A 57,671-nucleotide genomic window follows, 5' to 3' on the forward strand; every position below is an offset into this window, starting at 1 on the left:
GAGCGGCCGCATCATGCGTTGAAATACAGAACCCCCGATGCGGTACATAGGGGGTTCTGAGTAGAGAAATGCTAGTTGAAAATGTGTAAACCTATTTCAGGACTAGACAAATCCATCAGGTAATAACTGATATCTCGTTTCGCTTCTCGCAAGCTCATATATCCCATAGCCGGGAGCCACTCTGACTTCAGGCTTCTGAACAACCGTTCCATCGGGGCGTTATCCCAGCAGTTGCCACGCCGACTCATGCTCTGGGTCATGCGATAGCGCCACAGTCGTTGCCGAAATGCCCTACTGCCATATTGGCTGCCCTGGTCGGAGTGAAACAACACACCAGAGGGGCAACCCCGCTGCTGATAGGCCATCTCCAATGCTTTGATGGCCAGTGCTGCATCAGGCTTGTCAGACATCGCCCAGCCCACGACCCGCCTGATATGAAGGTCGAGCACTGCGGCCAGGTAATGCCAACAACCTCCGACCCAGACGTAGGTAATATCGCCACACCACACCTGATTGGGTTGCGGAACATCAAATTCACGGACCAGCAGATTGGGAATATCCGGTCGTTCAGACTGTGCCACCTTATAGCGGTGTGCGCCCGGCTGTTTGGATACCAGCCCGGCTTCCTTCATCAGGTTACGTACTTTGAATCGACCAATCTGATACCCCAACTCCCGCATCATCGACATCAAGGCACGGCTGCCAGCCGAATCCCTGCTCTCTTTGAACAACCGGCGCAACTCAGAGCGCTGTTGCATACGTTCACGGTTAATCGTCCGCCTGCGAGCCAGATAATCGTAAAAACAGGAGGTGGGAACATCGAAAGCGCAGCAGACCAGAGTGATGGGGGCTTGCTCTCTTAATTGGTCTATCAGCGCGTACGTGTGAACTCGTCCGCCATCAAGAGAGCAGTAGCCTTTTTTAGAATGTCCTTCTCATGTTCGAGCCGGTTGATGCGGGCTTCCAGCTCCTGAATTTTCCGCTGCTCCGGAGTCAGTGCTTTTCCGATGGGGGTTGTGCCACTGCGTTCGGATTGCAGTTGCTGAACCCAGCGGCGCAGTACGGTTTCACCGACATCCAGTGAACGGCTGGCTTCAGGGACAGAATATCCCTGGTCGAGCACCAGGGATGCGGCTTCGAGTTTGAATTCGGCAGTAAATGAACGACGTAATCTTGTCATTGAACACCTCAGGTCATGGTGGCGACTGTACCACCTAAAATGGTGTCCGGGATGATTAGACCACTACATGATCCTGGACTGTCCGATCTTGCCAGGACACCCCAGCTTGACCAGCGCCAGTTTAAAAGTCAGCGAGTAATCGCGCTGTGTCCGTTTCACACCTTGTCCCATCGGATTCTCCATTTATTGGGGGGAAAGGTGTAAACCATATTCAGGACGGGACAGTAACAAACAAAAAAGGAAGATGCCTGAGTATCTTCCCTTTTTGGTGATATGAGCGGTGACTGCTTTTGCAGGATTAGCCGTGTTGGCGGCGATCGTTGGCCTGGGCCAGTAGCATGCGGCTTTCACGCAGAAACTGGTCGGCGTGTTCGCCGAAGAAACCGGAAACTTGCGAGAAGGCCTCGATGAAACCGTCCCTGTCTCCTCGCTCCAGCAGCCCCAGCGCTTCGCCGAAGTTTTGGTAGTAGCGACGGATCATCGCCAGATTCTGCGGTGACGACAAAATGATGTCGGCATAGAGGTGGGGATCCTGAGCGAACAGCCGCCCCACCATGGCGAGCTCCAGCCGGTAGATGGGGGAGCTCAAACTCAGCAGGCGATCCAGATTGGCCTGCTCCCGGGAGAGGTGCCAGCCATAGGCAAAGGTGGCGAAGTGACGCAGTGCCTGAATGAGGGTCATCGCCTCATCGTGGGCCTTGGCTTCCACCTGTTGCAAGCGGGCGCCCCAGATGGTCATCTGATCCAGCAGCCATTGGCTGGCGGCGGGGTCACGACCCTGGCAGCAGACGATCACCTGCTTGGCGAGACTTGCCACATCCGGCCCGAACATGGGGTGCAGTCCCAGTACCGGCCCTTGGTGCACCGCCAGCATATGTTCAAGCGGCGCTGCTTTCACGCTGGTGACATCGACCAGCAGGCAGTGGGCGGGCAGGTTGCCGAGGTGGTCGATGATCTGGCAGGTGATATCGATGGGCACCGCCACCATCACCAGACCGGCTCCGGCGAGGATCTCGTCAGCGCGCGGCCAGTCGGCTTGTTCCAGCGTCTCGACCCGATAGCCTGAGAGGCTGAACATATGACCGAACAGCCGACCAAGCTGACCCTGACCGCCGATGATGACCACCTTGCCAAGATCCGGCTTTATGCATTTGAAGCCGGTATCTTTCTCGCTGGCATAAGATTCACGCATCACCCGGCGCAGCACGTCTTCGATGAGATCGCCGGGCACCCCCAACTGCTCAGCCTCGGCGCGGCGGCGGGCCAGCATGCTCGCTTCCCGATCCGGTGCATAGATGGGCAGGCCGTGGCGGCTCTTTACCTCACCCACTTCTCCCACCAGGGCCAGACGGGCGGCCAGCAGATCGATCAGCTGCTTGTCCACCGCATCTATCTTGTCCCTGAGTACATTCAACTCTTCAGCCATATCCAGTCCCTGCTGGCGCCGCGAGTGGCGGCGCCCTGAAATTCAAGATGCAACAAGGTATCACGGCGTGAGCGACTTGATGCCACCAGCGGTGATACCTCGATTGTTCAATAGGTTACGACAAGATACCACGGCTTACCGCGCAGTTCTGCCCTTGAGGGGGTCAGCCAGCTGGTTGTGGCAGCGGGCCAGCAGGGTGGCGGTGGTGTCCCAGTCGATGCAGGCATCAGTGATGGAGACCCCGTAGCGCATCTGCTCTTTGGGCTGCTCGCTGGACTGGTTACCCTCAAACAGGTTGGATTCGAGCATCACCCCGATGATGGAGCGGTTGCCCTCCTGGATCTGGTGGATGACGTTGTCGGCCACCTTGGGCTGCAGCCGGTGATCCTTGCTGGAGTTGCCGTGGCTGCAATCCACCACAAGGCTCGGCAGCAGGCCCGCTTTCTCCAGCGCCTCTTCCGCCAGCGACACGTTGACCGAGTCATAGTTGGGATGTTTGCCGCCGCGCAGGATCACGTGGCCATCCGGGTTGCCCTGGGTCTGCAGCAGCGCAACCTGGCCCTGCTGGTTGATCCCCATAAAGGCGTGAGGGGAGGAGGCCGCCTGCAACGCATTAATGGCAGTCCCCAGGTTGCCGTCGGTGCCGTTCTTGAAGCCGACCGGCATGGAGAGGCCGGACGCCATCTCCCTGTGGGTCTGGGATTCGGTGGTGCGGGCGCCGATGGCTGACCAGGAGAAGAGCTCGGCCAGGTATTGTGGGCTGATGGGGTCGAGCGCTTCGGTGGCCAGCGGCAACTCCAGCTCCGCCAGCCAGCAGAGCAGCTCGCGGGCACGGTGCAGCCCCAGCTCCACATCGAAGGTGCCATCCAGATTGGGGTCGTTGATAAAGCCTTTCCAGCCGACCGTGGTGCGCGGCTTCTCAAAGTAGACCCGCATGACAATGTAGAGAGAGTCCTGATAGGCATCATGCAGCGCTTTGAGTCTGGTTGCGTACTCTTTGGCGGCGTCCATATCGTGGATGGAGCAGGGACCACAGATCACCAGCAGCCGGTGATCGCGGCGGTGAATGATATCGGCGATGGTATTACGGGCCCCTTGCACGAATGCCAGCGCCTTGTCGGATATGGGTAACTTCTCCTTGAGCTGGGCAGGCGTGATCATCACTTGTTCGGACTGGATATGGATGTTGTTCAGGGGGTCTCTTTGCATGATTTCATTCTCTCTACTGTATTAAGCCAAAAGCGATTGTACCGATATGTTTACGTTGGTACCTGCTTTGTTACGCAACCGCCCTCACCTTACCAAGGAAAAACAAACAATCAAGTGAAACTAGCGGATTTACCGCTAAAAAGTCAGATAAAGGAGCTGCTATATAGTGCGAACAGGAATAATACAGAGAGGTTTTCGGAGGGTTAATGGTTATTTTGTAATTTAATGTTTACGGTTTGAGGGTGTGAAGGCTGCGTTGCCCAGCTGTTTACCCACAGTAAATGGTATCTCTGGGAGACTGCAACGCGATGGCAATGATGGTGTGAGGTGGCTATCTGGTCAGCCATAGAAAGAGGGAGCCATCATGGCTCCCTTTGCGGTAGGAAGGGGGATCCCGTCTGGCTGCGGATCAGCGCTTTTGTTTTCCCTGCAGCTCTTTGTTCAGGCGAGTGAGCATTCCCTGGGTGACCAGCACTATGCCCTGCTCGGAGCGGTGGAAGCGACGTGCATCTTCATCGGCGTTTTCACCGATCACCGTGCCTTCCGGCAGTTTGCACCCCTTGTCGATCACCACCCGGCGCAGTCGGCAACCGGCACCAATCTCCACACCCGGGAAGATAACGGCCTGATCCAGGGTGCAGAAGGAGTCGACCCGCACATTGGTAAAGAGCACCGAACTCAGGATGAAAGAGCCACTGACGATGGTACCCCCGGCAAACATGGAGTTGATAGTCATGCCGTGCTGGCCGTTTCTGTCCTGCACGAACTTGGCGGGAGGAGTCATGTTCTGGCTGGTCCAGATGGGCCAGTCCTGATCGTAGATATCCAGCTCCGGCGTGACGGAGGCGAGATCCATATTGGCCTCCCAGAAGGAGTCCACAGTGCCCACATCGCGCCAGTAGGGGCGGCGATCCGGACAGCAGCCGACACAGGACATGCCAAACGGGTGAGCGAATGCGGTGCCCTCTTTCACCACGCGGGGGATCACGTCCATGCCGAAATCGTGATGGGACTGCTCGTTGGCAATGTCCTCTTCCAGCAACTGATAGAGATACTCGGCATCGAAGATATAGACGCCCATGGAGGCCAGCGCGGTGTCGGCCTTGCCCGGCATGGCGGGCGGGTTAGCGGGCTTTTCGACGAAGGCATTGATCTTGCGATCATCATCCACCGCCATTACCCCGAAGGCGCTTGCTTCACTGCGTGGCACCTCGATGCAGGCAACGGTCACCTTGGCGCCCATATTGACGTGGTCGAGCAGCATGGCGGCGTAATCCATCTTGTAGATGTGATCGCCTGCCAGCACCACCACATATTTGGGGGCGTGATCGCGGATGATATCCAGATTCTGGTAGACCGCATCAGCGGTACCCCGATACCAGTTCACCTCATCCACCCGCTGCTGGGCAGGGAGCAGATCGATAAACTCGTTCATCTGGTAGCGCAGGAAAGACCAGCCCGATTGGAGATGGCGCAACAGGCTGTGGGATTTGTACTGGGTCACGACACCGACCCGACGGATGCCGGAGTTGATGCAGTTGGAGAGCACGAAATCGATGATGCGGAATTTGCCGCCGAAATGAACGGCAGGTTTTGCACGGTTGTCGGTTAACTGTTTGAGGCGACTACCCCGCCCTCCTGCGAGTACCAACGCCATGGTCTCGTTCAGCAACTGTCTGGATTTTGCTGTATTGGCAGGTTGTAACAACATCTCATATCCCTTTGTAGATAAATCACTACAATGTTGCCTCCTTTGAGCCCTCAAGAAAGTGCTTTCAGTCACATTTTATGGTTTCTGACGTAATAAAATGACCTTTTTGTTATTAAAAATGACGGGTTGATCCGTCATTGCTTTCAATATGGTCAGTTGTCAATTGGGCGAGCCGAACGACAAAATGGGCGGCGAGAGAGGAGGGATGAAAAAGCCCCTGCCAATGGTTGGCAGGGGCCCGGTTTGTTGAGACCCGGTGAGCCGGGTCTGATTAACAAGGTTCAGGCTGCGTTGGCCAGTGGCTCCTCGCTCTTCTTCTGGTAGGCCTGCGGGGTGAGCCCAAGCAGCTCCTGCACGGTCGAGGCGACGGTAATGGAGGAGACGGTGCCCACCAGGATCCCGGCAAACAGGGTGAAGGAGAAGCCGTAGAGAGCGTCACCGCCAAACAGCAACAGAGCGCCCACGGTAAACAGGGTGGTGCCCGAGGTGATCATGGTGCGACTGAAGGTCGCCTTGATGGCCACATCGGAGCATTCGTGGATCCCCATCTGGGTACGCGAGCTCAGCAGATCCCGCAACCTGTCCGAGATGACGATGCTGTCGTTGAGGGAGTAGCCGATCACCGCCATCAAACCGGCGATGATGTTCAGATCGAATTCAATCTGAAAGAGTGACAGCAGCCCCAGCGCCACGATGGCGTCATGGACCACCGAGAGCAGGATGCCGATGGCCTGACGCCACTCGAAACGAAACGCCAGATAGGCCGACATCGCCAGCGAAGCGACCAGCACGGCCAGCATCCCCTGCTGGAACAGTTCTGCACCCACCTGAGGGCCGACGATGGTGGTGCGCAGCAACTCGACCGGCATCCCCAGCTGTTGGGTCAGCATGGTGGCGAGATCCGCCGCGGGCCAGGGCAGTTCGTGGGGGGGCAGCTTGATCAGCCACTCGCCGGGAATACCGGCCGAGCTCAGCTCAACGGCTCCCGCCAGCGGGGAGACCAGCATGGCATTGAGCTCATGGGCCTCTTTCAGGGTCTGGATATGAAACTCCAGCAGGATCCCGCCGGTAAAATCGAGCCCCAATGTCAGGCCGTTCACCAACAAGATGGCGACACTGGCCACGGTCAGCAGGATGGAAGCCCACAGGCCGATATAACGCCAACGGGTCAACCCCATGGCAACGATCATTCTCAACATAATTCTCTCCTTGGCCAGCCAGCATCAGGCTGTTGGCCCATCACGACGTGTCGCGACACGCCGGGAAAATAGTGTTCTGCTTTGGCCGCTCCGGCCATATCCATGGCCGATGGCGCAGTCAAAGCCGCTCATCAGAGGGACTGCTGTCCCGTTACACCTTCAGCGTGCGCTCGCTGCTGCGTCCCCAGAGGGGGTTGATGATGGCGCGCGTCCCCCAGATCCCGGTGATCATGCTGGAGAGCAGACCCAGAATGAGGGTGATGGAGAAGCCCTGCAGCGGCCCGGAGCCGATGGAGTAGAGCACCACAGCACAGATAAGCGTAGTGATGTTGGCATCGAAAATGGTGTGGAAGGCCGAGCGATAGCCAAAATCGATGGCGTTGGCCAGTGAACCACCCTCTCGCAGACGGTCCCTGATCCGCTCGAAGATCAGCACATGGGTATCCACCGCCATGCCCACCGTCAGCACCAGACCGGCGATCCCCGGCAGGGTCAGCACGGCGCCCGGCAGCACCGCCAGCATGCCGACCTGCATCAACAGGTTGGCGACCAGCGCCGTGATGGCAACCCAGCCGAATTTGCGGTACCAGGCCATCATGAACAGCATCATGCCTGCCATGCCGAAGGCCAGCGCGGTGAAGCCCGCCTCGATATTCTGCATCCCCAGCGTCGGGCCAATACTGCGTTCTTCCAGGATCTTGAGAGGGGCGGTGAGGGCGCCGGCACGCAGCAGCATGGCCAGCTCTTGCGCTTCCGGCAGACTGCCAATGCCGGTGATGCGGAACTGGTTGCCAAGGGCGGTCTGGATGGTGGCGACGTTGATCACCTCGCTCTGGGCACGCAATTTACCCTGGGCGTTGGTCTTGTACTCGGTGAAGACGGTCGCCATCGGCTTGCCCACATGCTGGCGGCTGAACTGGTTCATCTTGCTGCCACCCAGGGTGTCGAGCACGATATTGACCTGGGGTTGACCCATTTCGCCCATGTTGGCGCGGGCATCGACGATGTGCTCGCCGGTGAGTACCGGCTTGCGCGCCATGCCGACGGCCTGACCGTTGCGATCGGCGATGTAGAAGTGGCTGTCGGCTTTGGCCTCGTAGAAGGCCAGCGAGGCGGTGGCGCCGATCACCTCTTTTGCCTGCTTGGGGTTATGTACCCCGGGCAGTTCGATACGGATACCATCCTGCCCCTGACGCACCACTGAGGCCTCGACGATGCCGAGCTCGTTGATCCGTTTTTTCAGGATCGACAGGTTCTGGGTCACGGCGTTGTTGACCAGCAGGGTACGCTCCGCCTCGCTCAGTACCAGTTTCAGGTCATTGCCGGAGCGGGTCAGCTTCCACTGATCCTGACGGGTACCGGCACTCTCCTTGATGATGGCGAGCCAGCTCTCCTGTTCGGCCACCTCCGGCAGGGTGACGGCTACGGCGCCCTGTGCGCTGCGCGTGACGCTGGCGCCGCGCAGGTTGGCTTCACGGAAACGGGTGCGCAGGGTATCCACCAGATTCTTGGTCTGATTGTCGATGACAAAGTCCACGTCCACCCCGATCAGCAGCTGGGAGCCGCCACGCAGATCGAGCCCCAGCTTGATGGGGTCGGCGCCGAGGCGGGTGATCCAGGCCGGTGCGTTGGAGTGAAACTCCAGTGTGAGGGCGGCACTGTCGACCCCTTGCTGCTCCAGCAACTGCTTGGCGCGCTGCTGTTCACCCTGGCTGGCAAAGACCAGCTCGACTCGCTCAGGTTGCTCAATTACCTTGAGCGGGGTCAGGTGTTTGTCGCTCAGCAGCATCTGTTGCTGGGTGGTCAGGCGCTGCTGTCCGTGCAGGCCGAGGGAGGGCTGCTCACCGAAAAAGGTGGGCAGGGAGTAAAAGGTAAAGGTCAACAGCATCAACAGCAGCAGTGCGTACTGCCACTTGCTCATGCGGTTGAGAACTGTGCGATTGCTCTTTCTCATGGCAAACAAGCCTCTGTCAGGAGAATGGTGCCTAGGCCGATAGCAACAAGGCTCGGCAAGGCGCAAAAAATGGGATGCATCAGATGCGGATCAGGCAGTTGCCGGATCCGTCAGGAAGAGGAGATGAGCAAACAGTGGATGTGCCAGCCCCTCCGGGGTCAGGCGTTCAGATAGCTCTGGGTGAAGCGGTATTGCAGATGTTGGCGCTGTAGATGGCGTCGGTGGATCGCGCCAAAGCGATCGCGAAAACTCTGTTTGTGATAGAGCTCGGGTGCCAGCATCAGCCAGCCGAGCAGCAACAGCAGGATGGCTTGGGCCGACCAGCTCTGGATCAGCTCGTAGACCACACTCTTGGGCTGGTTGTCACTGCGCAGGGATTGTTCGAGACGCAGCAGGTGATTCTGATGGCTGCCGACAAACTTGATGATGCCATCATCGCTGTCGCTAAGCTGATTGAACACCTGAGTCTGCTGCTGTTCACTCTGGGGAGATGCGGGTAGCAGCGGGCCTTCCATTCGGGCGATGGAACAAAGTAGGGTGAGGGCGATAACCAGAGTGACCAGCACCAGTTTTACTTTGTCGATAAGGCGCAAAAGTTAATTCCCGATAAATAGGAAGGGCAAACTACCATAAGCGTCCGGTTTGAACAAGGTTGCCCCGGGCGCATGGCACCATTCGGTGCTGGCTGTCAGCTGCCGCTCATCTGCTTGAAGTCGCGGGCATAACCCTTGAGCAGGGAGTAGAGATGAGCCCGCTGGGAGATATCCAGCGACTGGCTCATGGCGCTCAGCCAGTTGACGGTACGCTGGCGCGACTGTTCGGTATAGCCGGTAAAGCGGCCATCCATCAGCCCATCCCCCTCGGCCAGCAGGTCAGTCAGCTCGCGGGTAAAGTCGGGACTCTGGCGCTGCTTCATCAGCCTGTCCAGCTCCTGGGTCCAGGACTCCTGAAACTCGAGCCAGGGGGGCATCAGCTCGTATTGCCATTCGGCCCACTGGGCCACCAGTGGCGCCTGTGCCGGTTTCACCTCGCCAATCCAGAACTCGAGCCGCTTGTTCATCTTGTCGCGAAACTCCGCCAGCATCTGCTCTTTGGGCTCAGTGGCAAAGTCCTTTTGCCGCTCCTGTTGCCGCTTGACCCGATCGGTCATAAAGCGGGCCACCTGCTCGTCGGTCAGGGTGCGCGCCAGCCTGACCGCACGGGGGATAGTGTTTTCCAGCGTGCGGGTCAGGCTCTGCTGCACCGCATCGAGATTGGTCGAGATCTGCTCCGGCGTCATGGGGCTGGCCACCGCCTTGGCCAGTGCATCGAGATCCTTGGCGTAGCGCGGCAGCTCGTGCTGGCGATGCCAGGCCATCAGCCCCTTCACTTCACGGCTGAGCAGATCCTTCTGCGAATAGGAGAGGGCAAAGTAGTCATCCAGCTGCCAGATGATGGCGGTATCGAGCCAGTAGTAGATCACCCGGGTGGAGCAGCCGGTCAGCAGCAGGCCGATCAGCAGCAGACCCCAGGTTTTCGGCTTGTGCCAGCGCACCTTGTTTATCATCTATTACTCCAGTCGTTGCCGGTTGATGGCGATCAGGGTGTCATAGTCGAGTAAGGGCTGTTGCTCTGCCATCAGTAGGGCCCAGAGCAGGCCGATATAGTCGACCCAGGGTAAAAATGCCTCGCTCTGAAAATCGGGCCACTGGTGGCGCGGCACTGCCTGCAGATAGTGCGCTTCCAGCTCGTCACGCCGCTCGGCGGGCCACTCATGGGTGCGCTGGATGCTGGCGAGCTCAAAGCCGGGGTGACCTGCCGCGCCATACTCCCAGTCGATGACCCAGGGTTTGCTTCCCAACAAGTTAGCCGGATTGAGATCATGGTGGCAAGGGCGCCAGCAATCATTTGGCTCACTGCTGGCGAGCAAGCTCCGCTCCAGGGCGGGCAGCCAGGAGGGAATGCGGGCCAGTCGGGCGCGATAGCCCGCCGCGTGGGCTCGCACCGCCATCACCACCGCAGGTAGCGGCAAGCGATGGAGCTTGCGCAGCACCTCCGCCAGCAGACGGGGCTGATCGGCTTCTGGTGGCGCCGCGTGTACCCAGTTTGGCTCATCGCACCATTCGAGCAGCATCAGACCGCTGGCGGGATCGCCATAGTGGCAGGGCAGCGCCAATCCTTCTGCCATCGCCCCCTGATAAAGCTGCCACTCGGTGGGACGGTCGATGCCAAGGCGCACCGGGTCGGAGTGGCCCTGACGCAAAAAGTAACTGCGCCCCGAGGGGAGGCGCAGTCGATAGTTGCAGTTGGTCAGACCTAACCCGAGTGGTTCCAGCTGCCCCTCCCGCCAGGGGGCGGGCAGGCGGGCCAGTAGCGGATCATGGTTGCCTGTCACCGGGAGCCTGTTACCAGCCAAAGGTGGATTTCTTCGCCTGTTTGCGGATCTCTTTCTGATCGGCCCACAGCAGTTCGCCGTTTTGCAGATCCATCAGGTTCATGGTCATCTGGTAGTAGACATCCTTCACCTTGCCATTGTCCTTGACGATGCTGGCGAGGTTGCCATAGACCATGTAGCGAGCACCGGTCTGCTTGCCCAGACGCACCATGGAGGCAGGATCCACCATGCCGCTGCTCTGCTGGTATTCGAGCTGTTGCTTGACGGCGGCCACCTTGCTCATGTCGACGAAGCGGAACTTGCCGGCCCGCAGCAACTTGGTGCGGATGGTGTCGGTGATGGCTTCGGTATCGATGTGCTCGGAGGTCTTGTTGCGGATAGAGTCCATAAACATCACCGGACGACCGCCTGCGGTGATCTCGCTGGTGGCAGGGGAGGCGAGCATGGAGTCCGCCATCTTGTCGGCGATGGCCTGCAGGTCGCTTGAGCCGTAATCGACGGTGACGGTTTCGGTTTCGGTCGGATCGCCATAGCTGACGGTGGTGCTGGAGCAGCCGCCCAGCAGCAGCGCGCCGGTCAGGATCAGCAGGGCATGATTCATTTTCATCAGTAGGATTCCTCAATCACTTCGCGTACGTAAATCCGGTAACCCTGCGCCGCCGGGCTGGGCGCCAGAGCCGAGAGGGTGCGGGTCTGATAGCCATGCAGCTTGATGGGGGTCCAGCCGCGGCCATCGCTGGCGACCTCCTGACCAGCCTCATCATACCAATAGAAGATATATTGCAGCTTGTTATCGCCGCGCTGGGTGCTGGCAGCGGCCACATTGACCTGCAGCAGGCCATTTTGCTGGCGGCGGCTCAGCTCGGTCAGGGTGACGTTGACGTTTTGATGCTGCTCCAGCGTGGGAGCACCGCCCGCCGGGCCATAGAGCGCCACGCCTGAGGTGTTGGTGGCGCAGCCGGTCAGCAGCAGCGCGAGCCCGAGGGCCAACCCGTATGCTTTCATCTTGCTCTCCTTGATTGGAGTTAGTGGGGCAGCATTGGGGGCTGCCCGGTTAATCGTCTTGCTCAGAGCGGCATCACCCTGGTGGTCAGACCGGCGCCGAGGCGCTGTACCCAGACCAGGGTGGTGCGGCCCTTGTGGATGGTGAGCGGCAATTGCCGCTGCGCTGCCCCCGCGCCCAGGGTGAGATTGATGTCACCTGCCGGCACTATTCCCTGCCAGCTCGATGCCTGAGCTGGCAGCGTCAGCCAGCTGCGGGTATCTGCTCGCTCCGAGAGAGTGTTGAAGATCCCCACCAGAATATTGCCCACATCGCCCCCCTCTTTGGCGGCGGAGCGGCGCATCTGCTCCTTGGCCACCAGTCGCAGCGCCTGGCGGGTCAGCATGCCGGGCAGCCGCTCCTGCAGATCTTTGGCGGCCAGCGCTTCCAGCCTGACCAGCTCGCTGGTTTGCTCGACCCGCTTGCCGACTTCCACCGTCAGCGGGCCGGTGTCGCTGGCCCGATTATCGTAATAGGGGATGGCGACGGTAAAGGTGCGAAAATCGCCGCGGGAGGTGGAGATGGGCAGCGGCAGGAACAGTTCACGCCGCGCCGGGATCAAACCATCTTCAAACAGCACCACCAGTTGGCCCTGATTTTTAGCTGGCAATGGCGCTTTGCGGCCTATCATTTTCTCTGTCTCGCGGATCTCGTCCGGTGAGCCACGCAGCCGCGCCAGACGCAGCAAGGCATCTTGCAGGCTGCGGTTGTCCGGCGCTATCTGGTAGCCGCGCTGATAGTCGACCCAGGCATCGTTGAGATCCCCGGCCGCCTCATAGAGCACGGCGGAAAAATAGAAGGTGTAGGCGTTCTGAAAACCGTTCTTGACCTTGCCGATCAACCGGTCGAGATCCGGTGCGCCGCGCGACATCAGCTGGCGCATCTCGCCTTCTGCTTCGGCCTCTTCGCTCTCATCCTTCGCCTTGCGTACCTCATCGGCTCGCCGTTTCAGGGCCTGCTCCTGCACCTGATTGGCCCGACGCACCTCCACCAGGGCGCCATCGGCATCACCCCGTTGCAGATAGTTGAGGGCCAGATAGTGGTGCAGCATGGTGCGTTCGTAATCGGGAGTACGATAGGCCATCGACTGATCGTTGGTGAGCAGACTGCCCACCTGATCCAGACCGTGGCTCAGCCGGTATTCGGCCTGGTTGTCTTCCCACTGAAGGCGGCTGTCGGCGGCGCTGAACGCCTGCTTGCTGCCCGCATCCTGACCCGCCAGCCAGGCAATGCGCCCCTGTTCGAGCCGATCCAGCACAAAGGTGTCATCCCCGAGGGTGGAGTCACGCACCTCGGGCAGCGCCTCGGCGGCATGGCCCAGCAGCAGCTGGTTGCGCAGGGGCACCATCTGATCGGAGTAGGAGACGAACATATCCTGCCAGCGGGAGGCGCAGCCTCCCAGCAACAGCAGGGCGCCGCAGAGCAACAGGGCGCTGCGGCAGGTTGAGGCGTGGCGATTCATTACAGGCTGAGCAGCGGTCCCAGCGGCTGGCCACCGACCAGATGCATGTGGATGTGGTAGACCTCCTGCCCGCCGTGGCGGTTGCAGTTCATGATGAGGCGGTAGCCATCTTCGGCGATGCCCGCCTCGCTGGCCAGTTTGCGGGCCACGGTGAACATCCGGCCAAGGGCCAGTTCATGTTCGGCTTCCACGTCATTGACGGTGGGGATCAGCACATTAGGGATGATCAGAATATGGGTTTTGGCCTTGGGCTGGATATCCCGGAATGCGGTGACCAGATCGTCTTGATAAAGGATGTCGGCGGGGATCTCTTTACGGATGATTTTGCTGAAAATGGTTTCTTGCGCCATGGCTAACTCCCTTATATGAAACAGAAAATTGAACTAGAACCCCAAGCGGCTCCCGAAAGGGGGGGCGAGCAGCACGCCAAGTGTGACACAAGCCGACATTTGACACAGCTGATGTCCCATTCCCTTCAGTTATTGTTAAAAATACCGATAGCCAGAGGGACGTCATCTGCAGCGCCTGTTCAGGGTGGTCTGCAGGGTATCAAAAGGACGGGGTACTCAGGCAAGGGACTTTTGCATATACAGCGGGACAATAATGAAACAAACAATGTCGGATCTCTCCATCTTGCAGCGAGTCTACCTTGGCTTCGCGATCCTGGTGGCCGTGATGGTGGCCAGTTCACTGCTCACATTTCGTAGTCAGGAGACCCTGGGGAACGCACTGGAGCAGGTTACCCAGCAGTCTATGCCGCTGGTGATTGCCAGCAGTCAGACCCAGATCACCCTGCTCAGCGCCAACAAGTGGCTGGGGGATGTGCTCACCGAGCAGGATCCCAAACAGCTGCCGGCCGAAGTGGCCGAACTGAAACAGGCCAAGGCCGCGGTGGGCAAGAGCCTTGACGTTTTGCGCCAGCAGGTGGCCCACCATCCCGAATTGCAAGGGGAGATGAGCAGCCTCAGCCAGCAGGTCGACAGCTACCTGCAACTGACCGATACCCTGCCCGGCGAACACGAGGCGCTGCTCACCCGACTGCACAAGGTCAATCTGGCCAAGGGGCAGTTTCAGGTCAGTCTGCCCCAGTTCAAGAAGAGTCTGGGTGACATGATGGTCACCATCGACGACAGCTTTATCAAGATGCTCTCCGAGACCCTGACCACCAAGCTATCCGCCATCGAACTCTCCACCATGGACGCCCTCAACCAGACCATTCCAGCTCCCATCGAAGGGGCGCTCAAGCGCAACAAGATGCAGATCGAGGGGTTCAACAGCACCATCAAGGATCTGCAGGGGGAGCTCAAGAACTTCGAGAACGACATGGGCCACTATGTTCACGGCTTCGTGCGCGACACCACCGCAAGCGAAGGCGTGCTCTCCCAGTATCTGGCGCTGATGAAGCAGCAGGAACAGATGCGGGAGAAGAGCAAGCAGGCGAGCGCTCTCATCGTCGAGATCCAGAACCGGCTTGAGCGGATCACCGGCCAGAGTCAGCAGCTGATGAGTCAGAGCATTCAGCACGCCAAAGCCACACAGAGCCAGAGCACCCTGACCCAGGGAACCAGCATCGTCGTCGCCATCCTGATCGCCATGCTGGTGGCTTATACCCTGGGCAAGGCCATTCGCCGTCCGCTCAGGGAGTTGCTGCGGGTGCTGACCGAAGTGACCCAGGGCGACATGACCCAGCGCATCGGTTTTCAGAGCAAGAATGAATTTGGTCAGCTGGGCAGCCAGATCAACCTGCTGATTGCCCAGATGGGGGAGGTGCTGGCGCAGCTTTCACAAGCGTCGGCTCAGCTTAACGATGCTGCCCACGGCAACCGCCACACCACCGAATCAGTGCGGGCGGATCTGGAGAAACAGCGCCAGGAGACCGCCTCGGTTGCCGCCGCCATGACCCAGATGGAGGCCTCGGTGCGGGAGGTGGCGCAGGCCGCCAACCAGACCCTGGAGCGGGTGCAGGATGTGGAGAAGGCCTCCGAGATGGGGCGCAAGGTGATGGCCGGCAATATCACCACCACTCATCAACTGGCGGGCAAGCTGCAACAGACCGGCAAGGTGATTGGTGATGTGAGCGCCATGAGCAGCCAGATCGGCAATATCCTCGATGTCATTCGCGGCATCGCCGAGCAGACCAACCTGCTGGCCCTCAACGCCGCCATCGAAGCGGCGCGGGCCGGCGAGCAGGGGCGCGGATTTGCGGTGGTGGCGGATGAGGTGCGCAGTCTGGCGGGCCGTACCGCCCAGTCCACCAGCGAAATCCAGACCATGATCGAGAACCTGCAGCAGGGGGTAGCCAAGGCGGTGACCGTGATGCAGGAGTGCTCTCGCGAGATGGACAGCTGCGTGGACCAGAGCTCTCACGCCAACAACGCCATGGAGGAGGTGCAGGGGATTGTGGTGCTGATCAGCGACATGTCGAGCCAGATCGCCTCTGCCGCCGAGCAGCAGCAGGCCACCAGCGCCGATATCGCCACCAACCTCAACCGCATCTCCGATATCTCGGATCTCAACTATCAGGGGATTGAGCGGGTAGCCGAGACCAGCCAGCAGCTGGACTCCCTCGCCGAGCAGCAGGAGAGCCTGGTCAAGCGCTTCCGCCTCAGCGCCTGATGGTCGAAAGTTGAAACAACAAGGCCCCGCAGATGCGGGGCCTTCTCTTTATTGCGGCCGTGACAAGGGGATCAGGCGTAGGCAATCGCGCCCTTGCCGACCCCTTCATAGGCGACAATCTTGACGAACTTGTCGCCCACCATCTTCTTCACTTCGCGAGCGATGTAGCAGGCCAGCAGCTCGACCGTGGTGTCGGTGTCGATCATCTCCACCTCGGCGCTGGGGATGGCCAGCTGGAACAGCCCTTGCGGCGCCACATATTTGAAGCCGCAGTGATGCTCGCCAAGCTGGGCATTGGCGCGAGGGCTCAAAGCGAGCTCGGTCAGCGCCACCTTGTCCTCCTCGGTGCCGAGGTAGATATCGCCCCAGCGTTCGGCCCAGTTGAGCTCAAGATCCTGGTCGCGCTCGCCATCGACGTGGATCTCGATGGGAGAGCGGTGGCCGTGGGCGATACGCTGGCAGTTGCCATCGTGCTTTTTCAGGCCATGGCTGTAGTGGTAGAAGGCACCGGTGATCGCCTCCTGACGCAGGGTTAGGGAGAGATCCTTGATATTGCCCGGCAGCCGTTTGGCCAGTACCGCCAGCAGGTAGCGGGTCACCGACTCTTTATCAACTTGTGGGGCAGGGATAAAGGCAAAGCCCTGGGATGGGCAGCGCAGATGGATGGAGCGACCCGGGCGCAGCAGATCCACTGTGCTTTCGTCACCATCCAGTGTCTCGACGTGGATCAGCGGGCACTCGGTCGGCACCAGCAGCTTGTGGTCCACCTCTTCATCAATGATCGACTTGATCAGCTTCTTTACTCGGCCAAAGTCCAGCAGCATGCTCATTTCGTTGAGCTCACCGCTCATTTCGATATCTACCAGCCAGCTCTCACCCACCATGCCGCGGCGTTCGCACAGGTAGCTGGAGTCGATCACGGTCAAATCTCTTACAAATAACTTCATCAGTCAGGCCTTGCTACAGAGAAAGGGCAGTTTTGCGCTATTATGACCCGCGATTATCGGCAAAGGAACTGGAACCCCCCATGAACAAACTGCTTATCAAGAATGCCACCTTGGTCAACGAAGGCCGTATCTATGCCTCCGATGTGTTGATCGAGGGGGAACGGATTGCCCGCATCGCCCCGGATATCGAGGCGCCCGATGCGCTGGTGATCGATGCCGCAGGTCGCCACCTTATCCCCGGAATGATCGATGATCAGGTCCACTTCCGGGAGCCGGGATTGACCCACAAGGGGACTATTGCCAGCGAATCCCGCGCCGCCGTCGCCGGTGGCACCACCAGTTTCATGGAAATGCCCAACGTCAATCCCCAGACCACCACCCTCGACGCCCTCGAAGCCAAATACCAGATCGCTGCCAACTCCTCCGTCGCCAACTACAGCTTCTATCTCGGCGCCACCAACGACAACCTTGCAGAGATCAAGCGTCTCGACCCCAAGCAGTCCTGCGGGGTCAAGGTGTTTATGGGCTCCTCGACCGGCAACATGCTGGTGGACAATCAGGAGACCCTGGCGGCCATCTTCCGCGAAAGCCCGGTGATGATCGTCACCCACTGCGAAGACACTCCGACCATCGCCAAGGCCGAAGAGGCGGCGCGGGCCAAGTGGGGCGAGAATGTGCCGATGGGGGAGCATGGCCGCATTCGCAGCGACGAGGCGTGCTACAAATCCTCCAGCATGGCGGTGGCGCTGGCGAAAAAATACGGTGCCAAGCTGCATGTGCTGCATCTGACCTCGGCCAAGGAGCTGTCGCTGTTTACCGCCAGCCACGATCTGAGCGAGTTGAAAGACAAGAACATCACCGCCGAGGTGTGTGTTCACCACCTCTTCTTCAATGATGCCGATTACGAGACCCAGGGCAGCCTGATCAAGTGCAACCCTGCGGTGAAGAGTGCCGCCGACCAGCAGGCACTGCTGGATGCGGTACGCAACGACGTGCTCGACATCATCGCCACCGACCACGCGCCCCACACCTGGGAAGAGAAGCAGAACAGCTACTTTAAGGCACCGTCCGGCGTACCGTTGGTGCAGCACTCTTTGCAGGCGCTGCTGGAGCTCTACCACAACGGCGTATTTACCCTGGAGACTATCGTCAAGAAGACTTCCCATGCGGTGGCCGAGCGCTTCCAGGTGCAGGATCGCGGTTATATCCGCGAGGGGTATTTCGCCGATCTGGTGCTGCTGGATCTGGGCAAGCCCTATGTGGTCAACGATGACAACATCCTCTACCACTGTGGCTGGTCGCCCTTCAACGGCTACCGCTTCCACAGCTCGGTGGAGATGACGCTGGTGAACGGCCAGATCGCCTGGCAAAACGGGCAGGTGACTGACCAGATCCTGGGCAAGCGGCTGACCTTTAACCGCTGATTGTTCGCAAAGCAGGCGAACGCACCGTGGCCGAGGAATTGGCGGCGTTTCCCTGTTGACAGGGCAGGGCCATCTCCATAAACTCTGCCCCCGTCAGCCGAGCTGACTCCGTCGGTGTGTAGCGCAGCCAGGTAGCGCATCTGCATGGGGTGTAGAGGGTCGGAGGTTCGAATCCTCTCACACCGACCAAATTCCCCGGTAAAGGCCTTGTCAAACGACAAGGCCTTTTCTTTTGCCTGCGATTTGCCGCACAGGCGTGAAGCCAGTGGTGATGCACAGCTGGTAGCTGTTGGCGCGAGCGGATTGTGCAGCCACCGCGCTTTATGGTGTAGTAACGACTCTGTTGCTCATTTGCCTGGCGAGGCCTCTCGTGTCTGCATCCGTATCTAAACACTGTTGTCTGCTGATGCTCACCCTGCTGTTGGTGGGCTGCGCCACCCCTTACGAGAGTGAAAAGTCATTCTGGAACGGCCAGACCGGTTTTTCCCAGACCCGGCTTGGCCCGGACAAGTGGCAACTGGAGTTTGTCGGCAACGATTTGGTGGACAGGGAGACCGCCCGCAAATATGTGCTCAAGCGGGCAGGGGAGCTGGCACTGGCAGAGGGTTACTCCTGGCTCAAGGTCGATGAGCTGACCATTAACCGCGATGCCGTCAGGGTGACCCCATCACGGCCGATCTTCGGCTTTGACGAAGATGAACCTGATCTCTTTATGGCCCAGATGCAGGTGCAGCATACCATCTCGGCGCTGCTCACTTTTCGCCTGTTGCCACGGGCACTCGATGAGCGAACTCTGAATGCGAAATATCTCGCCGAAATCAAAATAAACAGTGATTAATATTGGTGGTTTGCAAGATCTATATCACATACACCTAATGGCAGGATAAAATTCTGGAGAAAGCCTCTAGATTTACCCCCTGCTTTTAGGCATTCTCCCAGCATACCAGCCGCCAGGAATCAACGGCTCGGATCACAAAAACGGACTGTAGTGGCTCCCACGCCACTGTTTACGGCTTGCACCAATCAAAACCGGGACTCCCCCATGAAAATGAATAAACTGACGGTCGCCATCCTCATCTCCATGATGTTTGGCATCCTCACCGGCCAGGGCTATCGGATGTTTGCCGCAGATCAGGCTGCGGATTTCGCCAATAACATCACGATCCTGACCGATATCTTCCTGCGCCTGATCAAGATGATCATCGCTCCTCTGGTCTTCACCACCCTGGTGGTCGGTATCGCCAAGATGGGCGACACCCGCACCGTGGGTCGTATCGGTGCCAAGACCCTCGGCTGGTTCATGCTGGCCTCCCTGATGTCCCTGAGCCTGGGTCTGGTGATGGTGACCCTGATGCAGCCGGGTGTGGGTCTTTCACTATCCCTGCCCAATGACACCGCCAGCTCGGGCATTGCTGCCGGTGCCATTACCCTGAAAGATTTTGTGACCCACGCCATCCCCAAGAGCGTGGTCGAGGCGATGGCCACCAACGAGATCCTGCAGATCGTGGTCTTCTCCCTCTTCTTCGGTCTGGCTGCCGCCGCGCTCGGCGATCTGGCCAAGCCGGTAGTGGTGCTGATGGCCAGTGCCGCCGAGATCATGCTGAAAGTGACCGGTTATGTGATGAACTTTGCGCCATTCGCGGTATTTGGCGCCATCGCCGCCATGGTGGCCAAAGAGGGGCTGGGTATTCTGGTCACTTACGGCAGCTTTATGGCCCAGTTCTATATCGCACTGGCCTGCCTCTGGCTGCTGCTGATCGCCATGGGCAGCGTCTTCCTGCGTGGCCGTGTTATCAAGCTGCTGGCGATGATCCGCGAACCCATCCTGCTCGCCTTCTCGACCGCCAGCTCTGAAGCCGCCTATCCGAAGACCCTGGATCGTCTGGAGAAGTTCGGTTGTGACAAGCGCATCGCCAGCTTCGTGCTGCCGATGGGTTACTCCTTCAACCTCGACGGCTCCATGATGTACTGCACCTTCGCGGTGATGTTCATTGCCCAGGCGTATGGCATCGAGCTCTCCATGGCCCAGCAGATCACCATGCTGCTGCTGCTGATGGTCACCTCCAAGGGGATGGCCGGGGTACCGCGCGCCTCTCTGGTGGTGATTGCCGCCACCCTGAACCAGTTCCATATTCCGGAAGCGGGCATTCTGCTGCTGCTGGGGATCGACCACTTCCTCGACATGGGCCGCTCTGCCACCAACGTGCTGGGTAACGCCATCGCCGCCAGCGTGGTGGCCAAGACCGAAGACAGTCTGGGTGAAACCGTCGCGCTGGGCGAGAGTGAGCCAGCCAAAGCCTGATCACAACGCCATGAAAAATAAACAACAACGGCCCGCCAATGCGGGCCGTTGTTGTTTATGGCTCGTCTACACTGCTAGATAGTTTTCATCTGGAGTGTACGGTTATGAACATTGCTCGTCGGCTTCAACTGATAGCGCTGCTGGTTATGCTGGCGCTTGTTTTCCTCAGCTGGTTCAGTATCAACCGCCTTGGGGCTGGCAATCGAGACTTGAGCTATGTGACGGACAATACGGTGCCCAGTATTGCGCTGATCAAGGAGGTGCAGGCTGCGTTCTATGAGCTGCACTCCCGGGTTCAAAGTCATATCCTCAACACCGACAATGACAAGATGCAGCAGATAGAAGCCGATATTGCCGAGCATCGCAAACAGATCAATTCGCAACTGGAGAAATATAAAGCAGAGATGCTCTCCAATGACGAAGACCGACGCCTGACCGACGATGATCAACGCATTATCGCGCAATATTATCAGGAGATAGACAAGGTTCTGCAGCTCTCCAGACAAAACAAGAACGATGAAGCGCGAGACATGCTGGCGGGAGAAGCCACCAGAGTGTTCCAGCAGTTTGCCAAGGCAATCGAGCTCCACGTCAACTTCAATATGGATTTGGGACTGGCGCTCAAGAAGCAGGGCCAGGAGAATTATGACAACAGCCTGCAAACCCTGTTGTTTATCGCCGGTGGTGCCACCGTACTGACGATGGGGCTGTTTGTCTGGTTGTTCAATCAGGTGGCCAATCCCCTTCGCACCGCCATGGATACCCTGACCCGGATCCAGCGCGACCTCAACTTTACCCTCAGAGCAGACGTGAAACAGCAGGATGAGATTGGCCTGACCCTCAATGCGGTTAACCGGCTGCTCGATACGCTGCAACAGACATTTACCGAATTTTCCGTCGGCAGCTTGCAGATCAAGAGCACCGCCGAATCCCTCTCTCAGGCAGCGCAGCACCTGGCCAGCTCGGCTAATCAGGCCAATGATGCCACCAGTCTGATCGCCGCCGGTGTGGAAGAGATGACGGTCAGCATCACAGATATCTCCCAGCGTACTCAGGAGACGAGCCGCATCACCAATGAGTCGGGGCAGCTGGCGACCGAGGGAGGCCGGACCATCGAGCGCACCGTCCATGCCATCAACGAGATAGCCGACTCCATTCGGCAGGCCTCGTCCGAGGTCATTGCGCTGGGTGAGGGCATTTCGCGCATTGGCGGTGTGGTCAACGTGATCCGTGATGTGGCGGGGCAGACCAACTTGCTGGCCTTGAACGCGGCCATTGAAGCAGCGAGGGCCGGGGAGTCCGGCCGTGGCTTTGCGGTGGTGGCGGATGAGGTGCGCAAACTGGCAGAGCGGACAGCGCAATCCACCCAGGAGATCTCCGCCACGGTAGAGGCGATCCAGCAGGAGTCGAACAATACGGTCTCCCGCATGCATCTGGTGGAGGAGAAGGTGAGCCAGGGGGTCACCATGGCGACCGAGAGTGGCGCCATTATTGCCGAGATCCGCAGTGCGTCGCACCGGGTGATGGAGCAGGTGGGCGAGATCACCAATGCCATCCGCGAGCAGAGTTCGGCCGCCGAGTCGATCGCTCATCAGGTGGAGCAGATTGCTCAGGTCGTGCAGCAAACCAGCAGTACAGCGGAAGAGACCTCAGCCGCCGCCGAGGAGCTCAATGTCACCACCGAGAGCATCCACCAGCAGATATCCCGCTACCGCATTCAGTAACGCCGACGGTTGTTATCCATCTGCTATCCCCGCCAGCTGGCGGGGATTTTTTATATGGCTTGCTTAGAAGCCTGAGCCCGGTTGCTGCAAAAATGCCGCCTCTTCCGGTGTGCTGGTGCGACCCAGAATGTCGTTGCGGTGGGGGAAGCGGCCAAAGCGTTCGATGATCACCTGATGGCGGCGGGCAAAGTCGGCAAATCCGGCAAAGGTCGCCTGCGCCGATGTGCCAGCCTGCTCGGCAGCCAGTGCCTCGAACAGCGCCACACTTCTGGCCTGTTGTTCGTGGGATTCGGCATGTTCCAGCGGCAGATAGAAGAAGACCCGCTCCAGTGGCGAGAGGGATTTGTCCGCCCCGATGGATAGCCCTTTCAGGCAGAGATCCCTTGCCAGCGGATCCTGGGCAAAGGCCGCAGGCGTGCCGCGATGGATATTGCGCGGCAACTGGTCGAGCAGCAGGATCAGCGCCAGCCGGCCGCTGGGGAGATCGGCCCAGTGGGCGAGGCTGCCCTCGGCTGCGGCCTGTGCCAGCTCGCCAAAGCGGCTGGCCAGCAGGGCATCCGTTTTGCTGTTTTTTCCCCACCAGAGCGGGGCTTGCCGTGTGGCCCGCAGGACGTCATCGGCCTCGTCGCCAAACCAGAAATCGAGCAAAGGTTGCCAGGGTTGCATGGGAACTCCTTGATGTGATTCAGAGGGAACCAGGAACAAATGGCTCAGGGGTGCTGCCGAAACGGCGGCTTCTCGTTACACTGTGCCATCTTTTGCCCGAAAGACGTAACCCCCCGATGGCGAGCGCCGGATTCTTGGCTCGGCCGATGATGGCCTGCCATCGCCATGAGGTGGCCCTGTTGACCCCGGTGGTTATCGGGACGTACACCTCTCTCCCGGGGTTGTTCTCACTGATATAAGGAATCTTTGATATGGCCGGAACCAGTTTGTTGGCCCTGCTCGACGATATCGCCAGCGTGCTCGATGACGTGGCGCTGATGACCAAGATGGCGGCGAAGAAGACCGCCGGGGTGTTGGGGGACGATCTCGCCCTCAACGCGGAGCAGGTTTCCGGAGTGCGTGCCGAGCGGGAGTTGCCGGTGGTGTGGGCGGTAGCCAAGGGATCATTTCGCAACAAGCTGATTCTGGTGCCCGCAGCCATCGCCATCAGTGCCCTGGTGCCCTGGCTTATCACGCCGCTCTTGATGCTGGGAGGTGCCTACCTCTGCTTTGAGGGGGCCGAGAAGCTGGCCCACAAGTTCCTGCCTCATGAAGTGAGCGAGGGTGAGGCACACACAGCTCCTATTCCCGATGATCTGGTGGCCTTCGAGCAGCAGAAGGTAAAGGGAGCGATCCGCACCGATTTTATTCTCTCTGCCGAGATCATCGTCATCGCCCTTGGCACGGTACAGGGAGCAAGCCTCGCGCTGCAGCTCTCGGTAGTGGCTGGCATCGCCCTGCTGATGACCATCGGGGTCTACGGGTTGGTGGGGCTGATCGTCAAGCTCGATGACATCGGTCTGCATCTGCTGCAAAAGCCCGATGGCAGCGCCCTGCGCCGCGCGGTGGGGCAGGGACTGTTGGTGACGGCGCCCCGTCTGATGCACCTGCTGGCTCTGGTCGGCACCATCGCCATGTTCATGGTGGGCGGCGGCATTCTGGTGCATGGCTGGCCCTTTGCCCATCACCTGATTGAAGGTGCAGCCGCTGTTGTTGCCAGCCTGCCCACAGTGGGGGCCGTACTGGCGGCGGTGACGCCGACGCTGCTCAACGCCGTGGCCGGTGTGGTGGCGGGTCTGCTGCTGGTTGCCGTGATGACGCTGGTGAGCCGTCTTGCCCCGGCCAAGGTATAAGCGAGCTTGCGGGCCATTTTCTCTTTTTTCCTCTCTTCATTTTTTGGCCAGCGGGACGCTCGGTCTCTGACTTGCTGCCCGCAGGTCTGCAGCGCCTCCCGATAAAGGCCTTTGCGAGAAGTTATGTATCAACAACAGTGGAATAACGACCATATCTACCCGGGCCTCGACAGCCCAGAGCTGGAAGCGGACATGCGCGCAGCCCGCCACGCGCTGGAAGAGCTGGCCAGCTATATGGCGGGTCTGGACGGGGTGCGCGACGCTGACGCAGCGCTGCTGGATTTTTTGCGGGAAGTGCGGCTGCGCGCCCGTGATATTCGCCATATCGGCTGGAACGTCGCCATTTTGGCCGCGTGCCGCGGCAGTCAGGATGTGCGGGATCCGCAGGCCAAACAGCTGGCGTCCCGTGCCCGCGCCCTCAATGCCGATCTGTTCAAGACGCTGGCGCCGGTGGAAGATCTGATGCTGGCGTTGCCGGAAGAGGAATTCGCCGCGCTGATGAGGGATCCGTTGCTCGGTGAAGAGGCGTACCGCCTGCGCCATGAGCGTCGCTTGCAGGATCAGCGCCTGCCGGTGGAGGCGGAGCAACTGGTGATCGGTCTGGGCACCGATGGCCTGCACGCCTGGGGCAACCTCTACAACGATCTGGTGGGCAAGATCCGCTTGACCATTGATGGCCGCGAGATGGGGCTGGCCGAGGCGAGCAATCTGCTCTCCAGCCCGGTGCGTGCGCTGCGTTTAGAAGCCTTTGATGCCATCAGCGCCGGTTGGGAAGGGGAGCAGGAGACGGTTGCCGCTATCCTCAATGCCCTTAACGGCTGGCGGCTGGAGCTGGCCCGTCAGCGCGGCAAAACCCGTGTGCTCGATGCGCTGGATCTCTCCTGCCATCAGAGTCATATCGAGCGAGCCACCCTCGATGCCCTGATGAGCGAAACCTGGCGAGCCCGTGGGTTGGGTCAGCGCGTCCTGGGGCTGATGGCCGAGCGCCTTGGTCTCGACGATCTGGGGCCGGAGGATCTCTTTGCGCCGCCTCCAGCTTCCAGCAGCCGTGACATTCCTTTTGATGAGGCGATCGAGTTGATTGCCGATGCCTTTAGACGATTCGATCCCGAGATGGGGGCATTTGCCCGCATGATGGCCGAGAAGGGGTGGATTGATGCTGCGCCCACGCCAAATCGCCGCACCGGCGCCTACTGCACCAAGTTTGCCGAACCGGTCGAACCGCGGGTCTTTGTTACCTATGCCGGTACCATGGACAACGTCATTACCCTGGCCCATGAGCTGGGCCACGCTTGGCACAATTGGGTGATCCGCGATCTGCCGATGAGCCAGCGCAGCTACCCCATGACGCTGGCGGAGACCGCCTCCATCTTCGCCGAAACCCTGGTGCGCAGCGCCCTGTTCGAGCAGGCGCAAAGTCCGGAAGAGCAGCTGGCGATCATCTGGGCCGAGGCCGACGGCGCGGCCACCTTCCTGGTCAATATCCCGGCTCGCTTCGATTTCGAGCAGGCCTTGGTGGCCGAGCGGGCGCAGGGTTATGTGCCGGCAGAGCGGCTCAAGGCGTTGACTGACGAGGCGTGGGGACGCTGGTATGAGGGGAGCCTGACCCGCTATCATCCCATGTTCTGGGCGGCCAAGGCGCACTTCTCCATCGCCGGGCTGGGCTTTTACAACTACCCCTATCTGTTCGGTTATCTGTTCAGCCTCGGGGTCTATCAGCAGTTGATGAGCCGCAAGGCGGCGGGGGAAGAGGGCGTGGCCGAGGCCTATCGCGCCTTGTTGCGCGATACCGGCCGGATGAGCGCCGAAGATCTGGTAGCCAAGCATCTGGGGCAGGATATCCGTGAGGCCGCCTTCTGGCAGGGGAGTCTGGCACAAGTAGCGCAGGCGATAGAACGCTTCGCACAGTTGCCTGCCTGATTGGGTCAGCGGTGATATGAACAACAGGCCCCCGGACAGTCTCGCTGTCCGGGGGCCTGTTTGTTATGCCTGCTCTTGCTGCGGTTTGATGGGACCAACGAACAGAGGACGGGTCTGGTGAGTCAGGTCCGGCTGATAGCCGTTGAAGAAGAGGTTGAGCAGCACCGAACTGATGGTGGCCAGCAGGATACCGCTATGAAAAAGCGGTTGTAGCTGCGCCGGAAGCTGTTGGAAAAAATTCCCGGAGACCGTCGGGATCATGCCAATTCCGAGACTGATGGCGACGATATAGAGGTTGTGACGGTTGCTGTTGTAATCGGTGCGCGCCAGGATGCGGATCCCGGTGGCCAGCACCATGCCGAACATGACGATGCCAGCGCCCCCCAGCACGAAGGGCGGTATAGAGGCGACCAGCACCGACATTTTGGGGATGAGGCCAAAGGCGAGCAGGATCCCCCCCGACATCACGCAGACCCAGCGACTCGATACCCCGGTCACGCTCACCAGACCGATATTCTGGGAGAAGGAGGTGTGGGGGAAGCTGTTGAATATCCCACCAATAATGGTGCCGATGCCATCCACCCGCAGCCCGCGTACGATATCACCGCGCCTAGCCGGATGGCCGACGATGTCGCCAAGGGCCAGAAACATCCCCATGGATTCGATAAAGGTGATGAGCATGATCACCGTCAGAGTGGCGATGGAGATGGGATCGAAGGTGGGCCAGCCGAAGGCGAAGGGCACTATGGGGGCAAACCAGGCTGCCTCGCCGAGGCCATCGAGGCTTACTTCGCCCATGGCGATGGCCACCGCGAAACCGAAGATGATCCCGAGCAGCACCGAGATATTGCTGAAAAAGCCCTTGGTGAAGCGGGTCACCAGCAGGATAAAGACGAGCACCAGAAAGCTGGTGCCGATATAGCGCAGGCTGCCATATTCCGGATTACCCTTGCCCCCCGCCATCCAGTCGATCCCCACCTGCATGATGCTGATCCCGATGGAGGTGATAACCACACCGGTGACGACGGTGGGGAAGAGCGGCATCAGCCGACCTATCAGCGGCACCAGCAGGGTCGAGATGATACCGGCGGCGATGGTGGCACCGAAGATGCCCGTCAGCCCCAGATCCGGGTTGGCTCCGATGGCCAGCATGGGCATCACGGCGGCAAAGGTGACCGACATGATGACCGGCAGCCGGATCCCGGCAAAGCGGCCAATCCCGACACATTGCAGCAGGGTGACGATGCCGCAGCAGAAGAGATCCGAACTGATAAGGTAGGAGATTTGATCCTTGGGCAGCCCCAGACTGCCGCCAATCACCAATGGCACCGCCACGGCGCCGGCGTACATCACCAGCACATGTTGCAGGCCCAGGGTAAATAGTTGGCCCATGGGGAGCATGCGCTCCACTTCATCCACCGGGCGCTTGCGCGCACCCGGTCGGGGGGAGGGGGGATTGGTCTCGTTCATGAACAGATCACTCCTTGAAGCCCGCGCAACTGCTACAGGCAAGATAGTGAAAGCCGCAGCTTTCCCGGTCATTGATCTCGTGTATTGACAGAGGTGCCAGCTCCCTCGGCAGTAGTGAGAGGGATCCGGTGCTGCACGGGTCAGTGCACAAAACATGCACAACGCCGCTCACGAGCGAAAACGTTTGGTGATAACGCCTTGTTTTTGCGGGATGAGTCACATACCGGCCAGATAAGTGTCCGGCTGCTGGCAGGGGAAGGAGGTGAGGGCATCTCAGATTGGTAAGGGGTTTATCATTATCGGTCTGGCGATCTCACTTTGATAGCCGGGCACCATAACGTTGCTCGCAATGCGCCCCTCTGCATGTGACGGCGCTCGCGGGCCGCGGGGCGCAATCGGGGGCGGGGGCGTGATCCAAAGCAAGAAAGTTGGATGTTTTGGTGGCGCACGGGGCCGCCGCTGGGGTAGTTTCGATAAAACCGACACAGATCCTGAGGTCTTATCCATGATCATCTATCTGCATGGCTTTGATGCCACCAGCCCAGGCAATCACGAGAAAGTGCTGCAGTTGCAGTTTATTGATGATGATGTGCGTTTCGTGCACTACAGCACGGTTCACCCCCGTCATGATATGAGCCATCTGCTCAAGGAAGTGAAAAAACAGCTCGATATGAGTACCGATCCCAAACCGCTGATCTGCGGCGTGGGTCTTGGTGGCTACTGGAGCGAGCGGATCGGCTTTCTGTGCGGCATTCGCCAAGTGATCTTCAACCCCAACCTCCATCCGGAAGAGAACATGCAGGGCAAGATCGACCGGCCGGAAGAATATGACGATATCGGTACCAAGTGTGTAACTGAATTTCGTAAGAAAAATTCAGGAAACTGCCTGTGTATCCTTTCCGTTCAGGATGAAGTGCGCGATAATCGGGACACTGAACGTGAATTGAAGAACTATTACGACATCGTGTGGGATGAGCGCGAGACTCATAAGTTCAAAAATATCTCGCATCATCTGCAGCGGATGAAGGCCTTCAAAGAAGCCTGATCCATCACGTCGACCGATTTCGTTTTAGGGAGCCAATGGCTCCCTTTCGTTTTGAGGAACCGAGGAAAATCATCATGATGAATATTGTCGTTGTAGGCGGCGGCGCCGGTGGCCTGGAGCTGGCCACCAGTCTGGGTCGCAAGCTTGGCAAGAAGAACAAGGCCAAGATCACTCTGGTCGATCGCAACCGCACCCACCTGTGGAAACCCCTGCTGCACGAAGTGGCCACCGGCTCCATGGACGCGGGCATCGATGCTCTGAGCTACCAGTCTCACGCCAAGAACCACGGTTTCGACTTCCAGCTCGGCACCCTGACCGACATCAAGCGTGACGATAAACGCATCGTGCTGGCCCCGATCCACGATGACAATGGCGACATCGTGGTCAACGAGCGCGAGCTGCCCTACGACTATCTGGTGATGGCCATCGGTTCTGTCTCCAACGACTTCAACACCAAGGGTATCAAGGATAACTGCATCTTCCTCGATAGCCCCTCCCAGGCGCACCGTTTCCACAACAGCATGATGAACCGCTTCCTGCAGTTCGCCACCGAATATAAGCCGGGCGACAAGGTGAAGATTGCCATCGTCGGCGGCGGCGCCACCGGCGTCGAGCTCTCTGCCGAGCTCTACAACGCGGTCGAGCAGCTCTACGCCTACGGCTTCAAGAACCTCACCACCGACAGCCTGAAGGTGACCCTGGTGGAAGCAGGCCCGCGCATTCTGCCGGCTCTGCCGGAGCGCATCAGCGGCGCCGCCCATCAGGAGTTGGTCAAGCTGGGTGTGGACGTGCGTACCGCCACCATGATCACCGAAGCGACCAGCGACGGTCTGCACACCAAGGATGGCGAGCTGATTGAAGCTGACCTGATGGTGTGGGCGGCCGGTATCAAGGCGCCTGACTTCATGAAGGATATCGCTGGTCTTGAGACCAACCGCATCAACCAGCTGGTGGTGAAAGAGACCCTGCAGACTACCCGTGATGAGAACATCTTCGTTATCGGTGACTGCGCAGCCTGCCCGCAGCCGGATGGCAAGTTCGTGCCGCCGCGCGCCCAGTCTGCCCACCAGATGGCCAGCCAGGCGTTCAAGAACATCCTGGCCAAGATGAACGGCGGCGAGATGAAGCCCTACCTCTACCACGACCACGGTTCGCTGGTCTCCCTCAGCCGCTTCTCCACCGTGGGCAGCCTGATGGGCAACTTGATGCGCGGCTCCATGATGGTCGAGGGCTACATTGCCCGTCTGGTCTACATCTCCCTCTACCGGATGCACCAGATCGCCCTGCACGGCTACGTCAAGACCGGCCTCATCATGCTGGTGGGTCGCATCAACCGGGTACTGCGCCCGACCCTGAAGCTGCACTAAGCCGGGATTTGGCACCATGTTGAATATCAAAAGGAGAGGCGATGGCCTCTCCTTTTTTATGGGCGCAGATCAGGAAAGAGAGCGTTACTTGCCCAGATAGGTGCGGTCGAAGAAGGTATTGACCCAGTGAGGGCGGTAGATGGCCAGCACCGTCATCGCCATGCCGTTGAGCAGAGCTTCGGGGAACAGCAGCAGTGGCCAGATGGAGAGGTAATCCGCCGTGATGGTGTGCCAGGGGTAGCTGTTACTTAGCCCCATCAGCAATGCGCTGGCGGCCACCTTGACCGAGATGGTGATGGCGCCGCCGAGAAAGGCGGCAACGAAGATATAAACAAAGAGATGGCGCGGCAACCAGGCCCAGCTGGCCAGAAACAGCAGCCAGCTGGTGGCTACCGGCAGGGCGATGCCCACCAGCGCTTGCCAGCCAAAATCGGCCAGATTGGTGACACCGAAGTAACCGAGCACCAGCAGGGTCAGGCAAGGGGCGAGCAGTGCCAGCCGCCAGCCCAGCAGCAGGGTGAGGGAGGTGAGCCCGAGAAAATGGACCTCCAGCCCCTCATGCAGACCGGCCCTTAGATACCAGAGTGGCACCAGCGCGATGGCACTGCCCAGCAGCAGGTGTTGATAGAGGGGGTTGTCATGGAGGGTCTGCCACAGAGAGCGGCGCAGGCTGAAAGCCAGCAGTACCAGCCAGATCAGAAGGGCGGCGAGTTGTCCTTCACTCATCTTGTCGTCCATTTATGCAGTAGAGTCCGGGCGGCCTTCCCGACCGCCCATAGCAGAGCAGGCTGACGAATCAGCCTGCTTTTACCATCAATATTTGACGTTGTTGTGGTACTTGCCGAGGATGCCCTTGACCCGTTCCATAGTCTCCTTGCTGGGGGGCTTGATCCCGCTCAGCTCGTACGGGTCGCCCAGCACGTCCCACTTGTGTTTGCCCAGCTCATGGTAGGGGAGCAGCTCCACCTTCTCCACGCTCTCGCCCAGCTCGGCGATGAACTGGCCCAGCCCTTCGGCGCTCTCGTCGTCATCGCTCCAGGTCGGTACCACCACGTAGCGGATCCACATGGTCTTGCCTTTGGCCGCCAGATAGCGGGCAAACTCCAGGGTGTATCTGTTGCTGACGTGGGTCAGCGGAATGTGTTTCTCGTCATTGATCTGTTTGATGTCGAGCAGCACCAGATCGGTCTGGTCGAGCAGCTTGTCCACCTGTTCGTCGAGATGGCGGACGAAGCCGTTGGTGTCGAGACAGGTGTGGATCCCTTTCTCTTTGCAGGCGGTAAAGAGTTCGGTAATGAAAGCCGGTTGCAGCATGGCTTCACCGCCGGACGCTGTCACGCCACCGCCGGAGGCATTCATGAAGTGGCGATAGCTGGTGATGTCACTCATCAACTCCGGTACGGTCACTTCGCGGCCACCTTCGGTATCCCAGGTATCGCGGTTGTGGCAGTACTTGCAGCGCATCAGGCAGCCTTGCATGAATACGATAAAGCGTATTCCCGGGCCATCGACAGTGCCGCAGGTTTCGACGGAATGGATCCGGCCAACGGTGCCGTGAGCTCCGGCTGGCTGGCTGATTTCAACGGCAGGGATCCGATTAATGACAGACATAAACAACTCCAACGATTCGAGCAGGCCGTTATTTTATTACATAAACCCCTATTGATCCTACACCTTTAGTCCGGCGCCCGGCTGCCAAGCAGCTGCTCCAGCCCCTTGACGGTGAGCGGCCGACTGGTGAGAAACCCTTGATAATGCTGGCATCCCAGCGCTTTGAGGATGGCCAGCTGCGCCTCCTCTTCCACCCCTTCGGCGGTGACGGTAAAACGGAAGACCTGGGCCAGATCGAGTATCGCCTTGACGATGGCTCTGTCCTGTTCGCTGTGTACCAGGGTCTGAATGAAGCTTCTGTCGAGCTTCACCTCGTCGGCGGGCAGATCCCGCAGATAGGCCAGCGACGAGTAGCCGGTACCGAAGTCATCGATGGAGATGAGGATGCCGAGCTCCTTGAGCTGGCGCATTCTGGCGATACTCTCCTGCCGATTCTCCAATACTACCGATTCGGTCACCTCCAGCAGCAGGCGGGAGGGGGGCACACCGGTATCGCGCAAGATGTACTCCACCTGTTGTACGAAGCCCTGGGTGTGGAACTGGCGGGCACTGACGTTGACCGACAGATGGGGGATCTGCAGGCCACGGTTGAGCCAGAAGCTGTATTGGGCACAGGCGGTCTTCATCACCCAGTAGCCGATCTCGAGGATCAGGCTGGTCTCTTCGGCGATGGGGATAAACTCCCCGGGTGGCACCATGGTGCCGTCGCTGCGCTGCCAGCGCAGCAGTGCCTCGATACCCGACAGCGAGCCATTGTCGACCCGGTATTGCGGTTGGTAGTGGAGTTGCAGCTCGTGGTGACGCAGGGCATCGCGCAGCTCATTGGTGAGGGTCAGCCGGTTCTTCTCGTGCTGGGCCATCGCCTCGGTAAAGAAGACGTAGTGGCCCTGACCGGCGCGCTTGGCCATGTGGGTTGCGGTGTCGGCCTGTTGCATCAGGACCAGATGATCCGTCTCGTTGCCGGAGAAGAGGCTGATCCCCACCGAGGCGCTGCAGTGCAGCTTGTGATCGCCGATGTCGAACGGGGTGCGAAACAGCCCCATCAGCTCGCGGGCGAAGTGCTCTGCCAGAATTTTGGCGGTGACTTCCCCTTGTCCGAGCTGGGTAAAGAGCAGGGCAAATTCATCCCCAGAGATGCGCGCTTGTACCAGATTGTCCTGGGGCAGATCCCTGAAACGCTGTACCACGGCCTGCAGCAGTAGATCGCCGCAGGCGTGACCAAGGGAGTCGTTGATCGACTTGAAGTTGTCGAGATCCACCAGCAGCAGGGCACCCCACTGGCCGTTGGAGGCGCTCAGGGTCTGCTGCAAAATATGGTTGAGGCTGCGCCGGTTGTGCAGACCGCAGAGATCGTCGTAGTAGGCGAGCTGCTCGATATGTCTGGCCGCCTCTTTTTCCTGGGTGATGTCGTAGAAGCTGCAGATAAAGTGGCTGAGCTCCCCCTGCTCATCCTTGACGCCGTTCACCATCAAGCGCACCGGAAAGAGGTGCCCATCCTTGTGCAGACAGCGCTCTTCCCCGAGCCAGAACTCCTGCTCGTTGACGGTGCGGCTGACATCTTCTTTGAGATGATCCCCGTAGTAGGTGGGACGCAGCTTGCGAATGGAGTGACCGATCACCTCTACCTCGCCAAATCCGGTGATCCGGCTGAAGGAGTGGTTGACCTTGAGGATGATGCCGTTGTGATCCATCACGATCAGTCCATCGTGGGTATTGAAGGCCACTTCCGCCAGCCGCAGGGCGTCGTCGGCGGCGAGGCGCTTGAGTTCGATGGCGGCCCGCTCGTGCTGGCTGCTCAATAGATCCAGCAGCTGTTCGGGCTCCTCAAGGGGGGTATCGAGCAGCAGGGTGATCTGGCCAATGGGGGCGCCGCTCTGGCCATGGAGCGGAATGCCGATGTAGGCGCTGGCATTGAGGGCCAGCAGCCGGGTCGCCTTGGGATAGCGCACTGGCAGATCTTCCACATAGATGGCCTGACCATGCTGGAACAGCTCCTGAGCGGGGCCGGGGTCGAGCTGGATGGGCTTGAGGGTGGAGCAGATCTCCTCGTTGATGACGCAGCGGGGGATGATCCAGAGATCCTGACCGCGGGGCTGGAACTCGCCGATCCAGCCCACCCGGGCACCGCTGGCGCTCATGGCCCAGCTTACCAACGTCTTGCAGTAGTCGATGCCGGTCTGCTGGTGCAGCTCGGGCGGGAGGGCCAGCTCGGCACGGTGCTCTTCCGGTTGCGGTTGCCAGTGGCCGAGCAGCTGGGCGCTGCTGCGCACCAGTTGCAACATCTCCTCGCTAAGCGGGGTGGGATCGAGATACTCCAGACTCAGCACCCCGAACAGCTTGTCCTGCTCCAGCAGGGCACCATCGAGGCGTGAGCGCACACCGGCACTGGTCAGATAGAGGTGATTGTTCAGCATCGGCTGGTGGGCGGCCTCCGAGAAGCTCAACGCTTTGCGGGTACGCAGGGCGCGGATATAGCGGCTGTCACCGCGAATGGGGTAGAGCGCCTCGACCCCCAGGGTGAACACCGGGGTGAGTTGCTCGCTGCCGAGATCGCCGTTGGCCTGATAGTGCCAGAGGATGAGCCGATCGGCCCCCAAACTCTCTTTAAGGGCCTCGAGCAGGGGCGCATACTGTTGCTGGCTCGCCATCTGGCTGAGGCGCGGCAGTTGCAATGCCAAATCGGCGATGGGCTCCTGGCGAAGGTTCTGCAGACAGATGAGCCAGAAGCCATCCTGCTCGTGGGCGAGGGCGATATGCCACAACTGGCTGGCAAAGCGCACGGTGATCTTGCCGCCATGACCGTTGGCCAGCAGTTGTTCGATGGGCAGGCGCAGGGCATCGGGCAGCTGGGCAGGCCAGGGGGCGCGCGGCTCATCGAGCCAGTAGAGCGGGGTTTGCATCACGTCGGTCAGGGCGACCAGCCGTTGACTGCGCAGATCCAGACGGAAAAAGAGCGGCGTCTGGAGGGCAGGAGGAAGATGACTGAGTGCGGTAGACGACATGAACAAACAACATCCTGTTAAGCAACCGTCGGGGTTGCAAGAATACTGCAAAATGGTGCGAAACAAAATTTCATTGAATTCTAAATTAGAAAAGTCTAATTTATTGCCCATTATCATGTATGAGGAGTCTTGCAGATGAAACGGATCCTGATTATCGGTGGTGTCGCGGGGGGCGCATCGGCGGCGGCTCGTGCTCGTCGTTTGAGTGAAGAGGCAGAGATCGTGATGTTCGAGCGGGGCGAGTTTGTCAGCTTCGCCAACTGCGGTCTGCCCTATCACATCGGGGGCGATATCCCCGACCGGGATGCCTTGCTGCTGCAGACTCCCCAGAGTTTCAAGCGCCGTTTCAACGTCGATGTGCGGGTCTTCCACGATGTGATCGAGATCGACAAGGCGGGCAAGACCTTGCTGGTGCGCAACCTGCAAACCGGTGAAGAGCAGCGCGAGCATTACGATGTGCTGCTGCTGAGCCCGGGGGCTGCGCCGATCCGTCCTCCCTTCCCCGGTATCGACAGCCCCCATGTCTATACCCTGCGCAACATCCCGGACATGGATCGCATTCTGGCGGCCCTGCACCACGATCAGCCGCGCCACGTCACTGTGGTGGGCGGTGGCTTTATCGGGCTGGAGATGATGGAGGCGCTGCATCAGCGCAAGCTGGATGTCACCCTGCTGGAGCTGGCCGAGCAGGTGATGGCGCCGGTGGACAAGGAGATGGCCAACATGCTCCATGCCCGCATCCGGGAAGAGGGGATCGACCTGCGCCTGCGCACCGGCCTCACCGCCATCGAGAGTCTGGATCTGCCTGCCGAGAAGACCTCCGCCGTGCCGACCGCCAAAAGCGGTGGCCTGCGCCTGACCCTCAATGACGGTTCCCATCTTGATACCGGTCTCTTGATCCTCGCCATCGGCGTCAAGCCGGAAACTCTGCTCGCCGCCAAAGCGGGGCTGGAGCTGGGCCCACGGGGCGGCATCAAGGTGGATGCCGGGATGCGTACCTCGGATCCCTTTATCTACGCGGTGGGGGATGCGGTGGAAGAGATAGATTTCGTCACCGGCGAATCTGTGCTGATCCCGCTGGCGGGCCCGGCCAACCGGCAGGGGCGCATCGCCGCCGACAATATGCTGGGCCGAAGCGAAACCTACAAGAAGACGCAAGGGACCGCCATCTGCAAGCTGTTCGATCTGGCGGTGGCCAGCACGGGGCTGAACGAGAAGCGACTGGTGCAACTGGGATTGCCGTTCGAGAAGGTTTATGTCCACCCGGGCAGCCACGCCGGTTACTACCCGGGCGCCCATCCGGTCAGCCTCAAGCTGCTGTTTGCCCCGGATGGCAAGATTTATGGCGCCCAGGCCATCGGCAAGGATGGCATCGACAAGCGCATCGACGTGCTGGCGGTGGCCCAGCGTGCCGGTCTCACCGTGTTTGATCTGCAGGATCTGGAGCTCACCTATGCGCCGCCCTTTGGATCGGCCAAGGATGTGATCAACATGGCAGGCTTTGTGGCAAGCAACCACCTGAAGGGGGACACCCTGCTCTGCCACGTGGCCGAGGTACAGGCTCGTAACCCCCATCAGCTGGTGGTGGATGTGCGCAATGGCCCGGAGCTCGACAAGCTGGGCCGTATTCCGGGGGCGCTGCATATCCCCCTCGACGAGTTGCGTGGCCGCCTCCATGAGTTGCCCAAAGAGAAAGAGCTGCTGATCAGCTGTCAGGTCGGGCTGCGCGGCCATGTCGCCTGCCGTTTGCTGAGTCAGCACGGCTTTAAAGTGAAGAATCTCTCCGGCGGCTTCAAAACCTGGCAGATGGCTACCGCCGAGTAACCGTTTTATTTCTGTGCCTGTTTGCCCCTCTCCCTTGTGCGTGCAAGATGAGGGGCTTTTTGTTTCTGCTTTTCGCCCTTCTTGCATTCCCCTGGTTGCTGCAATATTTCGACACACTATATTTCCTGTGCCGGACAAAATTAACGTTTTGTTCAGGGGATGGGTGCTATAACCCCTGCCTCGTTCATGATGAACCGTGTAGTAGGGAGAGTGACATGCTGGATATGCTGATGGCCATTTGGCATCAGGATTTTGACGCCCTGGTTCAGATGCAGGCGGTACCCCTGCTGATCAGTTGCCTGATGCTGGTACTGCTGCTGGAGTCCGCATTCGTCTTCCTGCCCCTGCCGGGGGACAGCCTGGTACTGCTGGCCGGTGGGTTGGTGGGCATGGGGGTGTTTGGCCCCGAAGTGACTCTTGTCTATCTGCCGTTGGCTGCTGGCATAGGTTCTGTGCTCGCCTACTGGCAGGGACGGGCACTGCAGCGCACCCGCTTTATGGAGCATATCGAACGGATGTTGCCTCCCGACAGCCTGCCCAAGGCAACCCGGTTGCTGAAAAAGTACGGTTTTCTGGCGATGTTCTCCTCCCGTTTTATCCCGTTCGTGCGGGTGCTGACCCCCATGCTGATGGGGATTGGCCGCCTGAGCGTGCTGCGCATGTGTGTGGCCAGCTTTGCCAGTGCCTTTATGTGGGCGCTCTGCCTCAGTTTGGTGGGCAAGCTGGCGATGAATACCCCCTTCTTTCTCCACCACAGCGAACTGTTGACCCGGGCCCTGCTGATTACCTCGCTGGTGCTGTTTCTGGCGGCTGTCATGGCCATCCTGTTTCGCTGGTTCAAAGGCGGAGCAAAAAACGAGACCAGCCACGACTAGATGACAACCCTTGCCGCACTGGATCAGTGGGCAAGGGGGGTCTCGTGCTGCAGGGGCGCGGAATTGTGCCCATTCGGGTAATGAGCTTTGTGTCGGGTGAGCAGGATGCCTTATCCTGTTTCCAGCCACGCTGCGTTTGCAGCGCTCCAACTCGGGATGGAACCTATGCGCCTCTTCGACTCTCCCTCTGCTTCTCACCGCTCTACCGCTGAAACCGGCGCTCTGCGCCGCCGCTGGTCAACCCTGCTGCTTTGCGGGGTAGTCGGTTTGCTGTCTGGCTGCGGCCCTGACAAACCCACCAGCCAAGTACCGACCACAGAATCCACTGCGCAGCAGGAGGCCGGGGCGCCAACTTCTGTAGTGCAGGCCAATGCCCGCCAATATCGCGATGCCCCGGCGCTGGCGCTGGTCTTCTCCGGCCCCCTGGCGCCCAAGGCAAACTGGCAGAGCTGGCTCGGGGTCAGTGAGGGGGGCAAGCAGGTGCAGGGGGAGTGGATCCTCGCCGACGATGGTCGCACCCTCTATTTCCCGAACGTTCAGCCCGATAAAAGCTATGAAGTGAGCCTCAAGGCGGGGCTGGGCCCATCCCCCCGGAGCTGGACCCTCAAGACCCGCCCGCTGGAGGCGGGAGCCTCCTTTACCGCCAGTGGCATGGTATTGCCGCTGCGTCAGGAACTTCGCTTGCCCATCAGCGCGGTCAATGTGGACGAGGTCAATATCGACTTCTTCCGGGTCGATGCCGAATACCTGCCCCGTTTCCTGGCCGAGTATCGCCCCGGTGCCGGCATGGGCAACTGGGAGCTCGAGCAGATCACCAAGCGGGCCAAGCGGGTGTTCAGCGGCCGCTATGCGCTGGAGCTTGATGCCAACCGGCGCGAGACCCGCCTTATCAATGTGAAGGAGCCGCAGCTGGCGGAGGCCGGCGTCTACTTTGCGGTGATGTCGCCCCTTGGCAACTACGACTGGCGCAAGGAGACCACCTACTTCGCGGTGAGCGACATGGGGCTCAGTGCCCGCCGTTACCGCGATCAGCTGGAGGTGTTCGTGAGCTCCCTGGCCAGCGCCGATCCGCTCAAGGATGTGCAACTCTCCCTGCTCGACGAGAAGGGCAACCGGCTACAGGTGCAAACCACCGATCCCCAGGGTCATCGCCGCTTCGATCAGGTGCAGGGGGCTCGCCTGCTGCTGGCCGAGCAGGGCAGCCATCTGGCGGTGCTGCGCCTCGATGGGGCTGCACTCGATCTCTCCACCTTCGATCTCGGCACCCAGCCCTGGCAGGCCCAGCAGTTGTATCTGTTCAGTGGGCGCGATCTCTATCGCCCCGGCGAGCGGCTCGACAGCGAGATCCTGCTAAAAGGGCAGGATGGCCAGCTGCTGCCGGGGATGGCGGTGGAGCTGGAGGTGAAACAGCCGGATGGTCAGCTGCTCGAACAAAAGCGGCTGCTACCGGACAATTTGGGCGCGGCCCACTACGGTCTGCGTTTGCCGGATGATGCGCCGCTCGGGCGCTGGACCATCAACCTCAAGACCGCCGCTGGTAGTCGCTTCGAGTGGCCCTTTTTGGTGGAGGAGTTTTTGCCGGAGCGGCTCAAACTGCAGCTCGGCAAGGGGCCGGATGGTGAAGTTACGGATCTGGACGCCTCCCTCACCCTGCCGCTGCAAGGGGACTATCTCTACGGTGCGCCTGCGAGCGCAACCAAGGCCAAGGCGGAGGTAAAAATCAGCCGCGCCACCATGCCCTTTACCCAGTGGCAGGAGTTCACGCTGGGTGACGTACTGCTCGCCGAGCAGGCCAAGGATCTCGAGGCGCGGAGTCTCACCCTCAATGAGCAGGGGCAGGGGACTTTTTCACTGCAAGATGAACTCGATGGGGTGCGCGCCCTCGGGCCGCTGGAGGTGACCTATCGGGTGTCGCTCTCCGAGCCCGGTGGCCGCGCCGTCAATCGCAGCCGCACCCAGTATGGCTGGCCTGCGGGCAGCCAGTGGCCGGCACTCAAGGCCGATTTCGTGGCGGATCGGGTGGAAGGGGGCAAGCCGCTCCCCTTCCAGATCCTCAACCTCGATGAGCAAGGTCAACCGGTGGCGGGGGCGGTGAAGGTGCGCCTTATCAACGAGTACCGCGACTACTACTGGCACTACGCCGATGGCGAGGGGTGGAAGTACGAGTTCAACAGCCAGCCTTATCTGGAGCAGGAGCAGACCCTGCAGCTGGATGGCAAGGGGCCGACCCCCCTAAGCTTGCAACTCGCCGCGGGCTGGTATCGATTGGAGGTGGAGAACAGTCAGGGCCATCAATCCAGCCTGCGGGTTGAGATCGGCAGTTACGCCTGGGGCGGCGGTGGCGAGCAGGCACGGCCCGACAAGATTGCCATCACCCTCGACAAGCGCGCTTATCAGGCGGGCGACAAGGCCAAAGTGACGCTGGTAGCCCCGCGCCCCGGCAAGGGCTTGCTGCTGGTGGAAGATGGCGACGGCCTGCGCTGGTGGCAACGCATCGAGTTCAAGGGCGCAGGTGGCGATGCCAAGGATGCCCGCGGCGAGTTCGAGATCCCGGTCAGTCCCGAGTGGCAGCGCCATGACCTGCATATCTCGGCCCAGATCGCCGCGCCAGACAGCGCCTCCAAACCGTCCGGCAAGCAACAGGGGCAGAGCCTGCGCTCGGTCGGACTGGTGCCGCTCACCCTGGATCGGGAAGCGCGTCGTCTGCCGCTTACCCTGAGCGCACCGGATAAAGCGGTGCCGCTTACCCGGCTGGAAGTGACCGCCACTTCCACCCCCAACAGTCAGGGGCGCGTGGTGCTGGCGGCGGTGGATCGGGGCGTGCTCAATATCAGCGACTACCAGCCGCTCGACCCGTTCGAGATCTTCTTTGGTCGCAAGCGCTTCTCCCAAGATTTATTCGACAACTACGGCCAGGTGATCCCGCCGCAGGATGGCAAGCTGGCCCGCCTCAACTACGGGGGCGATCGGGCGCCGCTGAAAAAGGGTGGCGCGCTGGAGAGCCGGGTCGAAGTAGCCGCGCTCTGGAGCGGCGAGGTGAGTTTTGACCAGCAGGGCAAGGCGGTGATCCCGCTCGATTTGCCCAACTTCAACGGCGAACTGGCGCTGATGGCGCTGGCCTGGAACGAACAGCAAGTCGGTGAGGCCGAGCGCGCCGTCAAGGTGGTGGCGCCCTTGGTGGCCGAGATCGGCTGGCCGCGCTTTGGCGCCAGAGGCGATGAGACCCGGGCATTGGTGCAGTTGCGCAACATGAGCGGCGAAGATCAGACCCTCTCCCTTGTCTGGACCCTCAACGGTGGGCTCAAGGCAAACGGCGAGCTGCCCGGCACCCTGGCTCTTAAAAATGGCGAAGAGCAGTGGCTGACCCTGCCGCTCACCGTGACCGGGGCAAGCGGCGTGGCAAGCCTGCAGTTGGCGGCCAGCGGCAAGGATTTTGCCATCAGCCGCGACTGGACTTTGCCGCTGCGCTTCCCCTGGCCGGCCGAGACTCGCCAGCGCTACCAGATGCTGGCCTCCGGTCAGCAGATGAGCTTTGCGCCAGCTGAGCTGGCCGGGCTGGATCCCGCCAACCTGCAGGGGCTGCTCAGCCTCTCCGGCACTCCGCCCTGGGATCCGGCAGCCCAGTGGCAGGCGCTGGCCGATTACCCCTATGCCTGTCTGGAGCAGACTCTGTCGCGGGCCTGGCCTTACTTGCTGACCACGGCCGATGAGCGGGCCGCCTGGAGCAAACCCGCAGAGGGCAAGAAAGCGGCGAGCGAGGCGGACGTGCAACGTGCCCTGTTGCAGCGGCTGCAGCGGTTGCAACTGCCCAGCGGCGGTTTTGGTCTGTGGGATGGTCGCTCCGACGAGGAGCAGTGGCTCACCGCCTATGCCGCCGACTACCTGCTGGCGCGCAAGGAGGCGGGCGACGCAGTGCCGGAGGCAATGCTCAATCAGGCGCTGAACCGGCTGCAAAGCTATCTCACCGACAGTCAGTATGGTGAGCGCTGGAGCAGTGCCCCCGAGCACAGTCGGTTGGCCTATCAGGCCTACAGCGCCTATGTGCTGGCCCGGGTGGGCAAGGCGCCGCTCGCTACCTTGCGCCTTATCTGGGAGCAGCAGGCCGATCACGCTCGCTCCGGTTTGCCGCTTTTGCACCTCTCGCTTGCGCTCTCGGCCATGGGGGATGAGCAGAATTCCGCCAAGGCCCTCAGCCGGGCATTGGCGACCGAGCGTGGTGACGACTATCTCGGGGATTACGGTTCGCAGTTACGCGATGGAGCCCTTGAGCTCTCCTTGCTGCGCCAGCACAAGCTGGCTGCGGAGCGCTGGCCGGCCCTGAGTGCCAAGGTGGCCGATACCCTGGCTCACCGTCAGTGGCTCAGCACCCAAGAGCGGCTCGCCTTGTTGCGACTCGCCCGCTTCGATCCTGCCGTCGACTGGCAGGCCAGGGTAACTTCCTCTCTTGGCAATGAATCCCTGAACGGTTCGGCCCCGTTGCAACTGGGTGCCCCCGAGGCACTGGCGGCCAGTGTGGTTACCAATGAGGGCAAGGGATCCCTCTATGTGCAGCGCACTCTGGTCGGTTACCCCGAACAGGCACCGGCACGGATCAGCAAGGGGATGAGCGTGACCCGCAGCTGGTTCAACAGCGATGGTCAACCGTTCGATCCCGCCAAGGTGAAGGTGGGCGATCTGGTGGTGGTGCGGCTCAATGTCAGCAGTGAATCGGCGGTGCCCGATGCCCTGCTGGTGGAGATGGTGCCCGCCGGCTTCGAGCTGGAGAACCCGGCCCTTGGCAACAGCATCAAGCTCGAAGAGCTCTCCATTGAGGGGAAACCGGCGTGGCAGAGCGAGTGGAACGATTATCTCAAGCATCAGGAGTTTCGCGATGACCGCTACACGGCAGCGCTGGATCTGAGCGAGGGGAGCAACCAGCAACTGGTCTACCTGATGCGGGCGGTGACGCCGGGTCGCTATCAGGTGCCGCCGACCCAGGTGGAGGATATGTACCGCCCCGAGCTGCGTGCCGTGGGTGAGGATATCCATGAGGTGATCATCTCTGAGTAACATTCCCTCCCTTGAGCGGGTTCGCCCGCTCACTTTCTGGCAGCGTGGCTGGCTGAAATTAGTTAGCACTGGCCGCGCAGGCTGGCGCTGGCTTGGTCGCCTGCCACGCTGGCTGCTCTTCTCGGTGCTGGGAGTTGTAGCACTGCTCCTGTCATTGCTGGCGCTGGATAGACTCTTCCCGCCGCCACCGCTCGACCCTGCCTACGCACGGGTGGTGCTCGACATGAAGGGACGACCGCTGCGTGCCTTTGCCGATACCAGCGGCGTGTGGCGTTACCCCGTGACCCTGGAGCAGATCTCCCCCCGCTATATCGAGGCGCTGCTGGGCTACGAGGATCGCTACTTCTGGCGTCATCCCGGGGTCAATCCGGTGGCCATGGTGCGCGGGGTCTGGCAGTGGCTGCGCTATGGGCGGGCTGTATCGGGCGGCTCGACCCTTACCATGCAGGTGGCGCGTCTTATCGAGCCCTACCACCGGAGCGTGCCCGGCAAGCTGCGCCAGATGGCCCGCGCGCTGCAACTGGAGTGGCACTACGACAAGCGCACCCTGCTCACCGTCTACCTCAACCGGGCGCCGTTTGGCGGCAATCTGGAGGGGGTGCAGGCGGCAAGTTTTGCCTATCTCGGCAAGAGTGCGGCCAAGCTGACCTACGCCGAGGCGGCGTTGTTGGCGGTGCTGCCACAGGCTCCCAGCCGCAACCGGCCGGACCGCCATCCCGAGCGGGCCCGCACCGCCCGTGACAAGGTGATGCAGCGGCTGGTAGCGCAAGGCGTCTGGCCCGAACAGGTGTGGCTGGAGGGGCGTATCGAGCCGGTGCTGGCCCGCGGTCACTTCACGCCGATGGAGGCGCCGCTCTTTGCCCGTCTCGCCGCCGACCATCAGGCCGGGGCGCTGGTGCACACCACCATTGATGGCGATCTGCAGCGCTGGTTGGAGGGGCGGGTGGCGAGCTACATTCGCCGCTTCCCCGAGCAGACCTCAGCGGCGTTGCTCTTGGTAGATAACAAAACCATGGCGGTGCGCGCCTATGTGGGCAGCGCCGAGTATGGCAATTTGCGCCGCCACGGTTATCTGGACATGGTGCAGGCGATTCGCTCTCCCGGCTCTACGCTGAAGCCCTTCATCTACGGTCTGGCCATGGACGAAGGGTTGGTGCACTCGGCCTCTCTGCTCTCCGATGCGCCAAGGCTGGGCTCGGAATATCGCCCCGCCAACTTCTCCGGTGCCTTTCAGGGACCGGTGACGCTGGCTCAGGCGCTGCAGCAATCCCTCAACGTGCCGGTGGTGCAGGTGCTGGAGGCGCTGGGGCCGGACAAACTGGTCAGTCGCCTCGACAACGCCGGAGTGCGGCTGGCGCTCTCCGACAAACCCAATCCTGCCATCGCGCTGGGGGCAGCGGGCATTAGGCTCGAGCAGTTGGTAGCCCTCTACAGCGCACTGACCCGGCAGGGGCAGGTGGCGATGCCGGTCTGGCTGGCGGGGCAGCAGGCGGTGTCGCGCCCCTTGCTGAGTCCGGGAGCTGCCTGGATCATCTGGCAAATATTGAGCGCGCAGGGACGGGCGGATCAGCCTTTTGCCAGTGAGGCAACCGGCAGGGTCAACCGGCTGGCCTGGAAGACCGGCACCAGCTATGGCTATCGCGACAGCTGGGCCATGGGGGTCTCCGGTCGCTGGACCATCGGCGTCTGGCTGGGGCGCCCCGACGGCACCCCTTTGCCCGGTTTTTACGGCCAGAGCGCGGCGGTGCCGCTGCTGCTTTCGGTCTACTCGCGGCTCTCGGACAACAGCCCCCTGCCGGCACAGCCCAATACGGTGAGCGAAGCCGAGATCTGCTGGCCGCTGGGGCGCAAAATTAGCTCGACCCTGCCTGAAGCATGTTTGCAGCGTCAGAGCGCCTGGTTGCTGGAAGGGCGCGATCCTCCCACCTTGCCGGATCCCATGGACTGGCCCTCGCCGCTGCGTCAAGTTGCATTGACCGCCGCGGGCAAGCCGACTCTGACCCGTTGCCCCGATGCGGCGCAATCCGGTTTTCGGGCCCTCTGGCCATTGTCGCTGGAGCCGTGGCGGTCCCCCGGAGAGCGACGGCAGGCGCTGCTTGCCAGCGGTTGTGCTGGGGAAGGGCAGAGTGCTGAGCTGCAGGCCCCCATTCGCATCGTGGCGCTGGGGGAGGGCAATCTTATCCGCAGTCAGCGCTACCGGTTGCAGCCGAAGGTGCTTGGCGGTGTTGGCAAGCCAGCCTGGTTTCTCAACGGCCAGCGGCTGCGCTGGGACGGGGATCAGGTGCTGAGCGTGGCGGGGCGCTACCAGTTGGTGGTGGTCGATGAAGCAGGAAACAGCGATCGTATCGAGTTTCGCGTGGTGCATCCTGACGGTGATGCCGGCACCATCACCCGTTGAGCGTTTTGCCAACAGCCATTGAGGCGAATGTAATTAACTATTTGAAATGCATCAATATTTGATTGGGTGAATTAATTTGTGAATAATTACGAATTCATTCAAATCCAATCGGGAGTTCTCTTTTGCTGCGTGTTCTGTGTCCCTTGCTGGTGCTGATGAGTTCGGGTTGTGCCACAACCAATCATGGTGATCACCATGTTTCTCCTGAACGTACCGGGTTCTATTCACCTTTCGAACCTGCTTCCGAGGGTTTTGCGCGTTGCTATCAGAAACAGTTTGCCTGTACCCCTGCCAATATCCGCCGTGACAGGGTGATGGAGGCGCGAAGGCAGGCGCAAGAGCAGGCCAATCATCGTGGTGATGATTGGTAGGCCGCAGATAACGAGAGGGGTTGGCAAATGCCAACCCCTTTTTCATTCCGCCAATTCAGCCCGGTTGGCGCAGATGGCCGAGCCGGGTGAAGAAGTGCTGGCTCTTGCGCTGGTGAAAGTGGCTCTTCTTGATGGGATGGAAGATGAGGTTGCTTTCGGGGTGGCTCGCCTTTAACTGGTGGAGCATGGCTACGGCGGGCAGGCTGGTGCTGACCAGGGTGGTGAGTGGCATGCTGAGGGTCTCGGGCCCGAGCAGTTGATTGAGCCCTTGCTGAGCCTGCTCAAAGCGGGTCAGGGCCGCCGGGTCGGCATAGCCGCTACCCAGCATGGTGAGCAGGTTGTCGAGGGCCAGATGAAATTCGGCCAACTGCTGGCGAAAGCCGCTGCGCCCGCGCAGGGCGATAAGCTCGGCGAAGGAGATCTCGCCGAGGTGAGTGGGTACTTGCAACGGGATTTCGAGGTGGAAGCAATCCTGACCGCCGCGATTGTGGTAGCGGGATTCGAGCAGATGGAGCAGGCGGTCGAGATAGTCGTGATCGGTAATGAGCGCCCCGTCATTGGCGAGTGCCCACTCACGGGCAAGGCGCATGGAGATCAGGTTGGCAAAACGCCGCGCCATTCTGATCCCACCCTCATCCCGGGTCGCAAAGCCGTGAGTAAGGCAAAAGCCGTGCAGCCGCTCCAGCCCCACCTGATCCGGGCAGAAGCAGTCGTGGTTGGCCTCCTGACGCCAGCGACCAATCAGCTCCTTGTTGCCAAACACCTTGTGGCGGACGAAATCGGGGGCCACCAGGCCGCTTATCTGGCTCTCCAGTTGCGGGGTAATGGCGGCAAAGAAGGCGGCATCGGGCCGCTCGGCCAGCAGATCGGTCTGCTGTTGAAGGGTATCGAGCAGGGCGGTGAGGCCGCTCTTTTCGCTGACGGTGAAGACAAAGGCAAGCCGCTCCAGATAGAGCAGGGCAAATTTGAGCCAGAGCTCGTCACGTACCTCCATGCCGGGGTAGTAGATATAGGTCTTCATCGGATCAGTCTGTTGTCAAAAATCTGGCGAGGCGCAGGGTCGGGAATATACGCAAGATTGGCGCTGCACGGCAAACACTGCGTGGGGTAATGTGAGCAAACGCTCATCCAGTAGGCGCTGGCCACAAAGTTCTGATATAATTCGCGCCCTTAAATCAAGGTCACCCGAGTCATTACCATGAAGTTCATTATCTTTTGACTCCATGTGTAACGCATTGAATTTATAGCTAATCAACAACTTACAGCACAAAGATGGAAACATTGGCGGTAACTTTTGTGGTAAGACTAGCATAAGTGAGGTGTGCATGAGAAGGCGTGAGACTTGGGCCTTACAGCAGAAGGCAAATGGCTGGTACTTGGTGTGGAATGTCCCCAAGGCTATCCGTGGATTGCCGATGTTTGGCGGTCGGAGGCTCTACACAAAGACGTTACAAACAGGCGACCTTAAAGAAGCCCAGAGGAAGCGTGACCTCATCATTGCCAACTTTGAGCGGTTGGTGGCACAGGCTGAAGAAGCCCCCAAGCGTCTGCGATTTAACGCTTACATCGAAGAGATTCAACAGGCCATTAGGGAAGCAGGGCAACGCATTGAAGCGGTCGTGTTGCCAGATGGACAAGAGGTTGTCGTTGAACCTGAAGGGCTTCACCATGCCTATGACGTTGAGGCTGCAATAGCTCGGGGGGATGAAGAGCTGGCGGATGCCATAAAGTTGGCCATCCAAGGGGAGCAGGATGTCATCGACAAGTACGCCATTACGCTAAAAGAGGCGTCTACGGCGTTCATCGAGAGTGAGAAGGCCAAGGTCGCAAAGGGTCTTAAAGCAGCAGCTCCGGCAACGTTGAGTCGCGCCAAACACGCAGCAGAAAGCCTTGGCTCCTTCCTTGGTCGTCCAGCGGTTCTACTGAAGGATGTGGAACGGAGGGACGTGACTTTGTGGCTTGATTCCCTGGCTGGTAGCAAGAGCGATAGCACACGGGTCGGCTACTTATCGGCTCTGTCCCTTGTGTGGGAAAGTTGCTATCTCACTCGGAGCGTGGAAGGGGATAACCCATTCAAGAGCGCAGGAATCAAGAGCACAGGCGACTCCCGGTCATACGCCCCTTTTACGCTTGAAGAGATGGCCCAAATAGTCGAGAAGGCACCGCATGATCTTCGCATGTTGACGAAGTTCGGACTTATCACTGGTTGCCGCCTAAGCGAGATTATTGGTCTTCAGGCTGATTCCTTTGAGGTTAGCCAAGGCGTTCCGCTGGTGCGTATCAAGGCTGGCAAGACAGCAAACTCCATTCGCGCCTTCCCTCTTCCGCTCGGTCTCTGGGAAGAACTCAGGCAATGCGTGGTCGGTAACGTGTGGCCTGTCCCTAAGTCAAAGAATCCCCACGGGTGGTCCAGCAAGTTTGGCAAGTTGAAAGAGGCAGCCACAGGCGTCAGAAATCGGACCAAGGGCTTCCATAGCTTGCGTGGCATGGCTATCACCGCGTACCAACGTGCAGGCATTCCAGAGGATGTGACAGCGCCGATAGTTGGGCATGGGACCAAAGGGCTAACCATGTCTTATGGTCTCTATTCATCCGGTCATGACTACTCACGCCAGCTCGAAGCCGTTGAGACCATGCTTGCGTCCGCCTACATGTCCCAGTTCCTCAAGTTGTTCAACAAGTAATCAACACAAACAAAAAGCCCCCTCGGTGAACATCAGGTAGTCCTGAAGTCCGCAAAGGGGGCTTATTCGTTGATCGGAGCGTTTTGTACTTCTTTAGCAGCTACCCAATAACACTAAGAGAACACTCACGCTTTTACAGTGACCCATTGTGTCAGTTGCAGGGCAGCACATCTTCGCCGAGCTATGGAATAGTGAACATGGGCGGTGAGATGTATGAGATTTAAAAATCCACCGGTGTGGCACAGAGAGTGTGCTGGCGAGGAACTTAGAATCCACCGGTGTGGCACTGAGAGTGCGCTGGCGAGGAACTTAGAATCCACCGGTGTGGCACTGAGAGTGCGCTGGCGAGGAATTTAGAATCCACCGGTGTGGCACTGAGAGTGCGCTGGCGAGGAACTTGGAATCCACCGGTGTGGCACTGAGAGTGCGCAGGCGAGGAATTTAGAATCCACCAGCGTGGCACTGAGAGTGCACGAGTGAGGAGATTAAAGCCCATTGCCGTAGCACTGAGAGTGCAACTAATGGCGCAGTGTGGCGCAATGTGACGCAATGTGGCGCCAATAACTTAAAATTAGGCGCCAAAAATTGAAGGTGAGGCGCCAATGGATGAAGTTTTATAATGCAAGGAAACTAAATCAATAATGATTTATTGAATGGGAGGTGATGAAGATCGTTGATCGGCGAATGGGAGGGGAGTAAACTTGTCCGCATGAACTCTTTGGAGGGGACTGTAATGTTTGACAATCTCAATTTTAAAGCTGTGACAGCGGCAGGCAAATCATCATCAGAGCTTGTCAGCATAACCCACAGCTTCAAGACCAAAAAAAATGAGCTGCTTTTTAGGATCAGCCATGAAGCGATGGAGCGGTGTGGCTTCCAGTATCAGGACAAAGTCCAGCTTCTTTTTGCTAACGACAATACCGTCTGTCGGATCATGAAATCAGATAAGCCTGGCAGTGTCACTCTCAGCCAACAAACAAAGAAGAGCGACACATCTCCAGCAATCATTCGGCTGTCATTTCGCGCCGGACTACCTGATTTTTTAGCTCAAGAGAGCAAAGGGACCAACAAGACTTTCAATCGGGTCAAGTATTTGCACAAAGACGACATGATTGAGTTCAAGGACGGTTGCTTAACCTTTCAATTAGATCTCGTTGATTCAGAAGAAGATGATGAGATCTAGAAAGACAAAAGGCATCCGTTAGGATGCCTTCTGAGGAGGGTAGGATTGAACCAAATTGACCAGCACGCCAATGCTGGAAGGCTACAACCCACTGTCATTCTCGACTTGGATAGTATGCCGTCAACGTCTGGAAATCAATCCTACTCAATTGGTTCACCTGCATTATGGGAGGCAAGATGCTGAACGCAGGTGCTTTAGAAAACAGGTTTAAGTTCGACAAAGTCGCAACTAACCCTGTGTGCCAATGTAGAAACCATCAGCTTTGCTTGTGGTGTTCTATGAGTAGTTCTGGACATGAGGAATACTCCAATGAGCGATAAAACATACCCTTACGTAGAAGATGGCTACGTCTACTGCAAACGCTTCAAACATTGGCGCAGTGGTGAGTATGTATACCCTAAGACGGCAGAATGTTTCCGGTTTAAGATCGGCGGCAAGTAATGACGAAGAGGGAACCGCAAGGTTCCCTTTTTTCATGAATAGCTTGAGTGACAAAATTCAATGGAGTAATCATCTTCGCGGTTCACTCATCGAGAATGAGTTAATCATGCTGATTAACGCTCATCGCTTGCATTGCCCACTCATCATCCATTGCTTGCAGTAAAATCATCATACCTCCAGCTTTCGATTGCCTTCATAACATCTTTAGCAAGGGCTGCTTTGATCATCATGTAGTCCATCCCCGCGTCCAGCAGCGCTTCCACCTTGCCTTCAATGCGGGCCATCACTCCAAGCCGCTTGCCATCATCTTGAGACACCAAGAAGTCACGCGCGGACATACCATAGCGGTTCTTGAATGCCGTACCGTCCAGACCAGTCACTGCCTTGCAGACAAGAGACTGTATGTTAGCCATGACGTGGTTCAGGTTGCCTTTCACGTTCCCTTCTTTTTGTGCAGTGTAGATAGCGTGACAGAAAGCCTTATTGCCTTCACGAAGGGTTTCACGCCATGTCAGAGTGACAGAGGATTGAGCGATCTTCACCGCCCCTTCAGCATCACCACGGGCAGCAGAGGAGAAGGTCCGGAGGACTGCGTTGTGGAAATCATCGTCTAGCCATGAAGCGTAGGCATAGACCCCTTGCTCATTCGCATAGGTGCCGCCGTGCTTGCCCTTGAAGGTGATCAAATTGTAATGGCGACTTTTCTCGCCATTAAGAATCCCTTTGCACCAGTCGTGCGGCTTCTGCTTACGGCTCATACCACCAGTGTACGCACGGTGCAGGTCGTTGAGACAGAACAGGCCGTCCTTCTGGTTGACGGTCACTGTGTTGCCCATGAAGTGCAGGGAGATAGATTCGACTTGTTTCATTGAATGGGTTCCTTATGTTGTGCCTCTCATGCCGTTCTCCCTCCAGCAAGCACCCAATCGCTTAACTCATAGGCAAGCTGGAGCATCAGAAGAAGCACGACATAAAGACGCAATTGGTTGATTGACGGTCGGGGAGTGACCGGATGTATTGCTTAGGTCAGGGAGAATGACCCCCAGAGGTTTCTAGGGGTCGATTGGATTAGCGGAAGAATGACTCGAAGGGGTTGCTCGATACGTTCTTCAGCTTACGCACTGGATAGCCAGCGCCTACTCGTTCGTACTGGTCAGCGTGTTCCGTGCGGCGGGACGGTTCGTCCTTACCGTAGGCTACGTCCTGCTGTTTGAACTCGCTGGCAGTCTTCTTGAACATGTCAGGGGTGACTTGCACCATCAGGCCGAAATGGTCCTTGTGCTGGAAGATCAGCGTCCCGTCCATGTCGGTGAACTGGTGCCACTTGTCCAGCGGCTGGTTGCTCCCGAAGTACGCATTGGAGGCGTTCGTCAAGGTCTTGTCGATGGTGGTGTTAATGACCTCATTCAGCACCTTGTCCTCGATGTGAACCCCTAGCGTTTCCCCCAGCATGTTACGCACTCCGGTAATGCCGGTAATGGTCACACCATTGGCGTCGTGGGCGTCCGCTGTCACGTACTCAGCGGCTTTCTCAGAGGCTTCCGCAGGGGACAGGCCGAAGTGCATCAGGGACTCCTTCTCACGCTTGTATGCGTCCCGCTGTGTCATGTTGAAGCCAGCTATCACCTCGTTGTCCCTCTTCCGTTCATCTGCTGAATTGACCGGAAGCATGTAGGGAGTTGCGGTGGTGAGGGACCGATACAGAGACCCAGCGAAATCTTCCCCAGACTTACGGCTCAACATCAGGGCTGCTTGGACAGCCTGCCGTTGTGTCTTGGTCAGTCCCACACCTTCCAGAGCGTCCACGCCTCCACGCACGTCTAGGTACATCTGGAGGGTATTCGCTGCTGCCTGGAAGGTTGGAGAAGGGGTCTTACCGTCAGGGGACACGGGGTTAGCAAACATGGCTGCCATCAGGTGCTTGTCTGTGTTCAGGACTGACGTTGCGGCCACTGTGCGATGCAGCGCGGGGTTAGACCGGACAGCCCATTCAACCTCATCCCTTTTGACCCCATCGTTGATAGGCGCAAGAGACATTACGACCTCCATTGGGGTCCCCTGTGAGAGCATCCCAAGGACTGCCATCTGGCGCTGGGCCTTGAGTGCTTCCTTGTGTGCCTTGTTGGCCTCGATTGCTCGGCGTCGTGCTGCTGCCTCTTCCTCGCGCTTCTTAGCGTCGATCATGGACTGGGCCTGACGCTTCCAGACCCCTACGTTGTCGTGCAGCTCAGGGGCCAAGCGTTGGTCTTGGGCCATCCGGTCGAACAGCTCCATGCGTCCCTCTGTGATAGCGATCTGGGCCATGGAGGCGATGGCGTGTTGCTGGGCGTCACCTTTGAGAGCCATGACGGATTCCCAGTGTTCCGGTGAGACATCCCCAGACGTTCGCAGATCGTTGGACGTGTTGTAGACGGCTGCCCGGACCTTCTCACGGGTGTCGTGGGCTGCTGTCATGCTGGTAGTGGTCTTGTCCCGCAGGTAGTCAATCTTCTTACGGATCTCACTTTGGCGACCGATGGGGGCCTTCTCAATCAGACCATAGAGGTCGTTGATCCCTGCTGCCTTCAGAGCGGCTTCAGGGTCCTTGGCGAAGTCTGACGGATCCATGCCTTTGATGGCATCCTCATACTTCTCAACGGCAATCGACAAGTCGGCCTGAAGTACTTCTTGGTCTATCTGGTGTTTGTACTGGAGGAACTGCATCCCGAACTCTGCCAGCTTCTCAAGGCCAGACAGTTGGCGGGGGGCTGGGACTACAGACGCTTTGTAACGCTGGGCAGTGATTTGGCGAGTGGGCTCAAGGGAGCCAAAGCCACTTTGACGAATAGTCATGTTTATTTCTCCTTTAGCATCGCTCTCCTACGTGAAATTTCTGGGGTCACTACCCTGACTCATTCCGAGATTTCACGTAGGAGCGCCAATAGTTGAATGTGTTGATCCGTTTTACAGGCCAGAGCGATTCATACCGGCCACGGCCAGTTGATCCGCTCGTTCATTCAAAGGGTGGCCGCTGTGACCCTTAACTTTCCGGAAGGTCACTTGGTGGGTATCCAGCAGGTGATCTAGCTTCTACTGGTAGGTTCCTTCAGTTGAGCTGGGGAGATGCAGGACCTTTCCCATGGATTGCATTAGGCGGTCAGCAGGACGGCCAGCTTGGCCTTGACCCTCGGAAGGATCTGCTGGGCATGTTCGCGGCGAGCGGCGTTGTGCTCTTCAGTCGCGCGGATCCACTCCTCCAGATCCTTCAGTGCCTCCAGTAGTTCATCCTGAGTCGGTTCGCGGTACTTGAAGCCATGATCCCTGCCATGCTCAGAACCGTTACGCTCGCAGATAGCTTCATGAAGAGTGCACGGGGGTCTCCGAGGTCGCTGCTCTGACCGGGATGGGTGACGGTTTGAAAAGTCGGGAAAGTGCCATAAGAAGACATAGTTGTTTTTCCTTGTTGATAGGGAGATGGCTCTACCGCCGAGGGGGAATAAGATCACGGCAGAACAGCCGGAACGCTCTGGATACAGGTATGAAGCACCATGTTATAGGCCAAGGCGGTTGCTTTTAGGTCAGGGTTATAGATAAGGAAGAAACGAACTTTATTTTTATGCGGGCCAATTAATGCAGGATTTGGTTTGAAACCACATGTGAGATTATTTTTGGTATGAATCTCCATTCTCATCTAAAGAAAAAATTAAAAATCAGAACGACGATTATTAATCGTCGAATTCATCCAAAGCATCTCTCGCCACTCTTAAGCTTGAATCATTTAAATGCGTGTAACGATCTGTCATCCGCATGCTCTTGTGCCCAAGCCACGCCTTTATTATGGCCATTGAAACTCCTGACTGTGCCAGACGGCTTGCACAAGTATGTCTCAATGTGTGAGGGGTTACATCTACGCCCAGTCCTGCACGTTCTCGAGCAAGAACGAATTGTTTATAAAATCGCTGGTAATCTAATTCCCCCCATTTTAATGCTGATTCTAATGCTCGTTCTGTCAGAGGGATTTTACGAGGCATTGAGTTCTTGGTATTTTCAAATAGAACACTTTTCTTTTTTCGATTTATACTGTGAGGCCGTAATGCCATAGCTTCTCCGAAGCGACATCCAGTATCGACAAGAAATCTAGTCAAATGCCACGCTCCGTCAAAGCTTAATTCGCGAAGCCAATACAGAAGGGCTTCTTCCTCCATACGAGTCACAAATCTTGTTCTGGCATTGTTCTCCGGGAAGAGTCGAACAGCAGGCTTAAAGGGGATCAGCCCTTCATCTACTGCGGTGCCTAAAAGCTTTGTTATAGATACAGTTTTTCTATTTATGGTTGCACAACTGTTGCCCTTCTGCAGATAGAAATCGGAGAGGTGAAAAAAGAGTCTCGTTGTGATTACCTCAGGTCCCAAGTCTAACCACCCCATCTCCACAAGTGCACTTTGAGCCCGTCGCTTTAACTCAAGCCCCGTTTTTGCGTGGCGCCAAGAGCGAAGCCATGTAAGTTCCAACATGTCATTCATAGTTGGTGTACAACCGGCCTTCTGTATTTTAGGCATTTCTTGGTATAGATTACTTTTTCTATTTCTCGACGGAATTCTGTCTGTGTTATTACCGGTAAGGAACAGTTCTAACGTTCTTGCTTTAGCGTACGAATTGACAGATTTCCTAACTCTTTTCCCATCGACGACCACATCAACCTGCCAGCTGCCACCCCTTTGTCTAATCATCTTCACAAACTCCAAATAAATACACATGAAAGGGTTGTCAATGTGAGGGATTATTGCAGTGTGTTCAACTGGCAATAATTACAAGCAATCCCAATATTGGTATTAATGTTTATTTAGGCTTGGTCTTGGAAATAGGGGGGACTCTAAACTCCCCCCGTCTCACATGTAGTTTTATTCAGGTAAAGCTATACCGCTCTGGGTTGCAATCCGCTGCACCTGGGCTTTGCGCTGGGTGATCTCAGAGAGCTTAGCTTTCAGTATCTCTTCCTCGTCGCACAGCCCCATCCATTCCTCTTGGAGCTTCACAGGGTTGGCCTTGGCGGCTTCTACCTGCTCATACTCGGTCGTGGGCTTGGAGGGCTTGGTGTAGCGAGATTGGTCTTTTCCGAAGCCGGTAGCTGCCAGGACGTCGAAACGGGCGACAGGAGCGTCTGCTTCATCTTCACTCAGGGAAAAAGTAGCGTTACCGTCCACGTCGAGGCCGTCAGGCCCGAGTAGTTCTTCGAGCTGTTCATTAACAAAGGAAGCCGTTGCACGGGTTTCAGAGCGGTCTTCAGTGGATGCCATCGGGATGGCCGAGTTGGAGACCTCGGGGGTGCCCGGTTTTGCCAAATTGGCATTTTCGGGCGCCTTTTTTGAAACCACCTCGTCTACTGTGCTGGAGCCCATCTTGAAGAGCTTGGCAATCGCACGATTGCTCATTCCTTCTTTGTGCTTCTCCAAAATTGCAGCGTCACGGCGCTCTTTGCACTGCTGGGACAAGGACGGAATTGGCTGCTCTTTTGTCCCCTTGTAGTTGCTGTATCCCCGCACGACAGCGGTCCGTGCAGCTCCGATTGCTTCAGCGATCTTGGTGGTGTCCGGCTCGAAGGCATTCTTCATGTACTTGCCGTCGCCAATCTCCATCATTTTCTTGATGATGATGTAGTAGTCGGCGTTGGTGTTGCCTTTACCGTGCTGGACATTCGCCCCCATTGCCAGCAAACGGACCTCTTCTCTGGAGGACGCAGGGACAATCACACATTGGTCAACAGGGATCTCCAGAATGTCCAGGCGGCGGTACGCTTCGATCCGGTGGAAGCCGTCTGTCAGGTAGAGGTGGCCATCTAGTTCAGCCAGACGGATTTTTGTCTTGAAGGACACACCACGTTCGATCAGGTCCATCATGTCGAGTACGTTGTCGTCGTCCATGTTGGCGCGGAACTGGGTGCCAGCGGAACGGATGATGGAGGTGATTTCGATGGTGGAAACAGTCATTTGGTCATTCTCCTATTGTCATTCGAGCCACTTGTGGGTCTCTTCGGGCAAAAGAAACCCAAACCCACGGGCGGTAGGTCTGGGCGAGGATCTTCAGGATTACTCAGATTGGGTCGAGATTATAACGACACCTATGCGGGGGGAAAATCAGGGGGCTCACAGACATGCTTATCAAGGTTCGCTGTATTCCCTGAGCACAGGGGTATAGATAACTCCTTCTCCTGCCCTTACTTGATGGACAATGTTGATAGGTGATGAAGGGGAGGGTGGAGGGAAACGTTGGTGGTGTCCAGATTCCCCAGTCTGGCGTTTTCGTACAGTCCCAAGATCCATCGCCGGGTACTCCATTTTTGCCCCAAGGGCATTTCTGAAGTAGTCCCGCAGTCCGTCGCAGGGTGTTGCATGTTCCTGGTTCAAGGTTTTGCACAAGGCCACTCACTGAGCCTCATTGGGAGCTCGACATGTTCAGCCAATGAATACTGTTGATAGGTCTTCCTTGCTGGTCATCTGTCCTGAAGTCATAACTCGGTGGTCCTATGGATGATCAGGGGGAAGCGACAACAGGACAGCACTTGGGCCGTCCTCGGGTAGTCTTAAAGATACCTGTAGTAAGTAGTGTATAGAGAGATAGTATCCAGGGTATCTAATAGAAGTCTTTAGTATTGGTCTTTTCGTATCCCCCCTATGGTCAGGGAAAAGTGACTAGCTCCAATTGCCCCTGCTCTGGAGGTCTCTGGAAGGTGTCTTAGTAGTGTCTTCGGGATAATCGTCGGGAGTGCAGACCTCGGGATGTACCCACAGACAACAAACAGGGGCACTCAGACGAACAAGCCCAGAGTCAGCCCCATAGCCCCCTTATGCCCCCTCCAGATAACCGCTTAGACGCTCTCTCTGCTCACCTTACGTCTTCCCCCATACAAAACCCCACACGCTCACCCCTGCACGATCTCACGGATCCACAGAGAAAGCCTGAAGACAGCAGGGACAAGGATTGAAGGGCGAAGGGAGGTAATGAGAAGGGACCAGGGGGACAGGCGCAGGGCCATCGTCGAGTCCTCCCAAACGACAAACCCCCAAGGTGTCGCGGTGAACAGCTTCGGGGGGCGATTGGAAGATTCGATCAAAGTGGGTTACTCGATCAGTTCTTTCTATTGGTCAGGGTAAATTAGCTTTCTCTAATGTGCTTTGGGACAGTCCAGGTGATCTGTTCTTTCGATGGTCCCAGGCTCAACCGATAGACACATTCGATCAACTCAACTCCCCATCCTCTCGCATCCTTGTTGATAGACGATGGACAGTCGCTCGGCTGACTCCATGAAGCGTAGCGATCTCCCGCAGGGACTTACCGCCTTCCAGCAGGGTCGCCTTGATTGCATCCTCGTCGATACTCTTGGGCCTGCCTGTGTACTTCCCCGCAGCCTTAGCTTTGGCGATCCCTTCCATCTGACGCTCCTTGCGTAGAGCCGTCTCGAACTCAGCAAAGGCGCCCAGCATGGTGAACATCAGCTTCCCTTGGGCTGTCGTCGTCTCTAGGTTCTGGTCCAGTACACGCAGGGTCACGCCCTTGGCTTCCAGTTGCTCAGTAATGTCCAGCAGATCAGCGAGAGAACGGCCCAGACGGTCCAGCTTGGTGATCACCACATCATCCCCCTCTCGGACATACCGCAGGAGTTCTGCTAGTTGCTCACGACCATCTGTGCTGGTCCCTGATACCTTCTCTTGGTACACACGCTCACAACCGGCTTTTGTCAGCTTATCCAGTTGAACATCCAGCGATTGACCGACAGATGACACTCGCGCATAACCGATAACCTGTCCCATTACTCTCTCCTACTCAATCCACCAATGCCCAAGCTGTCATAGGGACTTTCCCCGCATCAAAATGCCTTCCAGCCGCTATCTCTGCTTGCCGGTGGTCAATCGCTGCGATGACCTTCAGCTCCTCTTGGAGGCCCGTAGCAGCAGCCTTATCAAGCATCCTTGGGGCAACTCTATCCAGTGACTTCCTGTCCTTAAATCGGCGAAGCCTGATAACCAAGTCATTCATGCGGAAAGCT

The 57,671-nt window shown here is 58.7% G+C and carries 42 protein-coding genes, 1 tRNA gene and 1 pseudogene; 17 read left to right on the forward strand and 27 right to left on the reverse strand.

Annotated elements, in window-relative coordinates; translation table 11 throughout:
• Positions 1–110 precede the first annotated feature (110 nt).
• The 13 genes and pseudogenes from ACB040_RS04775 to hinT all read right to left on the reverse strand — a co-directional run.
• Positions 111–1,180: pseudogene (locus tag ACB040_RS04775) on the reverse strand (IS3 family transposase); the annotation flags it as partial.
• A 298-nt stretch (positions 1,181–1,478) separates the two neighbouring features.
• Positions 1,479–2,606 (reverse strand): bifunctional chorismate mutase/prephenate dehydrogenase, encoded by a 1,128-nt coding sequence (tyrA, locus tag ACB040_RS04780; RefSeq protein ID WP_309506375.1) that lies wholly within the window; start codon positions 2,604–2,606, stop codon positions 1,479–1,481.
• Between the two features lie 135 nt (positions 2,607–2,741).
• Positions 2,742–3,815: a 3-deoxy-7-phosphoheptulonate synthase gene (locus ACB040_RS04785; RefSeq protein WP_021231016.1), complete on the reverse strand. Its 1,074-nt coding sequence runs from the start codon at positions 3,813–3,815 to the stop codon at positions 2,742–2,744.
• Positions 3,816–4,224: 409 nt separating this feature from the next.
• Positions 4,225–5,526 carry a glucose-1-phosphate adenylyltransferase gene (glgC, locus tag ACB040_RS04790; protein ID WP_005334047.1) on the reverse strand — a complete coding sequence of 434 codons (1,302 nt, stop codon included), beginning with the start codon at positions 5,524–5,526 and terminating at the stop codon, positions 4,225–4,227.
• Positions 5,527–5,807: 281 nt separating this feature from the next.
• Complete coding sequence (gene secF / locus ACB040_RS04795; RefSeq protein ID WP_005334046.1) at positions 5,808–6,725, reverse strand: protein translocase subunit SecF; 918 nt, start codon at positions 6,723–6,725, stop codon at positions 5,808–5,810.
• A gap of 151 nt (positions 6,726–6,876) precedes the next feature.
• Positions 6,877–8,679, reverse strand: a complete 1,803-nt coding sequence (gene secD / locus ACB040_RS04800; RefSeq protein WP_019445282.1) for a protein translocase subunit SecD — start codon at positions 8,677–8,679, stop codon at positions 6,877–6,879.
• Between the two features lie 158 nt (positions 8,680–8,837).
• Positions 8,838–9,272 carry a hypothetical protein gene (locus ACB040_RS04805; RefSeq protein WP_043819384.1) on the reverse strand — a complete coding sequence of 145 codons (435 nt, stop codon included), beginning with the start codon at positions 9,270–9,272 and terminating at the stop codon, positions 8,838–8,840.
• A 95-nt stretch (positions 9,273–9,367) separates the two neighbouring features.
• Complete coding sequence (locus ACB040_RS04810) at positions 9,368–10,225, reverse strand: DUF6279 family lipoprotein (protein ID WP_005353080.1); 858 nt, start codon at positions 10,223–10,225, stop codon at positions 9,368–9,370.
• 3 nt (positions 10,226–10,228) lie between these two features.
• On the reverse strand, positions 10,229–11,053 hold the full coding sequence (locus tag ACB040_RS04815) for a phosphotransferase (protein ID WP_338771521.1): 825 nt from the start codon (positions 11,051–11,053) through the stop codon (positions 10,229–10,231).
• Positions 11,054–11,063: 10 nt separating this feature from the next.
• Positions 11,064–11,660, reverse strand: a complete 597-nt coding sequence (lpoB, locus tag ACB040_RS04820) for a penicillin-binding protein activator LpoB (RefSeq protein ID WP_005302153.1) — start codon at positions 11,658–11,660, stop codon at positions 11,064–11,066.
• Entirely contained in the window at positions 11,660–12,058 is a 399-nt protein-coding gene (locus ACB040_RS04825) for a YcfL family protein (RefSeq protein ID WP_005334038.1), read from the reverse strand. Before ACB040_RS04825 ends, lpoB begins: the two co-directional genes overlap by 1 nt.
• Before the next feature lie 62 nt (positions 12,059–12,120).
• On the reverse strand, positions 12,121–13,557 hold the full coding sequence (locus tag ACB040_RS04830; RefSeq protein ID WP_371153599.1) for a COG3014 family protein: 1,437 nt from the start codon (positions 13,555–13,557) through the stop codon (positions 12,121–12,123).
• Positions 13,557–13,907: a purine nucleoside phosphoramidase gene (gene hinT, locus ACB040_RS04835; protein WP_021231009.1), complete on the reverse strand. Its 351-nt coding sequence runs from the start codon at positions 13,905–13,907 to the stop codon at positions 13,557–13,559. Before hinT ends, ACB040_RS04830 begins: the two co-directional genes overlap by 1 nt.
• A gap of 253 nt (positions 13,908–14,160) precedes the next feature.
• On the opposite strand from hinT, the gene ACB040_RS04840 reads away from it, so the two are divergent.
• Entirely contained in the window at positions 14,161–16,173 is a 2,013-nt protein-coding gene (locus ACB040_RS04840) for a methyl-accepting chemotaxis protein (protein ID WP_100646263.1), read from the forward strand.
• A gap of 71 nt (positions 16,174–16,244) precedes the next feature.
• Here ACB040_RS04840 and ACB040_RS04845 read toward each other — a convergent pair whose 3' ends face one another.
• On the reverse strand, positions 16,245–17,120 hold the full coding sequence (locus ACB040_RS04845) for a 6-carboxytetrahydropterin synthase (RefSeq protein ID WP_338771515.1): 876 nt from the start codon (positions 17,118–17,120) through the stop codon (positions 16,245–16,247).
• A gap of 80 nt (positions 17,121–17,200) precedes the next feature.
• On the opposite strand from ACB040_RS04845, the gene ACB040_RS04850 reads away from it, so the two are divergent.
• From ACB040_RS04850 to ACB040_RS04870, 5 genes are all read left to right on the forward strand, one after another.
• Positions 17,201–18,544 carry a dihydroorotase gene (locus tag ACB040_RS04850; RefSeq protein WP_338771513.1) on the forward strand — a complete coding sequence of 448 codons (1,344 nt, stop codon included), beginning with the start codon at positions 17,201–17,203 and terminating at the stop codon, positions 18,542–18,544.
• A gap of 112 nt (positions 18,545–18,656) precedes the next feature.
• Positions 18,657–18,733: transfer RNA gene (locus ACB040_RS04855), tRNA-Pro, on the forward strand.
• 217 nt (positions 18,734–18,950) lie between these two features.
• The gene (locus tag ACB040_RS04860) at positions 18,951–19,382 is read left to right on the forward strand and encodes a hypothetical protein (RefSeq protein ID WP_041235087.1); all 432 of its coding nucleotides are present in this window, start codon (positions 18,951–18,953) and stop codon (positions 19,380–19,382) included.
• Between the two features lie 204 nt (positions 19,383–19,586).
• Entirely contained in the window at positions 19,587–20,846 is a 1,260-nt protein-coding gene (locus tag ACB040_RS04865; RefSeq protein ID WP_005334018.1) for a dicarboxylate/amino acid:cation symporter, read from the forward strand.
• Between the two features lie 104 nt (positions 20,847–20,950).
• Complete coding sequence (locus ACB040_RS04870) at positions 20,951–22,570, forward strand: methyl-accepting chemotaxis protein (protein ID WP_338771510.1); 1,620 nt, start codon at positions 20,951–20,953, stop codon at positions 22,568–22,570.
• 63 nt (positions 22,571–22,633) lie between these two features.
• On the opposite strand, the gene ACB040_RS04875 is transcribed toward ACB040_RS04870, so the two are convergent.
• Positions 22,634–23,236, reverse strand: a complete 603-nt coding sequence (locus tag ACB040_RS04875) for a DUF924 family protein (RefSeq protein ID WP_338771507.1) — start codon at positions 23,234–23,236, stop codon at positions 22,634–22,636.
• Between the two features lie 251 nt (positions 23,237–23,487).
• Between ACB040_RS04875 and ACB040_RS04880 the strand changes: the two genes are divergently transcribed.
• Positions 23,488–24,408 carry a DUF808 domain-containing protein gene (locus ACB040_RS04880; protein ID WP_335820304.1) on the forward strand — a complete coding sequence of 307 codons (921 nt, stop codon included), beginning with the start codon at positions 23,488–23,490 and terminating at the stop codon, positions 24,406–24,408.
• Positions 24,409–24,531: 123 nt separating this feature from the next.
• Positions 24,532–26,328 carry a M3 family oligoendopeptidase gene (locus ACB040_RS04885; RefSeq protein ID WP_338771500.1) on the forward strand — a complete coding sequence of 599 codons (1,797 nt, stop codon included), beginning with the start codon at positions 24,532–24,534 and terminating at the stop codon, positions 26,326–26,328.
• Between the two features lie 63 nt (positions 26,329–26,391).
• Here ACB040_RS04885 and ACB040_RS04890 read toward each other — a convergent pair whose 3' ends face one another.
• Positions 26,392–27,798 carry a nucleobase:cation symporter-2 family protein gene (locus tag ACB040_RS04890; protein ID WP_100646258.1) on the reverse strand — a complete coding sequence of 469 codons (1,407 nt, stop codon included), beginning with the start codon at positions 27,796–27,798 and terminating at the stop codon, positions 26,392–26,394.
• A gap of 505 nt (positions 27,799–28,303) precedes the next feature.
• On the opposite strand from ACB040_RS04890, the gene ycfP reads away from it, so the two are divergent.
• Positions 28,304–28,843 (forward strand): alpha/beta hydrolase YcfP, encoded by a 540-nt coding sequence (gene ycfP, locus ACB040_RS04895; RefSeq protein WP_005334000.1) that lies wholly within the window; start codon positions 28,304–28,306, stop codon positions 28,841–28,843.
• Positions 28,844–28,917: 74 nt separating this feature from the next.
• On the forward strand, positions 28,918–30,210 hold the full coding sequence (locus tag ACB040_RS04900) for an NAD(P)/FAD-dependent oxidoreductase (RefSeq protein WP_005333998.1): 1,293 nt from the start codon (positions 28,918–28,920) through the stop codon (positions 30,208–30,210).
• An 84-nt stretch (positions 30,211–30,294) separates the two neighbouring features.
• Here ACB040_RS04900 and ACB040_RS04905 read toward each other — a convergent pair whose 3' ends face one another.
• From ACB040_RS04905 to ACB040_RS04915, 3 genes are all read right to left on the reverse strand, one after another.
• Positions 30,295–30,936: an energy-coupling factor ABC transporter permease gene (locus ACB040_RS04905; protein ID WP_236272143.1), complete on the reverse strand. Its 642-nt coding sequence runs from the start codon at positions 30,934–30,936 to the stop codon at positions 30,295–30,297.
• 87 nt (positions 30,937–31,023) lie between these two features.
• Positions 31,024–31,821, reverse strand: a complete 798-nt coding sequence (pflA, locus tag ACB040_RS04910) for a pyruvate formate lyase 1-activating protein (protein ID WP_005333994.1) — start codon at positions 31,819–31,821, stop codon at positions 31,024–31,026.
• Between the two features lie 65 nt (positions 31,822–31,886).
• Positions 31,887–34,823 (reverse strand): EAL domain-containing protein, encoded by a 2,937-nt coding sequence (locus ACB040_RS04915; RefSeq protein WP_338771490.1) that lies wholly within the window; start codon positions 34,821–34,823, stop codon positions 31,887–31,889.
• Between the two features lie 135 nt (positions 34,824–34,958).
• Between ACB040_RS04915 and ACB040_RS04920 the strand changes: the two genes are divergently transcribed.
• From ACB040_RS04920 to ACB040_RS04940, 5 genes are all read left to right on the forward strand, one after another.
• Complete coding sequence (locus ACB040_RS04920) at positions 34,959–36,647, forward strand: FAD-dependent oxidoreductase (protein ID WP_338771488.1); 1,689 nt, start codon at positions 34,959–34,961, stop codon at positions 36,645–36,647.
• A gap of 215 nt (positions 36,648–36,862) precedes the next feature.
• Positions 36,863–37,522 (forward strand): DedA family protein, encoded by a 660-nt coding sequence (locus ACB040_RS04925; protein ID WP_064336742.1) that lies wholly within the window; start codon positions 36,863–36,865, stop codon positions 37,520–37,522.
• A gap of 165 nt (positions 37,523–37,687) precedes the next feature.
• Positions 37,688–42,571: an alpha-2-macroglobulin gene (locus ACB040_RS04930; protein WP_371153591.1), complete on the forward strand. Its 4,884-nt coding sequence runs from the start codon at positions 37,688–37,690 to the stop codon at positions 42,569–42,571.
• A gap of 52 nt (positions 42,572–42,623) precedes the next feature.
• Entirely contained in the window at positions 42,624–44,969 is a 2,346-nt protein-coding gene (pbpC, locus tag ACB040_RS04935; protein WP_371153611.1) for a penicillin-binding protein 1C, read from the forward strand.
• A 122-nt stretch (positions 44,970–45,091) separates the two neighbouring features.
• On the forward strand, positions 45,092–45,340 hold the full coding sequence (locus ACB040_RS04940) for a hypothetical protein (protein ID WP_371153589.1): 249 nt from the start codon (positions 45,092–45,094) through the stop codon (positions 45,338–45,340).
• 55 nt (positions 45,341–45,395) lie between these two features.
• On the opposite strand, the gene ACB040_RS04945 is transcribed toward ACB040_RS04940, so the two are convergent.
• Positions 45,396–46,361 carry a hypothetical protein gene (locus tag ACB040_RS04945; protein ID WP_371153587.1) on the reverse strand — a complete coding sequence of 322 codons (966 nt, stop codon included), beginning with the start codon at positions 46,359–46,361 and terminating at the stop codon, positions 45,396–45,398.
• 304 nt (positions 46,362–46,665) lie between these two features.
• Here ACB040_RS04945 and ACB040_RS04950 point away from each other — a divergent pair, with 304 nt between their 5' ends.
• Positions 46,666–48,024, forward strand: coding sequence for a tyrosine-type recombinase/integrase (locus ACB040_RS04950; protein WP_257119737.1), 1,359 nt, complete (start codon positions 46,666–46,668; stop codon positions 48,022–48,024).
• Positions 48,025–48,757: 733 nt separating this feature from the next.
• Complete coding sequence (locus ACB040_RS04955) at positions 48,758–49,207, forward strand: hypothetical protein (RefSeq protein WP_075115341.1); 450 nt, start codon at positions 48,758–48,760, stop codon at positions 49,205–49,207.
• A 584-nt stretch (positions 49,208–49,791) separates the two neighbouring features.
• Here the strand turns inward: ACB040_RS04955 and ACB040_RS04960 are convergent.
• The 7 genes from ACB040_RS04960 to ACB040_RS04990 all read right to left on the reverse strand — a co-directional run bounded on the left by ACB040_RS04960 (position 49,792) and on the right by ACB040_RS04990 (position 57,661).
• Positions 49,792–50,517, reverse strand: a complete 726-nt coding sequence (locus ACB040_RS04960; protein WP_103829270.1) for a KilA-N domain-containing protein — start codon at positions 50,515–50,517, stop codon at positions 49,792–49,794.
• Between the two features lie 199 nt (positions 50,518–50,716).
• Complete coding sequence (locus ACB040_RS04965; protein WP_368166915.1) at positions 50,717–52,480, reverse strand: hypothetical protein; 1,764 nt, start codon at positions 52,478–52,480, stop codon at positions 50,717–50,719.
• A 111-nt stretch (positions 52,481–52,591) separates the two neighbouring features.
• Entirely contained in the window at positions 52,592–52,705 is a 114-nt protein-coding gene (locus tag ACB040_RS04970; RefSeq protein ID WP_308457482.1) for an RNase H family protein, read from the reverse strand.
• Positions 52,706–53,352: 647 nt separating this feature from the next.
• Entirely contained in the window at positions 53,353–54,357 is a 1,005-nt protein-coding gene (locus ACB040_RS04975; protein WP_257119735.1) for a site-specific integrase, read from the reverse strand.
• A gap of 171 nt (positions 54,358–54,528) precedes the next feature.
• A complete protein-coding gene (locus ACB040_RS04980; RefSeq protein WP_257119734.1) occupies positions 54,529–55,614 on the reverse strand; it encodes a hypothetical protein in 1,086 nt (361 codons plus the stop codon).
• A gap of 1,248 nt (positions 55,615–56,862) precedes the next feature.
• Positions 56,863–57,435, reverse strand: coding sequence for a recombinase family protein (locus tag ACB040_RS04985; protein ID WP_017779893.1), 573 nt, complete (start codon positions 57,433–57,435; stop codon positions 56,863–56,865).
• Positions 57,436–57,448: 13 nt separating this feature from the next.
• Positions 57,449–57,661, reverse strand: a complete 213-nt coding sequence (locus tag ACB040_RS04990) for an Hha/YmoA family nucleoid-associated regulatory protein (RefSeq protein WP_010673871.1) — start codon at positions 57,659–57,661, stop codon at positions 57,449–57,451.
• Positions 57,662–57,671 lie beyond the last annotated feature (10 nt).

The sequence above is a fragment of the Aeromonas sp. S11(2024) genome, assembly GCF_041402345.1.
GTDB classification, from domain to species: domain Bacteria; phylum Pseudomonadota; class Gammaproteobacteria; order Enterobacterales; family Aeromonadaceae; genus Aeromonas; species Aeromonas veronii.

Bases quoted from the DNA above. Each gene is read 5' to 3' on its own strand.
- ACB040_RS04945 (WP_371153587.1), bottom strand. From the start codon at position 46,361: ATGAAGACCTATATCTACTACCCCGGCATGGAGGTACGTGACGAGCTC.
- ycfP (WP_005334000.1), top strand. From the start codon at position 28,304: ATGATCATCTATCTGCATGGCTTTGATGCCACCAGCCCAGGCAATCAC.
- ACB040_RS04865 (WP_005334018.1), top strand. From the start codon at position 19,587: ATGAAAATGAATAAACTGACGGTCGCCATCCTCATCTCCATGATGTTT.
- pflA (WP_005333994.1), bottom strand. From the start codon at position 31,821: ATGTCTGTCATTAATCGGATCCCTGCCGTTGAAATCAGCCAGCCAGCC.
- tyrA (WP_309506375.1), bottom strand. From the start codon at position 2,606: ATGGCTGAAGAGTTGAATGTACTCAGGGACAAGATAGATGCGGTGGAC.
- ACB040_RS04950 (WP_257119737.1), top strand. From the start codon at position 46,666: ATGAGAAGGCGTGAGACTTGGGCCTTACAGCAGAAGGCAAATGGCTGG.
- ACB040_RS04960 (WP_103829270.1), bottom strand. From the start codon at position 50,517: ATGAAACAAGTCGAATCTATCTCCCTGCACTTCATGGGCAACACAGTG.
- ACB040_RS04955 (WP_075115341.1), top strand. From the start codon at position 48,758: ATGTTTGACAATCTCAATTTTAAAGCTGTGACAGCGGCAGGCAAATCA.
- ACB040_RS04915 (WP_338771490.1), bottom strand. From the start codon at position 34,823: ATGTCGTCTACCGCACTCAGTCATCTTCCTCCTGCCCTCCAGACGCCG.
- ACB040_RS04985 (WP_017779893.1), bottom strand. From the start codon at position 57,435: ATGGGACAGGTTATCGGTTATGCGCGAGTGTCATCTGTCGGTCAATCG.
- ACB040_RS04925 (WP_064336742.1), top strand. From the start codon at position 36,863: ATGCTGGATATGCTGATGGCCATTTGGCATCAGGATTTTGACGCCCTG.
- ACB040_RS04965 (WP_368166915.1), bottom strand. From the start codon at position 52,480: ATGACTATTCGTCAAAGTGGCTTTGGCTCCCTTGAGCCCACTCGCCAA.
- ACB040_RS04810 (WP_005353080.1), bottom strand. From the start codon at position 10,225: ATGATAAACAAGGTGCGCTGGCACAAGCCGAAAACCTGGGGTCTGCTG.
- ACB040_RS04975 (WP_257119735.1), bottom strand. From the start codon at position 54,357: ATGATTAGACAAAGGGGTGGCAGCTGGCAGGTTGATGTGGTCGTCGAT.
- ACB040_RS04840 (WP_100646263.1), top strand. From the start codon at position 14,161: ATGAAACAAACAATGTCGGATCTCTCCATCTTGCAGCGAGTCTACCTT.
- ACB040_RS04870 (WP_338771510.1), top strand. From the start codon at position 20,951: ATGAACATTGCTCGTCGGCTTCAACTGATAGCGCTGCTGGTTATGCTG.
- secD (WP_019445282.1), bottom strand. From the start codon at position 8,679: ATGAGAAAGAGCAATCGCACAGTTCTCAACCGCATGAGCAAGTGGCAG.
- ACB040_RS04850 (WP_338771513.1), top strand. From the start codon at position 17,201: ATGAACAAACTGCTTATCAAGAATGCCACCTTGGTCAACGAAGGCCGT.
- ACB040_RS04785 (WP_021231016.1), bottom strand. From the start codon at position 3,815: ATGCAAAGAGACCCCCTGAACAACATCCATATCCAGTCCGAACAAGTG.
- ACB040_RS04900 (WP_005333998.1), top strand. From the start codon at position 28,918: ATGATGAATATTGTCGTTGTAGGCGGCGGCGCCGGTGGCCTGGAGCTG.
- hinT (WP_021231009.1), bottom strand. From the start codon at position 13,907: ATGGCGCAAGAAACCATTTTCAGCAAAATCATCCGTAAAGAGATCCCC.
- ACB040_RS04885 (WP_338771500.1), top strand. From the start codon at position 24,532: ATGTATCAACAACAGTGGAATAACGACCATATCTACCCGGGCCTCGAC.
- ACB040_RS04905 (WP_236272143.1), bottom strand. From the start codon at position 30,936: ATGAGTGAAGGACAACTCGCCGCCCTTCTGATCTGGCTGGTACTGCTG.
- ACB040_RS04845 (WP_338771515.1), bottom strand. From the start codon at position 17,120: ATGAAGTTATTTGTAAGAGATTTGACCGTGATCGACTCCAGCTACCTG.
- lpoB (WP_005302153.1), bottom strand. From the start codon at position 11,660: ATGAAAATGAATCATGCCCTGCTGATCCTGACCGGCGCGCTGCTGCTG.
- ACB040_RS04880 (WP_335820304.1), top strand. From the start codon at position 23,488: ATGGCCGGAACCAGTTTGTTGGCCCTGCTCGACGATATCGCCAGCGTG.
- secF (WP_005334046.1), bottom strand. From the start codon at position 6,725: ATGTTGAGAATGATCGTTGCCATGGGGTTGACCCGTTGGCGTTATATC.
- ACB040_RS04890 (WP_100646258.1), bottom strand. From the start codon at position 27,798: ATGAACGAGACCAATCCCCCCTCCCCCCGACCGGGTGCGCGCAAGCGC.
- ACB040_RS04920 (WP_338771488.1), top strand. From the start codon at position 34,959: ATGAAACGGATCCTGATTATCGGTGGTGTCGCGGGGGGCGCATCGGCG.
- ACB040_RS04875 (WP_338771507.1), bottom strand. From the start codon at position 23,236: ATGCAACCCTGGCAACCTTTGCTCGATTTCTGGTTTGGCGACGAGGCC.
- ACB040_RS04930 (WP_371153591.1), top strand. From the start codon at position 37,688: ATGCGCCTCTTCGACTCTCCCTCTGCTTCTCACCGCTCTACCGCTGAA.
- ACB040_RS04990 (WP_010673871.1), bottom strand. From the start codon at position 57,661: ATGAATGACTTGGTTATCAGGCTTCGCCGATTTAAGGACAGGAAGTCA.
- ACB040_RS04860 (WP_041235087.1), top strand. From the start codon at position 18,951: ATGCTCACCCTGCTGTTGGTGGGCTGCGCCACCCCTTACGAGAGTGAA.
- ACB040_RS04830 (WP_371153599.1), bottom strand. From the start codon at position 13,557: ATGAATCGCCACGCCTCAACCTGCCGCAGCGCCCTGTTGCTCTGCGGC.
- ACB040_RS04825 (WP_005334038.1), bottom strand. From the start codon at position 12,058: ATGAAAGCATACGGGTTGGCCCTCGGGCTCGCGCTGCTGCTGACCGGC.
- ACB040_RS04980 (WP_257119734.1), bottom strand. From the start codon at position 55,614: ATGACTGTTTCCACCATCGAAATCACCTCCATCATCCGTTCCGCTGGC.
- glgC (WP_005334047.1), bottom strand. From the start codon at position 5,526: ATGTTGTTACAACCTGCCAATACAGCAAAATCCAGACAGTTGCTGAAC.